The sequence below is a fragment of the Streptomyces aureocirculatus genome (assembly GCF_000720475.1).
GTDB lineage: Bacteria > Actinomycetota > Actinomycetes > Streptomycetales > Streptomycetaceae > Streptomyces > Streptomyces aureocirculatus.
In genome coordinates, this window is the sequence record NZ_JOAP01000045.1 from 1 (window position 1) to 55,680 (window position 55,680).

Here is a 55,680-nt window from a genome sequence, read left to right on the forward strand (position 1 = left end):
CCCACCACCCCCACCCGGCCCCCCAAGACCGTGACGATCTCCCCGACCGACTCCGGGTCCTGGCGCTCCGGGCGCCCCGACGACTACGCCTCCGCCCCCACCCAGGGCACCTGGACCAGCCGGGGACCGCGGCGCGGGGCGTGGTTCTACGGCACCCAGATCGCCGCCGCCTGCTCCGGCAAGACCGTCGCCTCCATGAAGGTCAAGTTCACACGCAAGCGCGGCGCGGGCCGCAACAGCAAAGTCCCCATGCACCTGTACCTGCACGACCACACCTCGCCACCGTCCGGGCAGCTCGACCTCGACGACGGCCCCGAGGAACTGCTGCGGCTGTCCGTCGGCGCCAAGGGCACCGCCACCCTGCCCTCCTCCTGGCGCTCGCAGCTCGCCTCCGGCGCCGCACGTGGGCTGGCCATCTACACCACCGGCAGCCGCGACTACGGGGCGTTCACCGGCGGCCAGATCACCATCGCCTTCTCCGCCTCCTAGGAGCTGCGCTGTGACCATCGGATTCGCCGAACTCCCCGTCCCCGTCGGCGGGGACAGCCCCACCATCCCCGCCGACATCGCCGAGCTCGCCTCCGCGCTGGACCCGCACCTGGTGCAGCACGCCGCCGACCAGGCCGACCGCGACGCCCAGTACTCCGTCGCCCCCGCCCAGACGCTGGTCATCGCCGCCGACGGCACCACCTGGATCAAGACCTCGTCGGTCTCCAACACCTGGGCGACCGTGCACACCCCCCTGCAGGCCTGGCAGTCCACTTTCACCCCCGCCACCGGCCTGGAGGAAGGCATCACCGACGTCGGCCTGCGCCTGGTCGACGGCGTCCACGTCTACATCAAAGGCCGTCTGCAGCGCACCGACGGCCAGAACCTGCAGGACGCCAACGCCGTCAACCTCGGCGCCGTCCCCTCCAACCTCAAACCCACCGAACTGCGCACCTGGGCGGGCACCTGCTCGATGGCCGGCACCACCACCCTGGCCACCGGCCGCCTCGAGCTCCTGGACGACGCCACCGTCTCCGCCTACGGCGACCCCGGCGACCTCCTGTGGTGGTACCAGGGCGTCGACGGCACCCCCTGGGTGGACATCACCGGCGACTACTGGCTCGACTAAGGAGGCAGCGCATGGCCCTGTACACCTACGGCGGCACCCCCTCCGACGTCCTCACCACCACCACCGGCGACGTCGTCCCCAACTACCCCGTCCTCGTCCGCCGCGCGGGCACCGGCGAGCTCGTCACCGCCCTGTACGAGGAGGACGGCACCACCCCGATCAGCGAACTGCGCACCAACCCCGCAGGCAGCGGAGCGCCGGGCGCGATCCGTACCTTCAAGGCTGCGGACGCCACGGCGATCGAATTCGAGTACCTCGACGGCGAAGGCGACCCGGTGCGCTGGTACGCGGCCGCCCGCGAAGCCTCCACCGGCGCCCTGGACCAGATCGAGGGCAAACTCGACAAGACCGGCGGGACCTTGACAGGCAAGGCGCAGTGGGGCGTGGCCAACGCCAGCGACGTCGTCCTCGCCTCCTTCAAGGCCTCCCCCACGGCGGACACCCACGACCGGTGGCGGATGACCGCCGACGGCGCGATGGCCTGGGGCCCCGGCAACGCCGCCCGGGACACCTTCCTGGCCCGCTCCGGGGCCGGCGTGCTGGAGACCCCCGGAACCCTGGTCGCCGGACAGGTCTCCCTCGGCGGGGCGCGGATCTTCAACCCGCGGGTGGTGTACGGGGCGCTCGGCGACGGTGCGGCCAACGACGCCCCCGCCCTGCAGCTCGCCCTGAACGCGGCCCGGGACGCGGGCGGCGGGATCGTGCTGGTGCCGCCGGGCACCTACCGGCTGGCCGCCCTGCCGCTGCGGATCTACCGCAAGACGTGGCTGCTGGCGATGCCCGGCGCTGTCTTCCAGCGCGGCACGACCGGCACCATGCTCCTCAACGGCGACGCGGGCCAGAGCCTTGGCGGGTACACCGGGCATGGCGACATCATCATCGAGGGCGGCGTCTGGGACTGCCGCGGGACCACGTACCCGACGTCCGGGATGTGCATGTCCATCGGGCACGCCGAGAACGTCCTCATCCGCGACACCCTGATCAAGGACGTGTGCGGCTACCACGGCATCGAGGTCAATGCCGTGCGCCACGCGGTGATCCGCAACGTCCGCGGCTACGGCTACCTCGACCCCGGTGACCGGCCGTTCAGCGAGTTCATCCAGCCCGACCTCGCCAAGAGCTCCGGTGTGTTCGGCGGTTTCGGGCCTTACGACGACACCCCTTGCGTGGACCTGCTCATCGACGGCTGCTCGACCGGCCCGTCCGGCACCGCCGGGACGACGGCCTGGCCGCGCGGCGTCGGATCCCACTCCGCGAGCCCGTCCAAGCCTCACCGTGACATCCGCATCGTCGACTGCCTCTTCGAGGACTGCGCGCAGTACGCGATCGGCGGGTACACCTGGACCGGCGTCACGGTCGACAACTGCCAGATCCGGGGCTGCGGCGGGGGCATCCGCATGCGGACCCTGGACTCGTCCTCCACTTCGCACCGCACCCCGGCCGGAGGCGGATCACCGACGATCCCGGGCTCGCAGCCACTGCGAACGGTGACGATCACCGACTGCGAGATCACCGGTTCCACCGGCTACGACGACGCCATCCAGCTCATCGGCGAGGCCACCGGCACCATCATCAACGCCAAGATCAGCGGGACGACGGTCGACGGCGTCACCGCAGGCGGGCAGAACGGCCTGAGGCTGGAGTACGTCGACGACTACACCCTCGACGACAACACCGTCCGCGACACCGCGGGCACCGGCATCAGCCAGGAATTCACCACCGGCGGCACCGTGACCGGCAACCGCGTAAGAGGCACGAGCGGCTCTGGGATCGCGTGCACCAACTGCTCCGAGGTCGAGATCATCGCGAACAACCTCCGGGAGTTGGGCATCAACGGGGTGCACGTGCTCGGCGGATCGGACGTCACGATCGCCGAGAACTACATCAAGGGCGCCTCCCACGCCGCAGCCGGGTCGTGGGGGATCCGCGCCTCGACCTCTGCGGACGGCCTCCTCGTCATGGGCAACAAGGTCCGCAAGTACGGGTCGGGCTCGGAGGTCGCGGCCGGGATCGGCATCACCAGCACCTGCACGAACCTGCGCCGGTACGGCAACGACCTCGGCGACACCGGCCTGGATGACCAGTCCACCGGGCCTGAGACGACCCCCTACGACAACATGGGCGCCCTCGATGACCTGATGCGCCCGGCCGGGCGATACGAGACCACGTCGCGGCTGCGGTGCGGCACCTCGTCGTCGTCCGCGTCGTCCGGGGTGCTGTACCTGGTGCCGATCTGGCTGCCCAAGGGCGCCGTCATCAGCAACATCAGCTTCATCACGGGCGGCACCGCAGTGGGCACGCCGACCAACTGGTGGTTCACATTGCACGACCGCAATCGCGTGGCGCTGGCCCGGACCGCGGACCAGACCACCACCGCGTGGGCCGCGAACACCACGAAAACGTTGGCGGTCGCGCAGACCACGGCCGGGTCCGCGTCGTCGTACACGACGACGTACTCCGGCCTGCACTACCTCGGCATCATGATCAAGGCCACGACCATGCCGACCATCGTCGGCGAGGGATCCATGATCGTCGGCTCCGGCTCGGCGCCGGGCTTCGGCGACACGAACACCGGCCAGAGCACACCGCCCACCGTCACCGGCGGCGCCTTCACGGCCGCGGCGTTCGGCGGCAACACCGGCCTGCTCGCCTACGGCTACACCACCTGACCTTCACCGGGCCGCGTTGGCGGCCGCCCTCGCCCTTCGCCCCGCGCCGTGTCGGCCCGGGGCTTCGTACTGCTCGAGGAGGTACCCGATGCTCCCGACCCTCGGCCGCATCGTCATCTACCGCGCCAAGACCCGCGGCTGCCCCCTGACCGCCATCGTCACGGCGACCAGGGACACCCTGGACCCGATCGGCCTCGAGCTCGGCGACGTACCGCCGCTCGAGACCGACACAGACGTGCACCTGCACGTCCTTACCCCCGGTGACCAGGGCTCGTACACCGAACACCAGGTCCCGCAGGGCGACAGGCCGGGCACCTGGTCCTGGCCGGAGCGTGTGTGATGGCCCCCACGCTGTCCCCGTCCCGGTTCCTGGACGCGCTGAAGGACGAGGGCGTGACCATCGTCGAGGTCGGCGACTGGCGCGACAACAACCGCAACCACATGGGCCCCTGGGGGCCCGTGCACGGCGTGATGATCCACCACACCGTGACCTCCGGGTCCGCGGCCACCGTTCGGATGTGCAGGTACGGGCACGCCAGTCTGCCCGGGCCGCTGTGTCACGGCGTGATCACCAAGGACGGCCGCGTGCACCTCGTCGGCTACGGCCGCGCCAACCACGCCGGTCTGGGCGATGACGACGTGCTGCGCGCGGTCATCTCAGAGAAGGCCCCGCCGGCGGACAACGAGGCCAACACCGACGGCAACCGCCACTTCTACGGCTTCGAGTGCGAGAACCTCGGCGACGGCGAGGACCCCTGGCCCAAGGCCCAGGTGGAGGCGATCGTGCGGGTGATCACCGCGCTGTGCCGCGCGCACAAGTGGACCGTACGCTCGGCGCTCCGGCATCTGGACTGGCAGCCGGGCAAGATCGACCCTCGCGGGCCCGGGCTGGACTGGTCCGACATCCAGGAGCGGGCAGCGAAGCGACTCGGGACGAAACCCCCGGGCACGCCTCTGCCGCAGCCGCAGCGGCCGAAGGTGTCGGTGGCCAAACTGGCTACGGCGGCCCGCACCGATCCTGGGGCGAAGGGCACGCCTGTCTCCTACAGCGGGACACGGATCGTCGAGGCCGCGCTCGTGGACGCGGGACTGCTCGAAAAGCCGCTCCTGGACGGGCACTTCGGCAGCGCCACAGTCACTGCGTACGCGGCCTGGCAGCGCCGTTGCGGATACTCCGGCAAGGCCGCTGACGGTATCCCCGGCAAGTCCAGCCTGACCCGACTCGGCGACGCGCACGGCTTCGCCGTCACCACCTGACCTGGAGGAACCCATGGCATCTGCCTCTGCCCCCATCGAGAAGAAGGTCACGGCCAGTTCCGTGATCGCCTACCTGGCCAGTCTTGCCGGGCTTGCCGTTCTTGGCGCCGTCACCGACGACCCGTCGCTGATCTCCGGCATGCCGGATGCATTGGAGCCTTTCGTCCTCGCCCTGGTCCCGGCCGCGGCATCGTGGATCGCCGGGTGGGCGGCGCCGCATACCCCGCGCTCCGACGTCTGACCTGACAGGAGGCCGCTCACGTGGCTGACGAGCCGACCCTCGGCGAGGTCGCCAGACGCCTTGAGGCCATCCACGCCGACCTCAAGGAGGCCCTGCGCGAGCACGGTGCACGGCTCGACAAAAAGGTCAGCGTCGAGCGGTACGAGTTGGAGCGGCGCAACGCTGATGACGTACACCGGCAACTAATCGAACGCGTGGCAGCGATTGAGACGGAGCGGTTGCAAGAGATCCGGGACGACGAGCTGGCGCGGCGCCGGATCGAGGACCAGCGCCGGGCTGACCGGCGCCTCATTCTCACTGGGCTGATCGTTCCTGTGCTCATCGTGCTGTTGCAGGTGTACCTCTCGACGAGGGGAGCGGGCGCGTGAGGGCTCATACCTCCCCGGCCAAGGCGCGACGCCGCGCCGACCTGTGGTTCGCCCTGGTAGCGATCGCGGGCGTTGCCGCGCTGGCATGGGTCGTCATCACCATGCAGCAGCTCAGCCAGGACCTGCGTACTGCCAATGAGGCGAGGGACGCTCTCGCCTCGCAGGTCGAGCGCCTGGGTGGCGCGCCCGTGGCGGGCCCGCCCGGGAGCCGCGGCGAACCCGGGCGCGGTGTCGTCGGGCCGCGAGGGCCCCGCGGTCCGGCGGGCGAGGACGGCGAGCCGGGTCCGTCCGGTAGCCCGGGCCGCGACGGCAAGACGGGGAAGGACGGCGGACCGGGCCAAGACGGCGACGACGGAAGCTCCGGGCAGCCGGGCCCGGGCGGGGAAGACGGCGCGCCTGGAGCTGCGGGTGCGGAAGGCGTAGCGGGTCCGCCTGGGCCGCAGGGCCAGCCGGGGCCCGCGGGCCCGGTGGGCGAGCAAGGTCCGCGCGGGGAGCAGGGTCCCGCGGGTGAGCCCGGCCGGGACGGGCAGACCTGTCCGGACGGGTACAGCCTCCAGCCGCCGGCCGGTGACCCGGATGCGCTGGTGTGCCGTAAGGATGGCGCTCCGGATCGGGGGGAGAGTGAGCCTCCGCCGCAGGGTGCGGCTCTTGATCCTGCACGACGGCAGTACTGAAGTGGCCCCCTTTCGCCTTCGGGCGGAGGGGGGCCTCTTCGTCGTGTCCGGGAGTCAGGCGGCGATGGCGATCTGGGTGGTGCGGGTGGCTGCGATCCACTCGATGAGGAGGTGTTCGTAGCGTGCTCGCTGCTCGTTGGTGAGAACGACGCGGGGATCGGTCCAGAGTGCGCGGATGTCCTTGTTCACAGCCGCAGCAGGCCGCACGGGGCCAGGGCTCGGGGAGTTGGGGGACATGGGCCAAGCGTAGAGTGCAGCACTGACACCCCGCCACGCTACTGGCCAGGATCATGCGATGGCGGCAAGAGCCTTCTCAGCGTCCGCCAGGCCTTCCAGCACGGCGTCGGCGCCGGCGTGCCGCAGCTCGTCCACCGTGGTGCGTCCTGTAGCCACGGCAACCACCCGGACGCCGGTACCCAGGCCACCCTCAACGTCAGCGGGCGTGTCCCCGAGGAAGACCGCCTTGTCGGGCCGGGTGGCGGAACGTGCCAGGGCAGCGCGGAGCAGCTCCGGTCGCTCCTCACCGTCTTCGCCGTACGCCCCATCCTCGAGTCGCAGGTAGCTGTCGAGACCGAAAACGGCGAGCTTGACCTCTGCGGCCGCGCGGACGTTGCCGGTCACGACGGTCTGGCGCACGCCTTGGTCCGCGAGGTGGGCAAGGACGGCGGCGGCGCCTGGCAGCGCGTGCCCACGCTCGCGGAGTTCTGCGGCCCTCCGTACATGCACGGAACCGAGGGCCGCAGCGAAGGACTCGAACAGCTCATCGCTGTACGGAAGATCGTGTAGACGTGCGGTCTCCCTCAGAATGACGCGCTCTGTCGACCCGGTGACGGATGCCTGCTCTCGCATCTCAAGACCCGTCACCTCGTGAAAGGCCTGCGCCCACAGCTCACGCCCGAGGCCCCGCGTTGCCATCAGCGTATGGTCGACGTCCCACAGCACCAGTTCTGGCACGGCGTCCCCTCTCTCGGTGGATTCCCGTGTCCCCGCTTAGCGGGCACCCTACGCTCGGGCATAGCGAGCGAGGAGTGAGCACCATGGTTGCAGCGGACCTCCCGATCGGGGACCGAATCAGGCACTACCGCGGAGAGCGCCGACAGGACGCAGTCGCCGGACTGGTCGGCATCTCACCGGACTACCTGTCACAGATCGAGCGCGGTCTCAAGGTTCCGTCGCTGCCCATCCTGTACGCCCTTGCGCAGGAGCTGGGGGTGCCCACTGCCGCCCTTCTGTCGGAGAAGCCACCTGCCGAAGAGGACTCGGTGGATACGGCAGAGGCTGCGGTGGGGCGGGCGCTCCTCGGCTACGGGGCAACCACCAGTACGGTGCGTGCCACAGCAGCCGAGCTGAGGGGCCGGGTCGAGGCTGCGTGGCAGTCCTGGCAGACCGACGGTGACCGCTTCACTCAAGCGGCCACGACGTTGCCCGGCCTGGTTTCCGATACCGAGTACGCCGTGCGCGCCGTTCGTGTCGGGACGGATGCAGTCGAGCGCCGCGGCGTCCTACGGGCGGCGGCAGACCTCTACTGTCTGCTCCGGTCCTACCTGCGTCGCACGGGCCGCGTCGATCTAGCCACCATCGCAGCGGACCGGGCGATGCGCGCCGCCGAGGACGCTGACGACCCGCTCCGCATCGCTGCGGCGCAGTGGAATCTTGGCCACGTCCTGCTCGCTGCTGGCCAGCCTGGTGAGGCAGAGGAACTTGCCCTACAGGCGGCCGGGCAGGTCGCAACCGCGCGGATGCCAGAGGCTGAACGCACGGCGATGGGCGGCGCCCTCCAGCTCGTCGCCGTGGTCGGAGCCGCGCGCCGCCGCCGGTGGTCGGAGGCCCGCGAACGCTTGCGCGATCACGCCGCGCCCGCGGCCCGCACGGTGCTCGACAGCAGCAACGTGGGTTGGACGGTGTTCGGGCCGACCAACGTGGCACTGCACGCTCTGTCTATCGACATGGAGGCGGGCGAGACCGGCGAGGCACTGCACACCGCAGACGCCATCGACACGAGCGACCTGCCCAGCGCCGAGCGCGAGTTCACGTTCGGCCTGGAAGTCGCGGCCTGCCACAGCCAGCGGCGAGAGGACGCTGCCGTGCTGCTGTCTCTCCTTGGCCTGGAGGCCATCGCACCGGAGGACTTGGCTCGTTCTCCCCTCGCGCGCCATCTGGTGCTGACGGTGATCCGCCGGGCCCGCGCGATGCACGCACGTCAGGCCGAGCAACTGGCTGTGCGAATCGGGCTGGTCTAGTTGGCGAGCCTGTAGTTCACCCGAACTGACAGTTCGGGTGGGCTCAGCAGGAAGTGCCTACGGTCGCTGATGTGAGGCAGATCACCACGACCGTGAGGGCGAGCTGATGAGCGACAGGCATCTGATCACTGAATGGCTGGCGCGAGCCCACCCGGTCCCCCGCCAGGCCGATGCGGAGTGGGCGAATCACGGGGTCGCGCTGCTGCCGCTCGGCGTACGCTTCGACGCGCTCCGCGTCCCCGCCCCCCGCATCCACGCCGCGATCGGAAGCGACGACCGTGGGACTGTCGGCAAGGCTCTGGAGGGCTGGCTGCACGGCCCCGTCGTCCGCGACGTCCGTACCGGCAGCGGCCTGTACTACGTACTCATCGCGCCGGACGCGCCATGGGAAGGGCCAGCGGAGCGCCTCGGCCAGGGCATCTACCTGGGCGTCCCCCGCATCGACAACGAGGTCTCACCCGTCACGTACTGGGCGGTGCAGCCCGAGCGCCCCGGGCACCTGTGCGATCCCGCGCACCTGGCCGCGCTGCTCTCCACGGCCGAGCCGCTGGAGGCGATCGAGTCATGAGCGCCGCCGATAAGAATGCCTTCACGTCGGCGGCCGAGGGCCTCCTCGCCTGGCCGGCCACCGACGTGGACGCCATCGCCGTACGCATGCTGGTCGAGGAACACGAGATCCTCGACCGTCCGGAATTCCAGCACGTGACCGTGGTGCAGGGTGAGGCCGGCGTGCGAGCGGACTGGGTGAACCTGTCCCTGCGCCTCGACAAGCTGGTGCGCGACGAGGAAGAACGCCAGTTCCTGGAGATCGTCCTTGCCATCGCGCTCGGCCGCCAGATCTTCCTCGACTGCGTCCTCCGGCTCGACGAGCGCCGCCTGGCGATCGTGCTGCGTGCTCTCGTCACGTGGGCGGGTGTCGACTCGATCGCCGTGGGGACCCGATCATGACACCACCGAGGGTCAACCCCATCGTCACCACCAGGCCGTCGATCGCCCGCGTGCAGAACTGGCTGCTGAGAGACACCGAGAACTACGCGCCCGACCGCCGCCTGGGCCTCGCGCTCGCCGAGGCAGCCCCCTGGTACCCGGGCACCGTGCGCGACACCAGGGCGGGCATGCCCGCGGCGGTCATGCACCTTGTCTCTACGCTCGGCATCCGGCAGATCATCGATCTCGGCTGCGGCCTGCCCAGCCGGGCCCCGGCCCCGACCGTGTACTCCGTCGCCCGCTCCGTGCTTCCTACCGCCCGCGTGGTCTACGTGGACCACGACCCCCACGTTATGGCGCACGCCGCCACCGTCCTCGTCGAAAGCGACGCCACCAGCGCCATCAGCGCCGACCTGCGCACAGGGCTTGGTCTGTGCCCCGGCATGCTCTGCCGATACCTCGACTTGGAACAGCCCATCGGAGTCCTGTGCCGCGACCTCCTGCCCTGGCTCACGGACACCGAGGCCGCTGGCCTGCTCAGCTTGCTCCGTGAGCAGCTTTCCCCGGGGAGCGCCGTCAGTATCGTCCACGTGGCCTCGGACGCCGCCCCACGCGGAGCCCAACTCCTGGCCGAGCTGTACGGCCAGGCGGGCATCGAGTTCCGTCCGCGTACTTTCGCCCAGCTCGACCGGCTGCTCGACGCCTGGCGTATCGGCCTTCGTGAACGCGCGGCCACACCCTGCGTCTATGAGGTGGTCGCCCACATCCCCACGAATCGCACTCTCACCGCCGGGGGTGGATCGTGAGCGCCTCGACACCGGAACTCGACGAACAGGCGACGCGGGTCTACACGACGTACATGGGGCACCTGAACTGCTGCGCGCCCTGTCGGCGCACGGACTACTGCCCGACAGGAACCCGCCTGCGCCGAGCGTGGACGGCCGCTCAGGGCGCCGCCGTCAGAGCCCACCTGGATCGTGGGGGAGGCGCGCGGTGCGGGACGTGACCGAGGCCCTGCCCCCGTCGACGGGAGTCAAGCCGTGAGTCAGGGCACGATGATCTGCTGGCGGTGCGACAAGCCGATCCGACCGGGCCAGCCGTACACACAGCACGCGAAGGACAGCCCATCGCGGGCGGGGGTGACGGTGGTGTGGCACGTGGAGCGGTGTCGGCGTCGACGGTAGGTCAGCGCACGAGGTCGGCGAGCGGGACACCGATGGCATCCGCGATGCGGAACAGACTGTCCAGAGTTGGGGACTGCTGCCCCTGCTCGATACGCACCACGGAGGGCCGGTCGATGCCGGAGTCCAAGGCAACGCGCTCCTGGGTGAGGCCCGCGTGTAGACGGGCCGCGCGGATCCGCTCACCGACGACGCGCCGCCGGGCGAGCACCGAGTCGGATGGGCGGGCGGATGGCACCCGTCAACGCTCGATGGATCATGACCGATTGTCTGTAGGCTTCAACCTACATTCTGCAATCAGAGGAAGGCGGGCATGTTGCGCATCACGGACATCGACCCGAACCTGTCACCCTCGCCGCACAGCGTGTTACTGGTTCACACCCCGTGCGAATAGAACACTGGCACATGCCGCGAGAGCGCTCTCGCGGCATGGGACATTCCGCGATGGAATGACGAGTGAACGTTTCTGCCAGTCAGACTCGACGCGCGCCCGGACCCCGCTCGCGTCGCGGACCGGCCCCCTTCCCCGTGAGCACCCCCTCGTCGGGGTTGGGCGGCCGGTCAACCCGAGTAGCCGAAGGAGCCCACACTCCCTCAACCGAGAGGGGAAGGAGGCCATGTCAGGTACCTGCCACTCTCGTTGAGATTGACGGCCAGGGCGGGGGCTGGATTCCACCCCCCAGGTGGAACCCCGTCCTGGTCTAGGCAGCAAAGGCCGCCCGAAGAGGTCACGCAACCTCTTCGGGCGGCCTTTGCTTGCGCGTATCTGCGATGGGAAAGAGATGGGAGATGATCATGTGGAGTAACTCCGAGTCATCTCTAGAAATCTCTATTAATCCCTAGTTTTGAGTCCTGCCCCCTCGGGGCTGTCCTTGCCCTCGGTTGCGGCAACGCCGCTGGCAGGCGCCTTGACCTGCTCATCCGGGGACTCCTTGAAGTCGACCTTCCCCATGTGCCGGTTCATGGACTTCATCAGACGCCACACCGCGAGCGCCATCACCGCGAACACGATGAACCCCAGGACCCCGGGGGTCACCTTGTTCTCGTCGACCTCCTTGGCCAGGGGGACGAGGTGCGTCACTGCCAGGCTTGCGCTTCCGCTCATGTCAGGCATTGTCGCGGATGCCCGCGAAGAGGTCGTCCTCGGGGAGGGAGGTATCGACGAGTGACTTCGCCAGCTCGTACTCCTCGGTGGGCCAGACTTCCTTCTGGAGCTCCATCGGGACCCGGAACCAGCCGCCGTCGGGGTCGATCTGGGTGGCGTGGGCGATCAGGGCCTTGTCGCGGATCTCATAGAAGTCGGCGCACGGAACGTGCGTGGTCAGCGTGCGCTCGACCCGCTCGAACTCGTCCCAGCGCTTCAGCCACTCGCCGTAGGGGGACTCCAGGCCGCGGTCCAGCATGGCGTGGTGCAGCGCCTCGGTGCGGGGCCGGTTGAAGCCCTGGTTGTAGTACAGCTTCTGCGGCTGGAAGACCGGGCCGTACTCGCTCTCCGGGTACTTCTCCGCGTCCGCCGCGCCGTCGAAGGCCACCATCGAGATCTTGTGGGTCATGATGTGGTCGGGGTGCGGGTAACCACCGTTCTCGTCGTACGTCGTGATCACCTGCGGGCGGAACGCGCGGATCTGGCGCACCAGGGCCCCGGAGGCCTTGTCGACGTCCTCGAGCGCGAAGCAGCCCTCGGGCAGCGGGGGCAGCGGGTCGCCCTCGGGCAGGCCCGAGTCGACGAAGCCGAGCCACTCCTGCTTGACGCCGAGGATCTCGCGCGCCTCGTCCATCTCCTTCTTGCGGACCTCGTGGATGTGCTCCTGGATATAGGTGTCGCCCTGGAGCTTGGGGTTGAGGATGTCGCCGCGCTCCCCGCCCGTGCAGGTCACGACGAGTACGTCCACCCCTTCGGACACGTACTTGGCCATCGTGGCCGCGCCCTTGCTCGACTCATCGTCGGGGTGGGCGTGAACGGCCATCAGTCGAAGCTGCTCAGTCAAGACTCGATCCTCAGGTGTCCGGCGCCGCTGTGTGCTGTGGCGCCCTCGGTCGTCCGGCGTTGTGCGGGGCTTCTATAGTGACGGAACCGGGGGGCGGAAAATTCCGGCAGGAGGACGATCATGACCGCGGTGAGCGGCGGCGACGGCGGTCTCGCCACTGGTGACGGCGGCGGCCCGGCCACTGCGCTTCCCGAGGGCCGTTACGGCCGCTCGGCGGACGAGCGCGCCGACCGCAAGCTCAAGGTCATCGGTGCCGTCCTGGGTGTCGTCGCCCTCGGGATCGTCGGCTGGTTCGGCTACGACTCGATCGCCGGTTCCAAGGTCAGCGGCGAGATCATCAAGTCCGACATCGTGTCGGACAAGGCCGTCGAAGTGCACCTGGAGGTGCACAAGAAGGCGGACGCGAACGGTTACTGCACGCTCCGCTCCCAGGCCGAGGACGGCTCCGAGGTCGGCCGCGCGGACTTCCGCTTCGACCAGGACAAGGGACGCATCGACAAGGTCGTCACGCTGCGGACGATGGCGCGCGCCACCAGCGTCGAGCTGGTGAGCTGCCACAAGGACTGAGCGCGGGGCTGCCGCCGGGGCTGAGCGGATGCGATGCCGCCAGGGCTGAGCAGGGCGCGCGACACGCCCCAGTCACTCCCGGCACCCCTGCTTTCACCTGCGGCGACGTAATTCTGACGGCTTATGTCCTCCCCCTTCGGCAGCGGAATTGTTAGGCTCGTGGTTTCGCCCACCCGTGAGGGAACATCCTTCTGGGTAGGGCGATGCTTTGTATTCCCAGTACCTACGAGGAGCACCTGTGACCCAGACCAGCGACAACGTCACCTGGCTGACCCAGGAGGCGTACAACCAGCTCAAGGCCGAGCTGGAGTACCTGTCTGGTCCTGCGCGCACCGAGATCGCAGCCAAGATCGCGGCGGCGCGCGAGGAGGGCGACCTGCGCGAGAACGGCGGGTACCACGCGGCCAAGGAGGAGCAGGGCAAGCAGGAGCTCCGTGTCCGTCAGTTGACCCAGCTCCTGGAGCACGCGAAGGTCGGTGAGGCTCCCGCGGCGGACGGTGTGGTCGCCCCCGGCATGGTCGTCACCATCGCCTTCGACGGCGACCCCGACGACACGGTGACCTTCCTGCTCGCCTCCCGGGAGTACGCCAGCTCCGACATCGAGACGTACTCGCCGCAGTCGCCGCTCGGCACGGGCGTCAACGGCAAGACGATCGGCGAGAACGCGCAGTACGAGCTGCCGAACGGCAAGCTCGCCTCCGTGAAGATCCTTCAGGCCAAGCCGTACCAGGGCTGAGCCCGAAGACCCCCGGCGCCCGTGGCGCCGGGGGTCTTGTGCGTAGCGGCTCGGCCGCTAGCGCCCGGTGGTACGGCCGGTGCTGTGCCCGGTGGTACGGCCGGTGCTGTGCCCGGCGGTACGCCCGGTGATCAGCGGCACTTCACGAAGCGCGGGGCCGAGTCCTTGAGGTCCTTGCGGTTGTTGGTCCTCGTACCCGACATCAGGGTCCGGAAGATGCCCTCGCGGGGGCAGTTGATGCTGACGCTGATGCTGCCGAGCGAGCTCGGGGACACGTTCTGGCACTTGCTCGCCGCCACCACCGGCGGGATGGTCCCGAAGCTCTCCTGCAGCAGCGAGACGCAGACCTTCTTGTAGCCCTCGTAGAACCCGCTGGCGTACACCTTGCCGTTCTGCGCCTTGGGCTGGTTGGCGACCAGTTCCAGCTCCTGGGCCGCGGCCGACGACTGCGCCGTCGCGCCCATGAGCATCCCCGCCGCCATCACGGCCGCGGCCGCACCCATCCGCACCTTGGACATGGTCTTCCCCTCGTTCGGCTGTACTCGGTCCGCCGGCCCCGACCGGGGCGCGCCGCCCGGCCGTTCCCGGCACAAGTAGCTTCCAGCCCCACGCATCCCGGGGAGTACCCCCCGCCCAGGGGATCTTTTCCGCCAACCTCCGACACACTGTTCACGTTCATGCTGCCCGGCGTTCACCCTTCGCGTCGCACCATCTTGGGCGGGCGCAGCTTGATCACGAGTCACTGCCGTGGTCGACCACAGGTGCGCCGCATGACCACGGGGAAGCAGTGAGACACGGGGGACAGCTTTGATATCGGTCGGTGTCATCGCGCGGGGCGGGCCGGAACGGGCGGAGCTGCGTGCCGCCCTGGAGGCGGAGGGGCGCCATCTCGTCGCCGGCGAGGGCGAGCCGGGCGGTGAGCTGTCGCTCGTGCGCCGTGCCAGGCCGCGGGTGCTCGTGGTCGGCCAGCACGACGAGGACTCGGCGCTCACCGCCCTGCACCGGGTAGCCGCCGTGTCCACCCCGGTGGCCGTGGTGCTGCTCGCCCACCGGTTCACCTGCGGCGGGCTGCGCCGGATCCTGTCCTGCCGCCCGGCGGGCGTCCTGCACAGGGCCACGGCCGCCGCCCATCTGCCGTGGGCGGTCGGCGCGGCGGCCGCGGGCGGGCCGGTGCTCGGCCCGGAGCTGGTCGGCGTGGTCGTCGGCGCCTGTACGTGCCCCGGCTGTGCCCCGGCGGCGCGGGACGAGGCGCGCACCCTCATCGCCACCCTGTCCACCCGCGAGCTGGAGGTGCTCGAACTGGTCGGCGAGGGCCTTTCGAACCCGCAGATCGCCGCGGCCCTCACCATCAGCTCCGACACCGCCAAGGACCACCTGGGCAGCATCTGCGGCAAGCTCGGCATCCGGGGCCGGTTGCAGGCGGCACGGGTCGCCTGGCAGGCGGGGCTCACCGGGCGGCGGGGCTCCTCGGCCGGGCGGGGGCCCACCCCCCGCGGCGTCCGCCCACCGAATACCGCGACTTGCCGGTGACCGCCGGGTGCCGGTGCCTGCCGGGCCCCGGAGTCCCAAGGTTCAGGCGCCGTTGAGTCGATAGCCGACCCACGATCGCGCTGCGTCCTCCATGGCTCGCCGCCACTCTTCCGGGAAGTTGAGAGCCCACTTCCGGTACATACGCCAGGTGGCCCTGGCGAAGGCATCGATCGCCTTCGGGTCTGCGGTTTCCCAGGCACTACACCGCACGGCCCAGGATTCCGCGGAGGCCGGGGTGTGCCCAGCGGAGATGAGCTGGACGACGAGGGTGGCGGGGTCGATGAAGCCCGCTCCTCGGGTCGGCCAAGACCAATCAATGACCCATGTTCGATCAGACCCGATCATGATGTTGCTTGGGTTGATATCCGTGTGCAGCAGAGTCGTACCGCGGAAGAGTTCAGCTTCCGACTCATTGTCGACGAAGCTGTCCCAGCGTTCTTCGATCCATCCCTGCGCAACGGCCGGTACAGGAATCTCCGCGATGCGATTCAAGGCGTCGACAACCTCGGGGAGATCTGTAGTACCTGGATCGAAGACTGACATGCGGCCGTCGACGACCTCGAATCCGAGGACCACCCAGCCCTCGCCGTCGACACTCCACAGCAGTTGCGGTGCTACCGACTGAACAAAGGGGGAAATGTCCCTCTCCTTGGTGAGAGACTCCAGCCGTGCCCCGGGATCGTTGAACATGCCCTTGACGAAGAACTGCCCGTGTTCGGCGTGGATGATAGCAGCGTAGTCAGAGCTGAATCCGCTGGCCGGACGCCTCACTCGGGTGACGTCGCCGGTGTATGGGTGGATCAGTTCCCGAAAGTGGGGGTCTGGCAGATCATCCACGCCTGTCCTCCTAGGGCGGATCAGTTCCTTGGGGGGCATCCAGTGCCCGGACTCCCCGGCTTGCAAGCGGCGTTCGGTTCGCATCGAGGGTCACACGGATTGTTCGGAACACAATCAGGACGGCAAGCGCTGACCTCATTCCCGTGCGCCTTCCGGATGAGAGCGGTCGCCTCGTTCATCGCGGGGCCGCTCAGGATAGAGGACAGCGACCCCGCCCGGACGTTGCCAGTGGGGAGCCAGGTCGAGAGAACACACGGAGAGACTTCTCCGTTCGGCCCTACGGACGCCACTCCGTCCCCGCAACGCCCGCAGAGCCCTGCCGGGTCCGGGGCTTGGCCTGAGGACGCTCCACGTCCGAACAGCCTGACGTGGTCGACGCCGATGTTCGTCACGCCCAGGGTTTCGAGATCACGGCGAGTCGCCTCAGTGTCCTTGGCGTCGTCCATGGCGACGATTCCCACCCGTAAAGGTGTGCCTTGGGCAAGCGCCTTGATGATGTTCTGCCGGGTGCGCTGGTGACTTCGGCGGCCGGTGATGGCGTCGTGTTCGGCTGCCTGGTCCGAGTAGTACGAGGTCGCCAGCGACATCCTCTCCTGCCGCAACTGCTCCCACCACGGCTCTGAGACGTGAACGAGGTTGCTGTACACCTCGACACCCATGCCCTTGCTCAGGGCGAAGTCAGCGATGTCGATTCCGTTGGGGTGCATCATCGGTTCGCCTCCGATGAGTTGCACATGAGGCACGCCCAACCCTGCACCCTCTCTGATCAGCCGGAACCAGTCGTCACGCTCCATCGACCCGTGATCGCCATTGGGGCCCGATTCGTTGTAGCAGTGCACGCAAGCCAATTGGCACTTGCGCGTGAGGTCCAGCCACAGCATTCGTGGAGGTTTCAAGGCCTCCGAAAGGGGCTGTTCCGCGGTCGGCGCAGACATGTTCACTCCTTTGATTTGAGGGTGCCTCGTCTGTCCATCCGGCGTCGGCACTGAGCCGATGCTTCTTGCAGCCCGCCTGAGGGCGGGGACCTTGGGGCCCGGGTCGGGTCGGAGAGAGTAGTTACCACTCCGGCCGGGGCTGTGCTCGCTCCTGCCGTCCCGTACGGGTGCGAGCGGGATGCCCGGCCGTTGTTATCGCTCTGGGCCGGAAGAGCGGCCCCCCGCAGGCCGGGCAGGTCTCGTACATCCCGGCCCCGGGTGGCTTCGCGCCTTGTGAACGCCACCCGGTACCTGTTGCTGGTTCAGCAGCCTCCATGGCACGGAGAGGCTGCTGAGCCGTACCGCGTCCGTGCCGCAACAGACGGACCAGGGGTCATTGGGGATCTGTAGGAGCGAGTGCTTTGAGCTTCGCGACGAGATCACGAACCGCATCGACTCTCAGGTTGCCGAGGTTCAGAACTGTGTCCCGGCATAGCGCGTGCCGGCACGGCTCAACGATGCTCATGTCATCCAGCTCTGTGATTCCCAGGGATTCGAGGACGGCCACCAGCTCGCGCCCCGCTTCAGACAGTTCACTCCGCTCCTCAGTGTCGAAATAGTCGGGGGTAGGCAACTCAAGGCCGATCATTTCCTAGTCCTTGGAAGTCTCTGAGCGAGGCGGGCGGGCGATGGGCATGGTGGTGTCGGTCGTGATTAGCTGCACCAAGGCCCCGACCTCTGTGCTGCTCGGACCCTTCCACGGCTGGCGCCCACGGGCTCTCTGCCAGCGGTTGCCCGGCGAGGTGGGCGGCTGAGTGATCTCCCGGCCCTCGACGTGCGTTGGACCGAAGGGCTGCAAGGACGCGTCGGAGTGCCAGCAGTATCACCGGTCCGCCTCCTCCAGGACGGCGGAGAGGTCCGAAGCAAGCCGCTCGGGCGAAACCGTGGGAGACAAGTCCTGGGGGTCTGCGTCCCACTCCGTACCGCCGCCGAGCGGACGCAGTTGGACTGTCCCCCATGCGGTGTCCATGACCTCACCGGACCGCTTGGCTTTCGCGTCGTACACCGTCTCGTGCAGCTCCGGCATCACAACAGCCCCCCGAGCGCGTCAGCAACGGTGTCCAGGTCGGCATGTGCAGTGTCGACGAACCCGCCAGGCGGGCGCCACATCACCAACTCGTTTGGGTCGAGGGCACGTACGTCCCGAATGGGCATCGTCGTACCGTCTCTCCGCTGAATTCTCTGACCATCGCCGTTGACACGCGCTCCCGGCTGCATGTTCTCGACCGCCTTAGGGGGAGAGGTCTTCTGGCAACCAGTCAAGGGGTGTCGGCGCTTGTGGGACAGGTGGTTTCGGGGGCGGCTCATCGCATTCCCCCGGTGATTTTTACCTGTGGGATGTCACTGAGTGGTGGCGGGTCGCTACCGTCAGACTGTGTACGCAAACGCCGCACTAGAGGCGCGCATGAGGCAACTCGCCATCGGACAAGCCGAGTTGGCGAGGCTCGTCAACACCGAGCTGGAGAAACTGACAGGCTCATTGGGCCGAGTCACTGACTCAGATGTCCGGCGTTGGTTACGGGCCGATACCAGGTGGCCGCAGGACCGGATCAGGCTTTGCATCGAGAGGGTTCTGCAGGCGACGGCAGCAGACCTAGGTTTCGTTGTAAGAGGCAAGCAGAGATCGGGCCGACCGGAGGACGACGTGCACCGCCGTAAGTTTCTTACCGCCGCGGGCGTCACATCTCTGGCGATCGCTGCGCCTTCCAGCAAGCGGCTCGGCCTCAGTGACGTCTACCGGTTCCACGATGAGTACGTTCGGATCCTCGAAGATGACTGGCGTTTCGGAGGTCTCCAAGGCGTTGAGACGCACGCAACGGAACTAGCTCTCCGTATCCGTTCGTCCCTGTCTCTCGGCGCCACATCGAGCGGTGTCCGCAAGCGGCTGCATCGCCTCGCCTCGGATGTGAGCAGCTCGGCCGCGTTCGCTGCCATCGACGCAAAATCCCACAGGCGGGCTCGCACGCATCTTGAGAAAGCCGTGACGTTCGCTGGCCTATCCGGAGACAGCGAAACGCAATATCATGTCTGGAATCACTTAGCCATGACTGCATGTCAGCGTGAAGACTTCGCGGAAGGAGCTGCCGCAGCAGATGTGATGAAATCCCTGGCGATTGCACGACGAGATCCTCTGTATGCATCATTGAGTCACATGCGGAATGCTCGATCCTTGGCGAGGATGAACCATCCCAGTAGCTGTATCCGCGCCCTCAGTGCCGCCGAGAACTCCTTTAGTCGCGCCACAGAAGCGGACCGGCCGGAGTGGATCACCTTCTACGATCAGAGTGAAGTCTGCGGCCTCGGCGCTAGCATCTGGTTCGCTCTAGGCCAATACGATCGCGCGGAGGCTCTATTCCATAAAACCCTGAGTTCGATCCGCCCTGAGATGATTCGAAATCGCGCACTCTACACTACTCACCTGGCGCTCTCGCAGGCTCGTCAGGGAGAGTTGGAGTTGGCGTGCTTCACGGGGCTTAAGGCCTACGAAATCCTACCTCAGGGCTCTGGGTCCAAGCGCACCACTGACATGCTCGGGAAGGTCCGCCGCACTCTTAAGGACTCAGGGTCGAAGGCACCTGAGGTCACCGACTGGATCGAGAGGTCTCGCCAATGGATCTGAAGCATTACGGCCACAAAGACGCGAAGGACATCAGGGCTCTGCTCCTCGACATCCACGACGACGCGTATGCAGAGGAGCGCGACGACTTTCATTCTCGCGACCGATTCGCGCAATTCGTAGACGCATGGTCAGCAAAGGAGACTTGGGCGTGCGTGATCGGCTTCGAGAAGGGCGATCCTGTCGGGTACGCGTACGGTGCCGCCTTCAGTCCTGGAGGATGGTGGCGCGGCGTTCAAGACCCTGCGTGGTTGACGCCGGAGACCAGAGTTTTCGCCGTCTCCGAGTTGATGGTGGACCCACGATGGAGGAAGACCGGCGCCTCGGTAGCACTCCATGACGCGCTTCTCGGTACTCAGAACGCCGACTATGCAACGCTGTTCGTCGACACTGCACACCCCCGTGTGATCGCCCTGTACGAAGAGTGGGGCTACGGCAAGCTCAGCGAGTCAAAGCCGTTCGACGATGCCCCGCTATATGCCGTCATGGTCAAACAGCTCTCAAAGCCTAGGTGATACGCCTTATCAGCGGGGCCGGAAGGCCGACTCATCCCACCAGTAGTGGCGCCAGCGTCGAAGAGCACCCGGGGACAGCAAGAAGCCCTCCACGGCAGGCGGAGGGCTTCTTGGCAGGGTGACGCTGAGGCGGGGGCGTCGTCAGGCCGCTGCCGAGCGGTACTTGCGGACCGCCAGCGTGCGGAAGATCAGCAGGATCACCACGGACCAGATCACCGAGGCGAGCACCGGATGCCGCATGGGCCAGGCGTCGGGGGTCTGGAAGCCGGGCGGGAGGTTGCCGAACAGTTCGCGGCAGGCCTGGACCGTGGTGCTGAACGGGTTCCACTCGGCGATGTGCCGGAAGAACGTCGGCAGTTTGTTGGAGTCCACGAAGGCGTTCGAGATGAACGTGAGGGGGAACAGCCAGATCAGTCCGCCCGAGGTCGCGGCCTCCGGCGTGCGGACCGACAGGCCGATCAGGGCGCCGATCCACGAGAAGGCGTACCCGAGCAGGAGCAGCAGGCCGAAGCCCGCGAGGATCTTGCCGAAGTTCTCGTGCGTGCGCCAGCCGAGGAGCAGGGCGACGCCCGCGAGGACTATCAGGGTCAGCGCGGTCTGCGCCAGGTCGGCGATGGTGCGGCCGGTGAGGACGGCGCCGCGTGCCATGGGCAGCGAACGGAACCGGTCGATCAGGCCCTTGTGCATGTCGTCGGCGATGCCCGCGCCCGCACCGGCCGTGGCGAAGGTGACGGTCTGCGCGAAGATGCCCGCCATCAGGAAGTTGCGGTAGTCCTGCGACGAGATCGAGCCGCCGACCTGGATGGACCCACCGAAGACGTACGTGAAGAGGATCACGAACATCACGGGCTGGATGAGTCCGAAGAGGACCACCTCGGGGATCCGGATCATGCGGATCAGATTCCGCTTGGCGACGACCAGGGAGTCCCTGACGGACTGGCGGATGCCGCCGGCGGGCCTGGGCCCTGCCTTGAGCGCGGTGTCGGTGGCGGTACTCACTTGTCGGCCTCCTTCTTGCGCTGCGGCTCGGCGCCGGGACTGCGCTGCGACTCGGCGCCGGGACTGCGCCGCGACCCCGCGGCGGGACTGTGCTGCGACCGGGCGCCGTGCCCGGGCCTGAGCTCGGTGTCGGCTTCGGTGTCCGCGCCGTTGCCCTCGTCCGCCAACTCCGCCGCGTGGCCGGTGAGGGAGATGAAGACGTCGTCGAGGGTGGGGCGGCGCAGCCCGATGTCGTCGATCTCGATGCCGCGGGCGTCCAGCTCGCGGATGACCTCGGCGAGCAGCTTGGCGCCGCCGGTGACGGGGACGGTCAGCTTGCGGGTGTGCTCGGCGACGGCGACCTCGCCCTTGCCGAAGCCGCGAAGCACCTCGGAGGCGGTGGCGATGCGCTCGCGGTCGTGCACCACGACCTCGACGCGCTCGCCGCCGGTCCGCGCCTTGAGCTGGTCCGAGGTGCCCCGGGCGATGACGCGGCCGTGGTCGACGACGCAGATGTCGTGCGCCAAGTGGTCGGCTTCTTCCAGATACTGCGTGGTCAGGAGCAGGGTCGTGCCGCCCGCGACGAGTTCCTGGATGACCTCCCACAGGCCCTGGCGGTTGCGCGGGTCGAGGCCTGTCGTCGGCTCGTCCATGAACATCACGGGGGGCGACACGACTAGGGCGGCGGCGAGGTCGAGGCGGCGGCGCATACCGCCGGAGTAGGTCTTGGAGGGGCGGTCGGCGGCGTCGGCGAGGTGGAAACGGTCGAGCAGCTCACCGGCCCGCGCCTTGGCCTCCTTGGCCTTCATCTGATAGAGCTGGCCGACCATCTGGAGGTTCTCACGGCCCGTCAGATATTCGTCCACAGCGGCGAACTGTCCGGAGAGGCCGATGGAGCGCCGGACTTCGTTCGGATGCTTCAGGACGTCGATCCCGGCGACGGTCGCCCTGCCGCTGTCGGGCGTGAGCAGCGTCGTCAGACAGCGGACCGCGGTGGTCTTTCCGGCGCCGTTCGGCCCGAGCAGGCCGAGGACGGTGCCTTCCGGGACATCGAGATCGACGCCGTCCAGAGCCCTTACGTCACCGAAGGTCTTCACCAGACCTTCGGCGTAGATGGCGCCTGGCATGTGGGTCTCCCATGGTGTGGGTGGAACCTGGCGAATGCGTCAGGGGGCTACCTGGCAAAAAGTTTAGGTTTGTCGGGTCCTGCTTGCCCAACGCTTTTCCTGGCGTCGGCATGCCAGGACACTAACGCGATACATCGCGTCTGTTCAACGGGAACGGCGAAGTCCGTATGTCCCCTCGGTGCACGCACGTCCACACGCGGCGCACGCGGCACCCCCGCACGCCCCCGGAAGGCGGTCCCCTCACCCGACGACCGCCCTCACCCACGGCCGGGCGTCCCCTCACCCGACGACCGCCCTCACCCGACGACCGGCCGTCCCCTCAGCCGATGACCAGGTACCCCGCCGCCCGCAACGCCCCGCCGACCTCGGCGCAGTGTTCCGGGCCCTTCGTCTCCAGTTGGAGCTCCACCTCCGCCTCGGTGAGGCCGAGCCGGGGGTCGGTGCGTACATGGCGTACGTCCAGGACGTTGGCGTCCACCTCCGACAGCACGCCGAGCAGCGTGGCAAGCGCGCCAGGGCGGTCCGTCAGGCGCAGCCGCAGCGACAGATAGCGGCCCGCCGCCGCCATGCCGTGGCGCAGGGTGCGCTGCATCAGGAGCGGGTCCACATTGCCGCCGGAGAGCAGCGCGACGACGGGGCCGCCCGCGAAGGCGCCCGGGTCGCTCAGGAGCGCGGCGACCGGGCTCGCGCCCGCGGGTTCGACGACCATCTTCGCCCGCTCCAGACAGAGCAGCAAGGCACTGGACAGCTCGTCCTCGGAGACGGTGACGATCTCGTCCACGAGTTCCTCGACGATGCGGAACGGCACGTCCCCGGGCCGCCCCACCTTGATGCCGTCCGCCATGGTCACCGGATTGTCGACGGACACCGGCCGCCCCGCGGCGAGCGAGGGCGGGTACGCGGCGGAGCCCGCGGCCTGCACACCGACAAGCCGCACGTCCGGGCGCACCGCCTTCACGGCCACGGCGATGCCCGCGGCGAGCCCGCCACCGCCCACGCCGACGACGACGGTGCGCACCTCCGGGCACTGCTCCAGGATCTCCAGGCCGACGGTGCCCTGCCCGGCGACGACGTCCGGGTGGTCGAAGGGGTGGATGAAGACCGCGCCGGTCTCCCTGGCGTAGTCCTGCGCCGCGGCCAGCGTCTCGTCGACGACCTGGCCGCGCAGGCGGACCTCCGCGCCGTACTCCCGGGTCGCCGCGACCTTCGGCAGCGGGGCGCCGACCGGCATGAACACCGTCGAGCGCACGCCGAGCAGCGAGGACGCGAGGGCCACGCCCTGGGCGTGGTTGCCCGCGCTGGCCGCGACGACGCCGGCGGCGCGCTCCTCGGGCAGCAGCCCGGAGATCCGCACATAGGCGCCGCGCAGCTTGAAGGATCCGGTCCGCTGGAGGTTCTCGCACTTCAGGTGCACCGGGGCACCGACGAGCCGCGAGAGGTGCCGGCTGCCTTCCATGGCGGTGACCCGGGAGACGCCGACGAGCATCTTCTGTGCGCCGCGCACGTCGTCGAGCGTCACCGACGGAAAGGAGCGAGTGGTGCGGTAGCTCATGACTGCAGTCTCGCAGTTCACGCCCGCCTCCTCTCCGTGTGACCAAGCCGCGAGACGGGTTTGCGCAGCGCCGGTACGGGTAGCGCCGGGGCCGCGTACCCTGTCCCCCAATCCACCACTCTTCACATGAAGTGAGCCCCCGGCCATGCCCACAACTCCGGACATGACGACCGCCAGCGATCCCGGCCTCCTCGACACGCTCCAGCACCAGGTCGCGGTGTTCGCGCGGCGCGCGGAGCAAACCCGCCTCGGCGGCGTCGGACAGGTCCGCAACTCCATGGATCGCGCCGCGTACCTGCTGCTCAACCGCCTCGACAAGGAAGGGCCCATGGGCGTCAAAGCGCTAGCGGCAAGCATGGGCATCGACTCCTCGACCGTGACCCGCCAGGTCGCACCGCTGGTCGACACCGGCCTGGTCAAGCGCACATCGCACCCCGAGGACGGCCGCGCGGTCGTCCTCCAGTTGTCGCCGCGCGGGCAGGCCCGCCTCGACGAGGTCCGCTCCTCGCGGCGCGAACTGATGGCGGAGCTCACCCAGGACTGGGCTCCGGAGGAACGGGAGAGCTTCACGACCCTGCTCACCCGCTTCAACACGGCGCTCTCGGCGCGACAGTCATCGCAGGCACTACCGGACACCGTCGCTCCGGCCGACTCCTGAGCCACCGGCCGCGGTTCGCCGACTGCCGCGGCCGGGCCCCGAGCGGATCGTTCCGCTCGCGCAGGGCTCTTGACCTGGGCGCCGTGCCTGGCCTCAGATGAAACCGGGTCCCCCGATGCCGAACGGCGGGAGGCGCGGTGCGAGAGCGGCAGGCCGCCCAACAGGCCCGCCGTGCCCGGGAGTTCCAAGCGTTCGTCGCGGGCGCGGCAGGCCGCCTTCTGCATGCCGCCACGCTGCTCACCGGCGAGCGCCCCGATGCCAACCCGCGCGCGCGGGTCCTGCTCACCGGGGCGCTCGCCGCCACCTATGCCTCCTGGGACCGGCTCCGCGGCGAAGATCCCTACGACCGCACCCGTACCGCCCTGGTCGTCCGTTTCGCCCGCGGTGCCTGGCGGCGGCCCCGCGCGCACGGGGGCCTGCTCGACCGGCTCTCCCCACAGGAGCGGCTCGTGCTCGTCCTGCGGCTCTACGAGGGCGTGGCCGAGGAGCAGACGGCCGCGCTGCTCGGGCTGCCCGTCGAACGGGTACGGGCGCTTTCCGCGCGGGCCGTCGCCGCGGTGCTCCATCCGCCGCGCGGGCCCGCGCCCGCCGCGGCGCAGCCCCAGGTGCCGCCCACCGCGCTCGGGAAGGCGGCCTCTCCATGAGTCAGCAGGAGCGCCGTGAGGCGGCCGTGCGGCAACTGCTCGACGCGGGCGGGCCCGCGCCCGTACCGCCCGATCTGCACACCGACGCCGTGCGCCGCGGCGCGGGCATGCTGCGGCGGCGCACCGTGCTGCGGCGCGCCGGCTGGCTGCTGCTGCTCGCCGCCGTCCTCGCCTTCGCCGTCTGGGCGGCGGACGCGAGGCCGTGGACGGAGCCCCCGTCCCGGACCACGCCACCGCTCACACGCTGGTAGCGGCCGGGAACGGGGCATACGCCGCCGAACCCGCGGCCTCCTAGCCGAGCGCCTGCGTCAGGTCCGCAAGGAGGTCGTCGGCGGACTCGATGCCTACGGAGAGGCGCACCAGGTCGGCGGGGACCTCCAGGGCGGAGCCCGCGGTGGAGGCGTGCGTCATCCGGCCGGGGTGCTCGATGAGGGACTCGACGCCGCCGAGGGACTCACCGAGGGTGAAGAGGCGGGCGCGGTCGCAGACCTCGACGGCCGCTTCCTCGCCGCCTTCGACCTGGAAGGACACCATGCCGCCGAAGGCCTTCATCTGCTTGGCCGCGACCTCGTGGCCCGGGTGCGAGGCGAGCCCGGGGTAGAGGACCTTCGTCACGCGCGCGTGCTGCGTGAGCATGTCCACGATGCGCTCGGCGTTCTCGCTGTGCCGGTCCATGCGGACGGCGAGGGTCTTGATGCCCCGAAGAACCAGCCAGGAGTCGAAGGGCCCGGCCACGGCGCCCATGGCGTTCTGGTGGAAGGCCAGCTCCTCGCCGAGCGCGTCGTCGTTCACGACGAGCGCGCCGCCGACGACGTCGGAGTGCCCGCCCATGTACTTCGTCATGGAGTGCACGACCACGTCGGCGCCGAGGGCGAGCGGCTGCTGGAGGTAGGGGCTCGCGAAGGTGTTGTCCACGACGAGCTTCGCCCCGGCCTCGCGGGCGATCCGGGCCGTGGCCTCGATGTCGGTGATGCCGAGGAGCGGGTTGGACGGGGTCTCCACCCACACCGCCTTGGTGCGCGGCGTGATCGCGGCGCGCACCGCGGCCGGGTCGGAGGTGTCGGCGACGGACCACTCCACGCCCCACCGCGAGACGACCTTGGCGAACAGACGGAACGTGCCGCCGTACGCGTCGTTGGGGATGACCACGTGGTCACCGGGCCCGAGCAGCGTACGCAGCAGGCAGTCCTCGGCGGCGAGGCCGGAGGCGAAGGCGAGGCCGCGGCGGCCGCCTTCGAGGGCCGCGAGGTTCTCCTCCAGGGCGGTGCGCGTCGGGTTGGCGCTGCGGCTGTATTCGTAGCCGCCGCGCAGTCCGCCGACTCCGTCCTGCTTGTACGTGGACACCTGGTAGATGGGCGGGACGACGGCGCCGGTCAGCGGGTCGGCGGTGTTGCCCGCGTGGATGGCGACGGTCTCGAAGTTCTGGCTGCTGTGCGAGTCACTCATGCGGCCTGAGCGTAATGCGGCGCGGCGCCCGGGGCCGGGCGGGTGGGGGCCCGCGGGCTCGGCGCGGAGCGGTTCGGCCAGGGGCGCGGCCAGGTTGGCCAATTGTCACAGGCTTCTGGTTCGCTTGTACGTATGGAGATTCTCTGGGTCCTGATGGCCCTGGTCATGATCGGCGCGGTCCTCGGCCCCTATCTGCTGCGCAGGCGCGGCGGGATCCGTCAGGTCCACCCGAGCTCCCCGGACGCGGCGGACCCGGCGAACTACGGCTTCGCGCTCCAGGAGGAGCTGGACATCCGCATGCCGGGCCCGGACGCCGACCTCCTGGAGGTCCTCGACCTGGTGCAGCGTACGCAGGACTGGCGTGCCGCGTCCCAGCTCCTTGCCGGTACGGAGGTGCACGGGGAGCAGCGCTGGCAGCGCGTGCAGGCCTTCGCGGGTGCCGCGTCCTTGGAGCTGGCGCGGCGGCCCGGCCAACAGGAGGGGCAGCGCGAAGCGCTTCGGCCAGGGGCGGCGGTCGGGTGGCGGGCGGGCGACACCCCCGGAGGGCAGTGGCTGCGGGTGTGGCGGGCGGAGGCCCCGAAGGACGCGGGCGGCGCCGCGGTGCACGCGGAGTTCCTGGTGCAGCAGGCCTGGCGCTCCTCCACGCCCGGTACGGACGAGTTCCGGATCATCCTGGAGGAGGCCAAGGAGGCCTGCGCGCAGGCGGCCCTGCTCTCCCCCGGCGACCCGATCCCGTACATCGTGGAGCTGTCCATCGCCCGTGGCCTCGCCTATCCGCGCGCGGAGTTCGAGCAGCTCTGGCTGAAGATCCTGGACCGCGCCCCGGCGCACATGGGGGCGCACCTGGCGGCGCTGCACTACTGGTGCGAGAAGTGGCACGGCACCCGCGAGGAGGCGTACTCCTTCGCGGAGGCCGCCGCGACCCGTGCCCCGCAGGGCTCCCTGCTCTCCGCGCTCCCGCTGTTCGCGGTGTACGAGCACCTGCCGGAGGTCAATCTGGTCCGCGGGTTCTACGAGAGCGAGGTCGTGACGAAGGCGATCGAGGGCGCCCAGTTCGCGGTGCACTCGGCCCGCGCGGGCGACCCGATGCTGGCGCACGTCCGCCACCTCCTGGTGTTCTTCCTGGTCCGCTGCGAGCGCTGGGGCGAGGCGATGCACCAGTTGGTGCACGTCGACGGCCATGTGGGCGCCCTGCCCTGGACCGTGTCGAGCGACCCGGCGGCGGACTACGCGGTCTACCGCGCCCTGGCCGTCGCGGGGTACGAGGCCAACGGCGGCAGCCCGGCGACCCTGCCGCACTGAGCGGCGCCCCGCGCTCCGGGACCCCGTGCGACCGGCAGGAATGTCCCCGGCCACCCCGTCGTTGTACGTACACCCCGCACCGTCACGCACCGCACCGTCACGCCACGCACGCCACGCACGCCACGCACGCCACGCACGCCACGCACGCCACGCACGCCACGCACGCCACGCACGCCACGCACGCCACGCACGCCACGAGGAGAGAAGCACATGATCTTCGGCCGCACACCCGCGCTCCCCACGCCCGAGGAGGCCCTGAAGGGCCGCGCGACGCCCGAGTTCGAGGTGCCCTCGCTGCACACCGTCCTCGGCAACGCCCTGCTCGGCCCCTACCCCGAGGGCCTGGAGGTGGCCGACTTCGCGCTCGGCTGCTTCTGGGGTGCCGAGCGCAAGTTCTGGCAGACGGACGGCGTCTGGACGACCCTCGTCGGCTACCAGGGCGGATACACCGAGAACCCCGCCTACGAAGAGGTCTGCTCCGGCCTCACCGGTCACGCGGAAGCCGTACGCGTCGTCTTCGACCCCACCAAGGTCACCTATGCCGAGCTCCTGAAGCTCTTCTGGGAGTCGCACGACCCGACCCAGGGCTTCCGCCAGGGCAACGACGTGGGCACCCAGTACCGCTCCGCGATCTATACCCACTCCCCCGCCCAGGAAGCCGCGGCCACCGCGTCCCGTGACGCCTACCAGCAGGTCCTGACCGCCTCGGGGCACGGCACGATCACCACGGCGCTGCTGCCCGCCGAAGGCCGCACGTTCTGGCCCGCCGAGGCCCACCACCAGCAGTACCTGGACAAGAACCCGGACGGCTACTGCGGCATCGGCGGCACCGGCGTGAGCTGCCCGATCGGCGTCGCCAAGGCCGGCGACGGCGCCTGATCCCGCCCCCGCCCCATGCCCCATGCCCACGCCCCCGACGGCACCGCCCTCCACTACGAGCTGCACGGCTCCGGTGAACCCCTGGTGCTGCTCAGCGGGCAGTCCAACAGCCGCCGGTGGTGGGACCCCGTCGTCGCGGACTTCGCCGCCGCGTACACGACCGTCACCGTCGACTGGCGCGGGACCGGCGAGAGCGACCGGCCCGACACCGACACCTACAGCACCCGTGGGTTCGCCGCCGACGTGACGGCCGTGCTCGACGACGCCGGGATCGGGCGTGCGCATGTGTACGGCACCTCGATGGGCGGCCGGGTCGCCCAGTGGCTCGCCGCCGACCGCCCGGAGCGGGTCGAGCGGCTCGTGCTCGGCTGTACGTCGCCGGGGGCGCCGCACGGCGTCGAGCGCGGGCCCGAGGTGCGGCGGGCGCTCGCGCAGGCCGACCCGGCCGCGGCCCGGCGGGGGCTCCTGGAGCTGATGTACACGCCCGCGTGGATCGCCGCGCAGGAAGCCGCGGGGCGCACGGAGTTCACCACCCTCGGGGACCCTGCCATGCCCGCGCACGCCCGCCGCCGCCATCTGCGCGCCAGCGCCCGGCACGACGCGTGGGACGCGCTCCCGCGGATCGAGGCACCGACGCTCGTCGTGCACGGCGGCGACGACACGTTCAACCCGACCGCGAACGCCGCCCTCATCGCGGGCCGCGTACCGAACGCCCGGACACAGCTCGTCCCGGGCGCCCGGCACGCCTACTTCGAGGAGTTCGCGGAGGTCGCGACGCCCCTGGTACTCACGTTCCTGGACGGCTCCTAGGAGGCCTCGCGTTCCTGGGCGGCCTAGGAGGCCTCGCGTCCTGGGCGGCTCCTAGGGGGCCTCACGTTCCTGGGCGGCTCCTAGGGGGCCTCACGTCCCTGGGCCCCCTAGGAGGCCCGGCCTCACAGATGGCGCGGCGGACTGTTCCGGATCGCCGAACGGCGGGCCCACAGCGCGCAGATCAGCAGGACCAGACCAGCGAAGCTGTACGCCCAGGCGTCCGTGGTGCCGGTGGCGGCACCGATTCCCGGGACCGCCGGACCGAACCAACTTGGCGCCCCGGGTCACTCACCCCGTTCGCCGGACCGCTCTCCCGGCTTCCGTGACGCCTTGCCGCCCCCGCGGGGATGCCACAGCCGTAGCCAGAGGTCCCGTGCGTTCCGGCCCTCCTCGACTCGGCTGCGGGCGACCACTTCGCGGGCCTCGCCCTGGGTCTCGACCATCGGGCCCGAGCCGCGCAGCGGTTGTCCCGCCGTCTCGTGCAGGAAGAACGTCGACACCAGACCGATCACTCCGGCCACCATCAAGTAGTAGCCGGGGATCAGGGTGTTACCGGTCTGTTCGACCAGGAACGAGGCGAACAGCGGGGTGGTGCCGCCGAACAGGGACACCGAGATGTTGAAGGCGATCGACAGGGCGCCGTACCGCAGCCGGGTGGGGAACAGGGCAGGCAGCGTGGCCGCCGCCGTACCGGCGAAGCACACCAGGAGCAGTCCGAGGATCGCGCAGCCGAACGCGGGGAAGAGGATGCCGCCCTCGCGGATCAGCAGGAACGCGGGCACGGACAGCGCGATCAGGGCGATGCTGCCGCCCATGAACATCGGGCGCCTGCCCCACCGGTCGGAGCTGCGGCCCACGGTGGTGATGGCGAGCGCGACGAGCAGCATGGTGCCGAGCACGAGCAACTGCGCGGTGGTGTCGCTCTCCCCCAGGGTCACCGTCATGAACGTCGGCAGATACGACGTGACCATGTAGTTGGTGACGTTGTAGAGCAGCACCAGACCCATGCAGATGAGGACCGCCTGCCAGTGCCGGGTGAAGATCTCCTTGAGGCGGCCCTTGCCGGACTGGCGGGCCTCCTCGACGGGATCGCCGCCGTCCTGCCCCTCGCCCTGTCCCTCGCCGTCCCCCCGCGCGGCCGCCGCCGAGGCGATCTCCTGCTTGAACGCGGGCGTCTCCTCCAGCTTCAGGCGCATGTAGAGGCCGATGACGCCGAGCGGTCCCGCGATGAAGAACGGGATGCGCCAGCCCCAGCTCTCCAGGCCGTCCGAGCCGAGCGTCAGCGTGAGGACGGTGACGAGGCCCGAGCCCAGGGAGTAGCCGACGAAGGTGCCGAAGTCGAGCCAGCTACCCAGGAATCCGCGCCGCTGGTCGGGGGCGTACTCGGCGATGTAGGTGGTGGCGCCCGCGTACTCGCCGCCGGTGGAGAAGCCCTGGACGAGTCGGCACAGCAGGAGCAGCAGCGGGGCGGCGAAGCCGATCGAGGCGTACGACGGCAGGAAGCCGACCGCGAAGGTGCTCGCCGCCATCATGATCATGGTCGCGGCGAGGACGCGCTGCCGGCCGATGCGGTCGCCGAGCGGCCCGAAGACGAGCCCGCCGAGGGGACGTACGACGAAGGCCGCGGCGAAGGTGGCGAAGGTGGCGACGACCTGGGCACCGGGCGAGCTCGACGGGAAGAAGACCTTGCCGAGCGTGCCCGCCAGATAGGCGTAGACGCCGAAGTCGAACCACTCCATGGTGTTGCCGAGCGCGGCGGCCGACACCGCGCGCCGCACCATCGGCTGGTCCGAGACCGTGACGTCCCCGGGGCTCAGCGACTTCTTGCGGCGGCGAAGGAGCGTGCGCGCCATGCGGTCGGTCGCCGCCGAGCGGGCCTTGGGCGCCGTGTCCGTCTCGGGCCCGCCGGGTCGTCGTGGCGTTCCGCGTGGAGTGCCTCTCGCCATGAACCCTGTCCCCTCCTGCCGACCAAGAGAAAGCTGTGCCGCCGCAAAATTAAGCCGCCCCCTAGGGAGCGGCAAGGCGACGATTCCCTTCTGCGCCCGTTCCCGGACGCAACGGATTCACACATGGTCCTTGGCGGAGAGAGGGGGGACAGCTATGGGGCTCGGCGCGGACGTACGCCCGTACGGATGAGCGGACGCACGCCCGCACGGTTGAGGGGGCGCACGCCCGCACGGTTGAGGGGGCGGCCCGAAGGCTCGCCCCCCCGAGGCACCGCGCCCGGCCCCCGCCCGGTCGCCCCCGACCCTTACGGTGCCGGGTCAGTCCCCCGACCCGTACGGCTTGGTGAGGATCTCCAGCTTGTGGCCGTTCGGGTCGTCCCAGTACAGACCGCGGCCGCCGTCGTTCGTATTGATCTGGTTGTCCAGCTTGTGGTACGGGTCTGCCCAGTATGTGAGACCGCGCTCCTTGATGCGTTCGAAGATCGCGTCGAACTCGTCCTCGGAGACCAGGAACGCGTAGTGCTGGGCCACGAACGGCTCGCCGTCGCCCTCGTAGTAGTCGAGTGTGACGCCGTTGGGGATGGTCACCGGGATGAACGGGCCGTACTGCGGGCTGACTTCGAGACCCAGGATGTCGGCGAGGAACTGCGCCGAGGCCTTCTTGTCCTCGGCCACGACAATGGTGTGGTTCAACTCGATGGTCATCGTGCGGACCTCCTCGTAGATGACATCCACCACGGTAGGCGCGCGGACCGGACCCGGGAATCGGCCGACGGGCCGGGGCGGACTGCGCTCTGCGCCCTAGGCCCGGGGTCGCAGTCGCATTCCGGTCAGTCGCGCCATCCGTCAGATCGTCGCCGCGTCGATCACGAAGCGGTAGCGCACATCGCTGGCGAGGACCCGTTCGTACGCCTCGTTGATCTGCCCGGCGGAGATCAGCTCGATCTCGGCGCCCAGGCCGTGCTCGGCGCAGAAGTCCAGCATCTCCTGGGTCTCCCTGATGCCGCCGATGGCGGAGCCCGCGAGGGTCTTGCGCTGGAGCATGAGGGAGAAGACGTTCAGCGAGACGGGCTCCTCGGGGGCGCCGACGTTCACCAGGGCGCCGTCCGTCTTGAGCAGTCCCAGGTACTGGTCGAACGGCAGCGGCGCGGAGACCGTGGACACGATCAGGTCGAAGGACCCGGCGAGCCGCTCGAAGGTGCTCTCGTCGCTGGTCGCGTAGTAGTGGTCGGCGCCGAGGCGCAGGCCGTCGTCCTTCTTGCGCAGGGACTGCGAGAGGACGGTCACCTCGGCGCCCATGGCGTGCGCGATCTTCACGGCCATGTGGCCGAGGCCGCCGAGCCCGACGACGGCCACCTTCTTGCCGGGGCCCGCGTTCCAGTGGGCGAGCGGGGAGTACGTGGTGATGCCCGCGCACAGCAGCGGCGCGGCCACGTCGAGGGCGAGGCCGTCGGGGATGCGCAGCGTGAAGGCCTCGTCGACGACGATCCGCGCGGAGTAGCCGCCGAGGGTGGGCTCGCCGTTCTTGTCGAGGGCGTTGTACGTCTGGATGTTGCCCTTGTCGCAGTACTGCTCCAGGCCCGCCAGACAGTTCGCGCACTCGCGGCAGGAGTCGACCATGCAGCCGACGCCGACGCGGTCACCGGCCTTGAACTTGGTGACGTCGGCACCGACCTCCGCCACCACACCGGCGATCTCGTGCCCCGGGACCATCGGGAAGATGCCCTCGCCCCAGCCGTCACGGGCCTGGTGGATGTCGGAGTGACAGATACCGGCGTACTTGACGTCGATGAGGACGTCGGACGGGCCGACGGGGCGGCGCTCGATGGTGGTGCGCTCCAGCGGAGCCTTGGCGGAGGGAGCGGCGTAAGCGGGTACGTCCATAGTCTGTGCGGTCATGTTTTCGAGGCTGCCACCTGCGCAGACAGTCACCCAGCCCTCTATTGCGCCTACGTCCGGCAGGCGTGGCACGGGCCTGCGTACCACTGCTCTGCCTACTACTGGCAGGAACAGGCTGGCGCCCGGGGGAGGCCGGATACTGGACGTATGGACGAGAACGCGCCCGCCGACCGCAGCCGCACCACCGACGCGTCCGCGGCGCCGCAGCCGCAGGCGCACACGTACACGCAGGCACCGCAGGCGCAACAGCAGGCACCGCAGCCGCCGCCGCAGCCACAGCCGCCGCAACCGTCGCCGCAGGCACCGCAGGCACCGCAGGCGCAGCAGCAGGCACCGCAACCGTCGCCGCAGGCACCGCAGCCACAGGAACCGCAGCCGCAGGCCCCGCAGCCGGAGACTCTCGACCCCCGCGCCGAGCTGAGCGAGTTCCTGCGCACCCGCAGGGCCCGCCTCCAGCCCCACGACGTCGGGCTGCCGAGCTACGGCCGCCACCGGCGCGTTCCCGGGCTGCGGCGCGAGGAACTGGCGCAGCTCGCCGGGGTGTCGGTGGCGTACTACACCCGCCTGGAACAGGGCAACGGCCGCAATGTGTCGGGCGAGGTCCTCGACTCCATCGCGCGGGCCCTGCGGCTGAGCGACGCCGAGCACGCGCACCTCACGCACCTGGCGAAGCCGACCGCGCACAAGAAGAAGAAGGCCACCCGCACCCAGCACCTGCGGACCGAGCTGCGGCACCTGATGGACGCGATGGACGGCGTGCCCGCCTACGTCCTCGGCCGCCGCTCGGAGATCCTCGGCTGGAACCGGATGGCGGCGGCGCTCTTCGGCGACTGGGCCGAGCTCCCGCGTGAGGAGCGGAACTGGGCGCGGCTCACCTTCCTGAACGCGGAGATGCGCGAGCTGTTCCACGAGACGTGGGAGCAGAAGGCGTCGGACATCGTCAGCTTCCTGCGCATGGAGGCGGGCTGCTACCCCAACGACCCGATGCTTTCCGCCCTGGTCGGCGAACTGTCCGTGAAGAGCCCGGAGTTCCGGAGCCTGTGGGCCACCCACGACGTGCGGGAGAAGAGCCACGGCGTGAAGCGCCTGCGGCACCCCGTGGTGGGCGAGCTGACCCTGTCGTTCGAGTCGACGCGGCTGCCCGACGACCACGACCAGACCCTGGTGATGTACCACGCCGAACCGGCGTCCCCGTCGGCCGAGGGCCTCGCGCTCCTGTCGAGCTGGGGCGTGGAACGCCCCGCACACCGGTAGCGTCCGGCGCACCGGGGGCGCCCGGAGTACCGGTGACGCCCGGCGCACCGGCGGCGTCCGGCGCACCGGCGGCGCCCCGCACACCGGCGGCGTTCAGCGCACCGGTGGGCGGCCGCGACACGACCGCGCGGCGCCGAGCCCACCCGGCGCCGCGCGACGTCGCTAGCTCACTTCCCGTAATACGCGTTGTAGATCGAGACCGCGGACTTGTTGCCCTTCTTGTCCGTGATCTTGGCGTGGAACGAGATCCCCTTGCCCTGCTCCGGGTTCTTGACCTCGATCTTGCCGTTCTTGACCTTCACCTGCTCCCACTTCTGCCCGTAGTCGTAGCTGACGTAGGTGTACAAGGTCTTGAGCTGGTCACCGGCCGCGGCACCCTGCACCGTCACCGGCACCGACTGCTTGGCGCCCGCGGGGGCACGGCTGTCGAGTCCGACGGCCGCGTTGAAGCGCACGCCGGACACCGGAAGGGCGGTGACGGCGGTCGTCCGCTTCGAGCGGAAGGTCCAGTTGGCATCCACTCGGGTGGAGGCGGCGGACACCGCGACCCCGCGCCGCACCGACGTCGACAGCTTGTACTCGGCGTCGCCCGCCGGAGCCTTGAAGCTCTTCTCGCCGGTCAGCGGATCGTCGTTCTCCCCGATCTGGGTCCCGTCGCGCGTCAGGGTCGTCTTGACCGAGCTGTACCTGGAGCCGCCCGCGTGGGTCTTGCCGTCGGCGAACAGCGGCAGGAAGCCGGTGATGGTGTCGCCGTCGCGCGAGACGCCGTAGCTGCCGCCGACGCGCGGCCCGAAGACGGCGGTGTTGAACGTCTTCGTGTACGTCTTGCCGCCGGTGAACGCCTGCGGCTTGCCCAGGGTGTAGGAGGCGTCGACGACCGGCGAGCCGTCCGGGCCCGCCTCGCCGAGTTGCGTGAACTCCATCCCCCAGGTGGCCTTGTCGACCGTGGACAGATAGAGGGTGCGGGTGCCCGGCGCCTTCTGCGGAATGCCGATCGCGGTGCCGATGAAGCTGCCGGGCAGCCCACCGAACGCGTTGATCACGGCCGTCTTGCCGCTGGAGGACGCCCCGAGCCCGGCCTTCACCGTGGCGAAGTCGGCTTCCCGGTAGTCCTTGGTGTAGCCGGTCGCGAGCTGCTTGACGACACCGCCGGACACGGCGCTGTACTGCGCCTTCTCACCCCTGGACCAGTGTCCGTCCCACCGCTGGAGCAGCGATCCGTCGGTGATCTGCGGGCCGAGGTGGGCGCTGCGGAACCCGGTGTAGGAGTCCAGCCACCAGCCGAAGCCGAAGCTGTCCCCGCCGGCGGTGATCTCGTACGAGGGAGCGGCGAACTCGGACTTGACGGCCGACGAGGGCACACTGATGTCGACGGGCTTGGCGGTCCGCGCGTCCACCGTCAGCGTCGCGTCCTTGGTGACGGCCAGCTTGGGCTGCGCGATCCAGTCGGCGCCCTTGGTGACGTCCTGCGGGTCGACGAAGACACCGGCGTCAAGGGCGTAACCGCCCTTGGGCACCCGCACCTTGGCGGTCCCCGACGGGTCGTTCACCGGCAGCCAGAGGTCCTTGCCGAGCCCGGCCAGGCCGCTGAGGGTGGTGTTGTGGAACTTCGAGGGCTGTCCGTCGCGGCCGATGTGCTTGACCGTCAGGTCGTACGACTCCACCTCGCGGTCGACAGCGGCCGCCGTGCGGACGCTCTGGCCGCCGCCGTTCGCCACGATGTACGCGGAGTAGGCGCCGTCGACCGTGCCGCCGAGCCGGGTGTCGGCGCTCAGGTCGACCGAGGCCGTGCCGCCCGCGGGGACGGTCACCTTCTTGGCGGCCAGGGTGAAGAAGCCGTCGGGGGCGGGCTTGCCCTTGGGGTCGGTGGCCTCGGCGGTGAGGTCGAGGGTGACCTCCTCCTTGCCGAGGTTGCGGTAGGTGACCTTCTTGGTGACCGGCTTGTCGTCGGTGTGCGGCCACAACTGGGTGCCGAAGCTGACGGAGGCGGGCTCGGCGACGACCGACTGCTTGATGGCCCGGTCCACGGCGACGCGGCCGGAGCCCTGCTGGAAGGCGGTGTACTTGCCGGGCTTCGTGGACGCGGTGAGCGCGCCCTTCAGCTCGGGCTGCCTCCAGTCCGGGTGCTGCTGCTTGAGCAGGGCGGCGGCGCCCGCGACGTGCGGGGCGGCCATCGACGTACCGGAGATCGTCAGATAGCCCTCGGGGCTCTGGCCGACCTCCTTCTCTATCTCGCTGCCGGGCGCGGCGGCCGCGGTGATGTCGACGCCGGGCGCGGTCACGTCGGGCTTGATCGCGCCGTCGCCGACGCGCGGGCCCCTGCTGGAGAACGGCGCCAGCTTGTCGGCGTCGTCCACGGCGCCGACGGTCAGGGCGGCGTCCGCGCTGCCGGGCGAGCCGATGGATCCCGGCGAGCCGGAGTTGCCCGCGGAGACGGCGAAGAGGATGCCCTTGTCGGCGGAGACCTTGTCGATCTGGGCTTCCAGCGGGTCGACGCCGGGGGTGTCGAGGCCGCCGAGGCTCAGGTTGACCACGTCGGCGCCCTGGGCGGCGGCCCAGTCGATGCCCGCGATGATCCCGGAGTCGTCACCGGAGCCGGTGTCGTCGAGCACCTTGCCGTTGAGGATCTTGGCGCCGGGGGCGACGCCCTTGTACGCGCCGTTCTTGGCGCCCGTGCCCGCCGCGGTGGAGGCGACGTGGGTGCCGTGGCCGACGCGGTCCTTGGTGTCGGGCGAGGGCGTGAAGTCCTCGGCGGCGACGACCTGGTCCTTGAGGTCGGGGTGGGTGGCGTCGACGCCGGTGTCCAGGACGGCGATCTTGACGCCCTTGCCGTCGTACCCGGCCTCCCAGGCCTTGGGAGCGCCGATCTGCTTGACGCTCTTGTCGAGGCTCGCTCGGCGCACGCCGTCCAGCCAGACGCGGCTGATCCCGGCGGCGGTGGTGCGCACCCCGTCCCGCTCGGCCGTCAGGGCCTGCCACAGCTTGCCCGCGTCCTGCTTGGGCGTGAGCACCGCGTCGGCGTTGAGGGTCTTCAGGGAGCGGCGGAGTTCGGTGCCGCCCGCCTCGCGCACGTCGGCCTTGGCGCCCGCGGCGGCGCCCTTGTAGCGGACGATGACCTTCAGGCCCTGCTTCTGGGCGGCGCGGTTGTGCTTCTTGCTCAGCTCGGTGACGTCGAAGAGGCGCTGGTCGAGCGTGCCGTCGGCGATCAGGCGCTGGGCGTCGGCGGGTATGACGAGCGTGTGCCCGTCGTGCCGTGAGGTGTGCACGGGTATGCGCTCACGGCCCTTGGCCGGCCCGAAGGCGGTGACGCGGCCCGTGGTGTCGACGGTGACGCGGTCCCCGGTGAGGAGCGTGATGTGGTGCCGTACCGGCACGCGGACGTCGTCCGCCACCGTGCCTGCCGCGCGGACGTCGTCCGGGACGGCCTGCGCCGGGCTGGTCATGCCCGCCGCGAGCGCCACGGCCGCGGCGGTGGCGACACCGGCCACGGCCACACGTCGGGCGCCGACCGGTCTTTGGGCTTTGCGCACTTGTCTGAGCAAGTTTTCCCCCTCGGGTGAAAGCTCTGAGTCACGCAGTATGTCGAGGGGGACGATATCTGCTCAACTGTGAGGCAGAAGTAATTAGTTGGTGTTGTTGGCCGGTTCAACATGGTGCCGCAACAAAGCGGACCGAACGGACCGCCGTCCACATACGCGAAGGCGGCCCGCACCCTCGTCGGGGTGCGGGCCGCCTTCGCGTGCCGTTGTCGCAGGCCGGGGCCCGGACGGGCCGGTTCGGGCCGGTTCGGGTCAGACGGCGGAGCCCGCCGTCCACTGCGACCAGCTCATGTTCCAGCCGTTGAGGCCGTTGTCCGGGGCGACGATCTTGTCGCCGGTGTTACGGACGTCCACGACGTCACCGGTGATCGTGTTCCGGAAGAACCAGGAACCCGGCGTCGACTTGTCGCCCGCGCCCTTGGCGTCCCGCAGACCGATGCAGCCGTGGCTGGTGTTGGCGCTGCCGAAGATCGACGGGGCGCCCCAGTAGTTGCCGTGGATGAAGGTGCCGGAGCTGGACAGACGCATGGCGTGCGGCACGTCCTTGATGTCGTACTCGCCCTTGCCGTCGCTGTCCGTGAAGCCGACGGTGGCGCCGTTCATACGGGTCTCCTTGAACTTCTCGGAGATCACCATCTTGCCGTTGTACGTCTTGTTGTCCGGCGAGCCCGCGGAGATCGGGATGGTCTTGACGACCTTGCCGTCCCGCATGATCTTCATCTGCTTGGTCTTGGCGTCCACGACCGAGACCTGGTTGCGGCCGATCTTGAACTTGACGGTCTTCTGCTGCACGCCGTACACCCCGTCGGCGCCCTCGACGCCGTCGAGGGACAGCTTCAGGGTGACCGTGGAGTGTTCCTTCCAGTAGTCCTTGGGGCGGAAGTCCAGGCGCTGGTTGCCGAACCAGTGCCCCACGATCTTCTGGCCGCCGGTGGACGACACCTCGACGGCCGACTGCACGGCCTTCTTGTCGGTGATGGCCTTGTCGAAGCTGATCGACACCGGCATGCCCACGCCGACCGTGGAGCCGTCCTCGGGCGTGAAGCTGCCGATGAAGCTGTTGGCCTTCGAGACGGTCGTGAAGGACGAGTTCTCGTGCGCCTTGCGGCCCTCGGAGTCCTTCGCCGTCACGGAGATCTTGTAGGTGGTGGCGCGCTCCAACTGCGTGCTGGGCTTCCAGGTCTTCTGGTCCGCCGATATCCGGCCCTCGACCGCGGTGCCGCCCTCGCCCTTCATGGTCACGTCCGTGAGCGTGCCCTCGCTCACCGTGACCTTGGCGTCGCTGTTGATACTGGCGTTGTCGGAGCCGTTCTCCGGCGCAATACTGATCTTGGCCACGGACGTCTTCTTCGCCGCCGCCTCGTCAACCTGGCCCTGCGACTCCTTGCCGCCGCCACTTTTGTCGCCGCCGCTGTCGTCGCTACAGGCAGAGAGCACCAGCACCCCACCGACCAGGGCGGACACGGCCACCAGACCCCTGCGCCGCTTGCTGTCCGTCATTACTCGCTTCTCCATCGTCGCCGAATCCCCAAGACCCCGCGGGTCCCCCCGCAACCCCGCCTAACGCCTTCCCCGGTACATCCCGTTCCCTTTCCGCCGAAGATGTGGGGAACAACACGTCGTCCGCCGCGGCTGGGACCGCCCTGCGTGCGGGACACGACAGAGCCCCGGGCGGCGGCTGCCGCCCGGGGCTCCTGATGCGGAGACAAGCGTCCCGGGACGCGGTCCGCCGCTGTCCTACGGCTCTTCGTCGTCGTCCTCGGCGCCATCATGCTCGTCCGGGTCCCAATCCGGCGAATCGGGGTCGTAGTCGATCACTTCGCTGCTCCAGGAGGCCTGGGTGAGCTCCACCCCGGGCACCTCGCCGATCAGGTCGACGGGGTCCACGAGGTAGGCGAGCGCCTCGGCGTCGTCCTCCTTGACGGCCGCCTCCGCGTGCTCCCGCTCGGCGGCGGGCATGTGGGGGTCTTCCGCGATGCGCCCGAGCGCGGTCCCGCGCAGGTCCTCGGACCCGTCGACCTGGACCACCAATTCGACGCGCAGTCGCACAAAGCGTGATGTCTCGTACGTACTCATAAGCCGGAGCGTAAGGCCCCGTACCGGCATGGCTTTCCCGCGACCCGCGCCTTTCACTAGCATCGCCCCAGACGGCCAATTCGCCAGTACCACAAGGGGGATCCACTTCCCGTGATCGCACGTCGACCGCTGTTGACCGCAGGCCTGGCAGGGGCTCTGCTCATCGCCCTGTGGTTCGTCCCCTCCGCGAAAGCGACAGCGACGCCGGGCTCGCCCGGCGGCACCGCACGACACTCGGCCGGGTTCGCGGCCGAGACGCCGTACGAGAAGACCCACGAGACGGCCCACGAGGGCCACCTGGCCGACACCGGCAGCATCGACACGACTCCGTACGTGGCCGGGGGCACGGCGTTCCTCGGCCTCGGCGCGGGATTCGTGCTGTATTCGGTACGGCGGGAGCGCGCGGAAGCGTGCTGACCGCCTGAGCCGGGACGCCTGGCGTCCCGCCTCCCCCGAGAAAACCGTCGGCCCCGGCCCGGGAAGTCCCGGACCGGGGCCGCACGCAAACGACCGGACCGGAACTGCGGGCAGAGACCGAACCGGGGTCGCGGGCAGACAATCGAAGCGGATCAGGCCAGCGCCACCCCGGTCGCTCCCTCCACGGCGGTGACGAGCAGCCCCTCGCTCACGAAGGCGTCGGCGGCCGCGAGGTCGGGGGCGAGATAGCGGTCGGGGCCCGGACCCTGGACACCGGCCTCGCGGACGGCCGCTATGACGGCACGGCTCGCGGGCGCCGGGGTCAGCCCCTCACGGAGCTCGATCGCGCGCGTCGCGGCGTACAGCTCGACGGCGATGACGCGGCGGAGGTTCGCGACGGCCGTGCGCAGCTTGCGCGCGGCGGACCACCCCATGGAGACGTGGTCCTCCTGCATGGCGGAGGAGGGAATGGAGTCGGCGGACGCCGGCACGGCGAGCCGCTTCAGCTCGCTCACCAGGGCGGCCTGCGTGTACTGGGCGATCATCAGACCCGAGTCGACGCCCGCGTCGTCCGCGAGGAACGGCGGCAGGCCGTGCGAGCGGTTCTTGTCCAGGAGCCGGTCGGTGCGGCGCTCGGTGATCGAACCGAGGTCGGCGGCGGCGATGGCGAGGAAGTCGAGCACGTACGCCACCGGGGCGCCGTGGAAGTTGCCGTTGGACTCCACGCGCCCGTCCGGCAGGACGACGGGGTTGTCGACGGCGGCGGCCAGCTCCCGCTCGGCGACCGTACGGGCGTACGCGAGCGTGTCCCGGCCCGCGCCCGCGACCTGCGGGGCGCAGCGCACCGAGTAGGCGTCCTGCACGCGGGGCGCGTCGTCCTGGTGATGTCCGGTCAGACCGGAACCGGCGAGGACGGCGGCCATGTTGGCGGCGGACGCGGCCTGGCCCGGGTGCGGGCGGATGGCGTGCAGCTCGGGGGCGAGGACCTTGGCGGTGCCGAGCAGGGCCTCCAGGCTCAGAGCGGCGGTGACGTCGGCGGACTTGTACAGGACGTCCAGGTCGGCGAGGGCCATGACCAGCATGCCGAGCATGCCGTCGGTCCCGTTGAGCAGGGCGAGGCCCTCCTTCTCGCGGAGCTCGACGGGCGTGATGCCGTGCTCGGCGAGCAGCTCGCCCGCGGGCCGCACGGTGCCGTCCGCGGCCTCGGCGTCACCCTCGCCCATCAGCGTCAGGGCGCAGTGGCTGAGCGGGGCGAGGTCGCCGGAGCAGCCGAGGGAGCCGTACTCGTGGACGACCGGGGTGATACCGGCGTTCAGGACATCGGCCATGGTCTGCGCGACCTCGGGCCGCACTCCGGTGTGCCCCGAGCAGACGGTCTTCAGCCGCAGGAACATCAGCGCGCGCACGACCTCCCGCTCGACGCGCGGTCCCATGCCCGCCGCGTGCGAGCGGACGATGTTGCGCTGGAGCTGGGCGCGGAGTTCCGGGCCGATGTGCCGGGTGGCGAGCGCGCCGAAGCCGGTGGAGACGCCGTAGACGGGCTCCGGCTTGGCCGCGAGCGCGTCCACGATCTCGCGGGCCGCTGCGAGGGCGGCGACGGCGTCCTCGCCGATCTCGACGCGCGCGTCGCGGCGGGCGACGGCGATGACGTCCTCTGCGGTTGTGCCGGTGGTTCCAAGCACCACGGTCTGCATATCCATATTCAGGAGCGTACGCATTGAAACCCGCCCTGTCACGGGTCCGCTCCCGCCCTGCCCCTTACCGCCCCCGTGAGGGCCTGGCGGGCCGGTCCGCAGGAAGGCCCTACCGCCCCCGGAAGCGCCGCCGCTCCCCCTGCCCCGGCGGCTGTACGGAGTCGGCGAGCCGGACGACGGGATCGTCACCTCCCTCGCCTCCCTCCCGCCCGGCGACCACGGGTTTCCCCGCACGCGCGGCCTTCGCCCGGTACTGGGCGGCATCGGCGAGCCGGAACAACCGCCGGGCGCTGCGCACGGCCCCGATCGGGTCCCCGGTGGAGGCGACGCCGCAGGCGACCCCGTCCCCGAGCTCCAACTCGTCGGCGCGCACACACACTTCATCGGCGACCCGGACCACCTCGTCGGCGGTGGGCCCCACCGAGAGCAGACAGAACTCGTCCCCGCCGAGCCGCGCGGCAAGGGCCCCCGGCAGCATCGCGCCGCACAGCGAGAGCACCGACCCGAAGCGCTCGAGGAGCCGGTCGCCGACGGCGTGCCCGCGGGTGTCGTTGACGTGCTTGAGCCCGTTCAGGTCACATACGACGAGGCTCACCACGGCGCCCTCGGCCCGGTGCCGCTCCACGGCCTCGTCGAGGCGCAGGTCCACCGCGCGACGGTTGGCGAGCCCGGTAAGGGAGTCGGTGAAGGCGAGGCGGCGGGCCTCCTCAAGGCGCTCGGTCTGGGCGATCCCGGCGGCGACGACGGAGGCGAGCACGGAGGCGAAGTCGGCGTCGCCGTGCTCGAAGGCGGGCGCTCCCGCGGCCCGCGCGACATACAGCTCGCCCCAGGCCCGCCCGTGCAGCACGATCGGCGCGACGACACAGCTCCCGCGCCCGCGCCGCCGCAGGGCGGCGACACGCTGATGACAGTACCCGGCCCCCCGCCCGTAGCCCGGTGCCCCTCCGGGCCCCCCAGCCCCTGCGGGCCCTTCGGCGGTCTCCACCCAGGCATGCGGCTCCCCGCCCCCGGCCCACCGCTCGTGCAGGAACTCGGTGATCTCGGGGAACTGATGTACGGGGTAGGCCTCGCCGTCGGGGAACTCCTCCTCCCCAGGCGTACGTTCACCGGCGTTCACGAGCACGCGAAGGCGACCGCGCTCGCGCTCCCAGACCGACAGCGCGGCGAAGCTGCCGCCGAGGGCGATCATCGCGCCCTGGGCAGCGGCGCGCCAGGACTCACGCGGAGTGTGAGCGGCGGCCATGCCCTGTGCCAGGGCCACGACGGCACGCAACCGAACGTCCTCACCCATTGCTCCAGGTTACGGACATTTCCCGCAAGGGCTCTCCCGGCACCCCAGAAGACCCAAGCCCCACACCCGCCACCCACCACCGGACACCGGACACCGGACACCCGCCAACGGACACCCACCACCCAACACAACCGGACTACTCTCCGGGCCACTCCGGCTTCCGCTTCTCGTTGAAGGCGGCGACGCCCTCGGCACGGTCGCCCGAGAAGGCGACGGAGCGCCAGGCGGCGTCCTCGACCTCAAGGCCCGCGGCCAGATCGAGCCCGTGCCCGAGGCGCAGGGCGCGCTTGGCGGCGCGGAGACCGACCGGCGAGTTCCCGGCGATACGGGCGGCGATGGCGAGGGCTTCGTCACGGTCTTCCCCGACCCCGGCGACGATGTCGACGAGCCCGAGCTCCTTGGCCTCGGCGGCTTCCACGCGCCGGGCGGAGAAGATGAGTTCGGCGGCGCGGGCGGCACCCACGCGCCGCGGAAGGAGCTGCGTACCACCGCCGCCGGGAATCACGCCGACGGACACTTCGGGCAGCCCGACCACGGCGGTGGGATCAGCGACGATCACGTCACACGACAGAGCGAGCTCGAACCCGCCGCCCAGGGCGAACCCGTGCACGGCGGCGATGGTGGGCATGGGCAGTTCAAGAACTCCCGTGTAGGCACCACGGGCGATGGGCCGCTGCCGCACCAGTTCGGCGTCGCTGAGGGAATTCCGCTCCTTGAGATCGGCGCCCACGCAAAAGGCCCGCTCATGGGTGGAACTGACAACAACAACCCGCACACTCCGGTCCGCGGACAGCGCGACGCACGCATCCCGGATGGACCGAGCCATATCACTGGAGACGGCGTTCATGGCGCGCGGCCGGTCGAGGGCGAGCTCGGCCACGTACCCGTGCCGCCGGACCTCCACGAACTCCCCGAACCGCTGCGCGCCCATGATCCCTCCACCTCAGGTTAACGACCGTTACCCGGGGATCATGTCAGCCGCTGCGCCCGTTGGGTACCCGGCGACTCAGCTCCGGCGGGCGAGCAGCCAGGGCTCGACGATGCCGAGCCCGCGGACGGGCCGCTGCCACATGGGCTGTAGGGCGAACCGGTACGAGGGGGGTTCCTCGCCCGCCTTCTCGGCCTTCTCGGCGAGGGCGGCGGCCTCGGTCTCGGAGGCGGGGGCGTCACCGGTGCGCACCAGCTCCTCGGCGAGGGCGCCGTCGACGAGGACGGCGTCGCGCGGAGCTATCGAGGTGAGCCGGGACGCGAGGTTCACGGTGGTGCCGAAGACGTCGCCCATCCGTGTGGTGACGGTGCCGAAGGCGATGCCGACGCGCAGCTCGGGCATGGTCTCGTCGTTGGCCATGGTCTCGATGAGGCGCAGGGCGATCTCGGCGGCGGTGCCGGCGTCGTCGGCGGCGTAGAGGACTTCGTCGCCGAGGGTCTTGATGAGACGCCCGCCGCGAGCGGCGACAAGATCAGCAGCAGTCGTCTCAAAGGCTTCGACGAGCTCGCCGAGCTCCTCCTCCTCCATCCGCCGGGTGAGCCGGGTGAAGCCGACGAGATCAGCGAAGCCGACGGCGAGGCGCCGGTCGACCATTTCCTCGTCGTCGGCGGCCTGCACGACGCGCCCGGTGGCGGCGGCGAGCTGACGCCGCCACACATAAACAAGGAATTCCTCCAGTTCGGGGAGGAGCAGCTCGATCAGCGGATACGTGACTTCGGTACGGGTCATGCCCGGTTCCGGGGGCTCGGTGAGGCCCTCGAGGAAGGAGTCGATCTGCCATTCGGCGAGGCGGGCGGTGGTCTGTCCCGTCGAGCGGGCCACCTGTACGGCCATGGCCTCGCTCAGGAGTCCCGCCTCCACGAGGCCGGCGAGGCGCCGCAGGGCCAGTACGTCGGCCTCGGTGAGGGCCTTGGCCTGGCCGATGTCGGGGAAGCCCATGGCTCGCCAGAAGCGGGAGGCGAGTTCCATGGAGACGCCGGCGCTTCGGGCTGCCTGGAAGGGGGTGTAGCGGCGGTCGGCGCCGAGGATGAGCTGCTCAAGGCGCAGGGCCAGGGGGTCCTTGCCGCCCCCGTCCTCATCACCGAGGTCGAAACCCCCGCTCGCGCTGCCGCTGCCGCCTGCGCCGAGGTCGGGGTCCTCGGGCTTCTCGGATGCCGGGGTCGTGGATTCCGCCGGGCGGGGGGCACCGTCAGGGCCGGGGGGTGTGCCCTGGCCGGAGCCGGTGTCGTCGACGGTCACGCCTGCTGCCCTTCCGATCTGCCGCGGTCAGATATCGACCGGCGCCAACTTTACGGCAGGTGTGCCGCACCTCACTCCCGACTCCACCGCACACCCCCTCGCCCCCACCCTGACGCCCTACTCCACCCCCACACACCTGGGACGACACCCTTCCCCCACATCCCGGGCCCCGGCACCTGGGCTACCCCCTCCCCCTACATCCCGGGCACCCGGCGGCTGGGGCTGCACCCCTCTCCCCACAGAACGGACACCCGGCGGTTGGGCTGTGCCCACCCGTTCCGCCCCTGGCGGACCAGTTGCCCACAGGGGGGAGGGCGGCGAACGGTAGGGGCTGCTGCCCACAGGGGGACGGCGGCGGGCCGTGACCCGCAGGGGGGACGGCGGCGGGCCGTGGCCCGCAGGGGAAACGGCAGGGCGGCGGAAGCCAAGAGAGGCGGCGAGCCACAAGAGCCATCGGCCGCAGAGGCGGCGAGCCGCAAGAGCCATCGGCCGCAGAGGCGGCGAGCCGCGAGAGCTAAGGGCCGCAAGAGCCATCGGCCGCAGAGGCGGCGAGCCGCGAGAGCTAAGGGCCGCAAGAGGCAGCGAGCCACAGGAGGCAGCGGCCGCAAGTGGCACCGGGCCGCAGTCGCCATCGCACCGGAGGGGTCGTGGCGGTATGACCGAGCGCAGCGTGCCAAGCGACACACTTACGGTGCGGTGAAACCAGGCAGTGTCCACTACGCGAGCACGGCCATACCGCCACGACCCCGCCACCCCCACAAACGGAAAGGCGAAAACGACCGTCGGCGCAGGCGACGGCACGACCCCGCCCCCCACAAGCGGAAAGGCGAAGGCCCCCGGCCAGAAACTTCAGGCCCCGGTGGCAGGCCGCAGGTGGACCACGTCCCCCGCGCCCACAGACTCCCGCACCCCCTCCTCCGTAGCGAGGACCAACCGCCCGTCCCCGTCCACGGCCACAGCCTCCCCCACCACATCCCGCCCCCCGGGCAACTCCGCCCGCACCACCCGCCCCAACGTCGCACACCCCGCCACATACGCCTCCTGAAGCCGCGCAGCCCCCGGATCCCCCCCGGCGCCCCGCCACTCCCCGTACCACCGCTCCAGCTCCCGCAGCACCGCCCGCAACACCGGATCCCGATCCGCATGCACCGCCCCGGCAAGCGCCAACGACCCCGCCCCGGGCACCGGCAGCTCATCGGCGCGCAGCGTGACGTTGACGCCGATGCCGACGACGACACCCCCGCCCCCCACGGACCCGGCCCGCTCGGCCAGGATGCCGCCGGCCTTGCGCTCCTCGCCCCCGACGGTGACAAGCAGATCGTTGGGCCACTTCAGGGCGGTGTCGACACCCGCCGTGCGGGAGATCCCCGCGGCGACGGCGACACCGGTGAGCAGCGGCAGCCACCCCCACCGTTCGACCGGCACGTCGTCCGGCTTCAGCAGGACGGAGAAGAAGAGGCCCGAGCGAGCGGGCGCACTCCACCGCCGGTCAAGGCGCCCGCGAGCGGCAGTCTGCTCCTCAGCGACAAGGATCGCCCCTTCGGGGAGCTCATCCGCACGGGCGGCGAGGTCGCTGTTGGTGGAGCCGGTGGTGGGTACGACATCGAGGGAGGTCCACAGTCCGCCGTCGCGGACGAGGGCACGGCGCAGGGCGACGGCGTCGAGGGGCGGCCGATCGAGATCGGACCACCGACTGGGCGAGCCGGGCCCCGAACCACGATTCGGACCGGAACCCGAACCAAGATGCGGACCGGAGTCCGAACCACGGCCCGAGTCATTGCTTGAGTCATTGGACGGCGTCATGCAACCCACCCTAGGTGTGGTAAACGCCGCACTGCACAGGCGTATCCGCGCCGATACCCTACGAGTCAGTAGCCAGCAGCCGAGAGCCATCACCGTCCCCTCTGAGCAGGCAGGGAGCCGCGCCCCGATGTCCGAGCCGCAAGTGCCCAACGAGCAGTCCGCGCCGCCCCAGCAGAGTTCCACGGCAGAGGGCCAGGACGCGGGCAAGCACGACATCCACACGACAGCGGGCAAACTGGCGGACCTCCGCCACCGTATCGAAGAGGCAAAGCACGCGGGCTCCGCGCGGGCGGTGGAGAAGCAGCACGCGAAGGGCAAGCTGACCGCGCGGGAGCGCGTGGAACTGCTGCTCGACGAGGGCTCCTTCGTGGAGCTGGACGAGTTCGCGAGGCACCGCTCAACGAGCTTCGGCCTGGAGCAGAACCGCCCGTACGGGGACGGCGTGGTGACGGGCTACGGCACGGTCGACGGCCGCCCGGTGGCGGTGTTCTCACAGGATTTCACCGTGTTCGGCGGCGCCCTCGGCGAGGTCTACGGCCAGAAGATCGTGAAGGTCATGGACTTCGCCCTGAAGACGGGCTGTCCGGTGATCGGCATCAACGACTCGGGCGGCGCCCGCATTCAGGAGGGCGTGATGGCGCTCGGGATGTACGGCGAGATCTTCCGCCGCAACACCCACGCGTCCGGCGTGATCCCCCAGATCAGCCTGGTGGTGGGCCCGTGTGCGGGCGGCGCGGTCTACTCCCCGGCGATCACGGACTTCACGGTGATGGTGGACCAGACGTCGCACATGTTCATCACGGGCCCTGACGTCATCAAGACGGTCACGGGCGAGGACGTCGGGTTCGAGGAGCTGGGCGGCGCGCGCACGCACAACTCGACGTCGGGCGTGGCGCACCACATGGCGGGCGACGAGAAGGACGCGATCGAGTACGTCAAGTCGTTGCTCTCCTACCTCCCGTCGAACAACCTCAGCGAGCCCCCGGCGTTCCCCGAGGAGGCGGACCTGGAGCCGACGCCGGAGGACCTGAGCCTGGACACGCTCGTACCGGACAGCGCGAACCAGCCGTACGACATGCACACGGTCCTGGAACACGTCCTGGACGACGCGGAGTTCTTCGAGACGCAGTCGCTGTTCGCGCCGAACATCATCACGGGCTTCGGCCGGGTGGAGGGCCACCCGGTGGGCCTGGTGGCGAACCAGCCGATGCAGTTCGCGGGCTGTCTGGACATCGACGCGTCGGAGAAGGCGGCACGCTTCGTGCGGACGTGCGACGCGTTCAACGTACCGGTGATCACGTTCGTGGACGTGCCGGGCTTCCTGCCGGGCGTGGACCAGGAGCACACGGGCATCATCCGCCGCGGCGCGAAGCTGATCTACGCGTACGCGGAGGCGACCGTCCCGCTCATCACGGTGATCACGCGCAAGGCGTTCGGCGGGGCGTACGACGTGATGGGTTCCAAGCACCTGGGCGCGGACCTGAACCTGGCCTGGCCGACGGCGCAGATCGCGGTGATGGGGGCGCAGGGCGCGGTGAACATCCTGCACCGCCGCACGATCGCGGCGGCAGGGGACCCCGAGGAGCAGGAGAGCGCGAGGGCGCGCCTGATCCAGGAGTACGAGGACGCGCTACTGAACCCGTACACGGCGGCGGAGCGGGGCTACGTGGACGCGGTGATCCTGCCGTCGGAGACACGATCGCACCTGGTCCGGGGCCTGCGTCAACTGCGTACGAAGCGGGAGTCGTTGCCGCCGAAGAAGCACGGCAACATCCCGCTGTGACCGGCGCGCCACGACCGCCCCACGACCAGTGACAGACAACTCCCTGGGAGGAACGCACCCGTGATCAAGGTCGTACGAGGCAACCCGACCCCCGAGGAACTGGCAGCCGCCCTCGCGGTGGTCCAGGCCCGCGCCGCGGCGGCGGCGAACGCGCCGTCCGGCGCGGGCCCGGTCCCGGCCGCCTGGTCGGACCCGGCACGCGTGGCCCGCGAGCGGCTGCCCGCGCCGGGCCCGGCGGCGTGGGGGCGCACGTACTGGCCGGCGTAGAAAGCAGGTCAGCCACAGACCAGCGCAGACCAGCTCAGCTCAGCACAGCACAGACCAGCTCAGCCACAGACCAGCTCAGCACAGACCAGCTCAGCTCAGCTCAGCTCAGCTCAGATCAACCCCAGGACAAACATGGCCACCACCATCGCCAGGGCGAGCAGAACCCCCGCGCGGCGCATCTTCGCCTGCATGTCCCGCATGTCTTCGGGCGGATCGTTCTCCGGGTCGGACCACAGCATGTCTTCGATGGTGCGGCGGCGTCAGGTCCGGCGCCTGAGTACGCGTACTCAGGTTCCGCGCGCCGGTCGCTAGGCTGACCGCATGAGCGATCACCCCCGCCGACTCGTCCTGGCGTCCCAGTCCCCCGCCCGCCTCGGCCTGCTGCGGCAGGCGGGCCTCGCGCCCGAGGTGATCGTGAGCGGCGTCGACGAGGACGCGGTGACGGCGCCGACCCCCGCGGAGCTCGCGAAGGCCCTGGCGGTGGCGAAGGCCTCGGTGGTGTCGGCGCGCGCGGACACGCAGGGCGCCCTGGTCGTCGGCTGCGACTCCGTACTCGAACTGGACGGCCGCGCGCTCGGCAAGCCCGCGGACGCCGAGGAGGCCACGACGCGCTGGAAGGACATGCGCGGCCGGGCGGGCGTCCTACAGACCGGGCACTGCGTGTACGACACGGCTTCCGGCCGCCAGGTGTCGGCGACGGCGTCGACCGTGGTGCGCTTCGGGGAGCCGTCCGACGAGGAGATCGCCGCGTACGTGGCGAGCGGCGAGCCCCTGCACGTGGCGGGCGCGTTCACGCTGGACGGCCGCTCGGCGCCGTTCATCGACGGCATCGAGGGCGACCACGGCAACGTCATCGGCCTCTCGCTGCCGCTGCTGCGCCGCCTCCTGGCAGAACTGGACGTACGGATCACGGACTTGTGGGCGAGGGAACGCACGGGCTGAACGGGCGGTCGTACGCGACAAGCGTCAGCACGATGAGCCCGAGCACGACCATCAGGGAGAAGAAGGCGAGCCAGCCCACGAGGCCGATGGCGAAGGCCCCGAGCAGCCCGTGCACGACGGCGGCACTGATCAGCAGGATCTTCCCGAAGCTGCCGGGCCCGCGGTCACGGACGGCGGTGCGGGCGAGGACAAGACCGCACAGCGCGAGATAGAGCCCGAAGACGGCGCCCGCGATCCACGTGGACACGGTCATCGCGTGCGGGTCGAGCCCGGCCAGGGACATGTCCTGATCGTCGACGACGAGGCCGAGGAACCAGTTGAGCAGCGCGATACCGGCCGCTTCCGCCCAGAGCGCGACCGCGCCCACCCACGCCACTGGTCTGCGCGCCACGGCGTCCACCCACTCTCTACCGGCGGCTGTTACCCCTAGTACGTACGAGAACATCCGGACACTACTAACGGGTAAAGCGAGGGACAAGGGCCGCGGCCCGGGCAAAGAATCATTGGGCCATTCGTAGGGACTCCACAAAGAATGACCGTCCGCCGCAGCGCGGCCTCACAGAGACCTTGACCACACCGGAGGGCTAGGCTTCCGGGGAAGGGCCCTGCGTACCACGGTGCGACAAGGGATTTCAGGGATCGACCGACCTCGGATCACGCTCCGTGTGGGCAAGCTCACCATTGGGGACGGGTCGTGGGTCCGTGTCGGCAGTCCCTAAACTCAGCTTGTTTCAAGGAGGGAGCCATCGTGCGCAAGGTGCTCATCGCCAACCGTGGCGAAATCGCTGTCCGGGTCGCCCGGGCGTGCCGGGATGCCGGGATCGCGAGCGTTGCCGTTTACGCGGAACCCGACCGGGACGCACTGCATGTGCGGGCCGCGGACGAGGCGTTCGCCCTTGGTGGTGACACTCCGGCGACCAGTTATCTGGACATGGCGAAGGTGCTCACCGCCGCCAAGGACTCCGGGGCGGACGCGGTCCACCCCGGCTACGGCTTTCTCTCCGAGAACGCGGAGTTCGCCCAGGCGGTCCTGGACGCGGGCCTGATCTGGATCGGCCCGCCGCCGCAGGCGATCAGGGACCTCGGTGACAAGGTCGCGGCGCGGCACATCGCGCAGCGCGCGGGCGCCCCGCTGGTCGCGGGCACGCCGGACCCGGTCGCGGGCGCCGACGAGGTGGTGGCGTTCGCCGAGGAGAACGGCCTGCCGATCGCGATCAAGGCGGCGTTCGGCGGTGGCGGCCGCGGTCTGAAGGTGGCCCGCACCCTCGAAGAGGTGCCGGAGCTGTACGACTCGGCGGTGCGCGAGGCCGTCGCGGCGTTCGGCCGCGGCGAGTGCTTCGTGGAGCGCTACCTGGACAAGCCGCGGCACGTGGAGACCCAGTGCCTGGCCGACACCCACGGCAACGTGGTGGTCGTCTCCACCCGTGACTGCTCCCTGCAGCGCCGCCACCAGAAGCTCGTCGAGGAGGCCCCGGCGCCGTTCCTGTCCGAGGAGCAGAACGCCGAGCTGTACCGCGCGTCCAAGGCGATCCTGCGCGAGGCGGGCTACGTCGGCGCGGGCACCGTGGAGTTCCTGGTCGGTGTGGACGGCACGATCTCCTTCCTCGAGGTCAACACCCGCCTCCAGGTGGAGCACCCGGTCACCGAGGAGGTCTCCGGGATCGACCTGGTCAGGGAGATGTTCCGCATCGCCGACGGTGAGGAACTCGGCTACGACGACCCGAAGTTGCGCGGCCACTCCTTCGAGTTCCGCATCAACGGCGAGGACCCGGGCCGCAACTTCCTGCCCGCGCCCGGCACGGTGACGTCGTTCGCGCCGCCGTCGGGTCCGGGCGTGCGCCTGGACGCGGGCGTCGAGTCGGGGTCGGTCATCGGCCCGGCGTGGGACTCGCTGCTCGCGAAGCTCGTCGTCACCGGCGCGACGCGGCAGCAGGCCCTCCAGCGCGCCGCGCGCGCCCTGGCCGAGTTCGAGGTCGAGGGCATGGCCACCGCCATCCCCTTCCACCGCAAGGCCGTCGCGGACCCGGCGTTCGCGCCCGAACTGACGGGCTCCACGGACCCGTTCACGGTCCACACCCGCTGGATCGAGACCGAGTTCGTCAACGACATCCCCGCCTTCTCCGCGGTCACGGACGCCGAGGCCGAGGACGAGACGGGCCGCGAGACCGTGGTCGTCGAGGTCGGCGGCAAGCGTCTTGAGGTGTCGCTGCCGTCGTCGCTCGGCATGTCCCTGGCGCGTACGGGCCTCGCGGCCGGTGCCAAGCCGAAGCGGCGGGCCGCGAAGAAGTCCGGCCCCGCGGCCTCCGGTGACACCCTCGCCTCGCCCATGCAGGGCACGATCGTCAAGGTCGCGGTCGAGGAGGGCCAGGAGGTCAAGGAGGGTGACCTCATCGTGGTCCTTGAGGCCATGAAGATGGAGCAGCCCCTGAACGCCCACCGCTCCGGCACGGTCAAGGGCCTCCTCGCGGAAGTGGGCGCCTCTCTGACGTCGGGCGCAGTAATCTGCGAGATCAAGGACTGACTGGGGGGTGCGCCCCCGGCCCCCCGCTCATCGGCCCCCCGCTCATCGGCGCTCCGCGCCTCGTCCTCGATCGCCGGACGGGCTGGAGACAGCCCCTCCGGCGTTTGAGGAGCGGGGTCCGGGGCGGAGCCCCAGGATCGGCGAAGGGGCGCCCGCGCGCGGAGCGCGCTGATGGACACGGGGGGCGCACCGCGAGGAGACGAGACATGCGTGCCGACGCCCGCCGCAATCACCAGCGGCTCCTGAGCGAGGCCCGTGCCGCGTTCGCCGAACACGGCACGGACACGTCCCTGGAGGACGTGGCCCGCCGCGCGGGCGTGGGCATCGGCACGCTGTACCGCCACTTCCCCACCCGGCACGCCCTGCTGAGCGCCGTCTTCGAGGACGCGGTGCACGACCTGCTCACCCGCTCCCACGCCCTGCTCGACGCCCCGCAGCCCTGCACGGCCCTGGTGGAGTGGCTCCGCGCGATCATCACCCACGCGGGTGAGTACCGCGGCCTCGCCAGGGCCCTGATGTCGGCGTCCCGCGACAGCAGCTCCGCGCTGGCCCGGTGCAGTCGCCCGATGCACGAGGCGGGCACCGAACTCCTGGCCCGCGCCCAGGCGTCGGGCGCGATCCGCGAGGGCGTCGCCATCGACGACCTGCTCCAACTGACGAACGCGATCGCCCTGGCCGCCGAGGAGTCCCCCGACGACCCAGAACTGGCGGACCGCCTCCTACTGCTGACCCTCCGTGGCCTAAAACCAGAACCAACCACCTGAAGCCAAACCCAACAGCCAGCACAGCCCCCAGCCCGCAAATTCCAGCCCGTCCGGCGCTTGAGGGCGAGCGCGCAGCGCGACAGACGCCCAGGGAACCCAGGGGTCCAGCAGCCCCAGCCCGTCCGGCGCTTGAGGACAAACACGCAACGCGCCAGCACGGATCTCCAGCCCGTCCGACGCTTGAAGACAAGCACGCAAGCGCCAGCACGGATTTCAGCCCGTCCGACGCTTGAAGACAAGCACGCAAGCGCCAGCACGGATTTCAGCCCGTCCGGCGCTTGAAGACAAGCACGCAAGCGCCAGCACGGATTTCAGCCCGTCCGGCGCTTGAGGACGAGCGCGCAGCGCGACAGACGCCCAGGGAACCGGGGGACCAGCAGCCCCCCGCCCAAGGCCCAGGGGCCAGACCTATCGGCGACGCAAGTCAGCCACCCGAGCCGCCCGCTCCCCCGGGGACTGCTCCCCGAGAACAGCGGCGCTCCGCAACTGCGGCCCCGCGCCGGGCCCCGCACCATGGCCCCCGTGCCCCCGCCGTTGACCGGGCAGCGGCACGTCCCTGCGTTGCTGTCGGCCTGTCGGGACGGAGTCAACTCCGGGGGCCTGGCCGGGGCCCGCCGACGCCCCGGCGACCGCGATCTGCACGCCTTGGTCCGCCAGGGCGTGCAACTCGGTCGCCGCGCGGTCGTCGTGCGGCGGCGGCTCGTCCGTGACGAGGCGGGTGATGACGTCCGTGGGCACCGTCTGGAACATCGTGTCGGTGCCCAGCTTGGTGTGGTCGGCGAGGACCACCACCTCCGCGGCTGCCTGCACCAGCGCGCGATCCACGCTGGCCGACAGCATGTTGGAGGTGGAGAGGCCGCGCTCGGCGGTCAGGCCGCTGCCCGACAGGAACGCCCGCGACACCCTGAGGCCCTGCAGGGACTGTTCGGCCCCGCTGCCCACCAGCGCGTAGTTGGATCCGCGCAGCGTGCCGCCGGTCATGACGACTTCGACGCGGTTGGCGTGGGCGAGCGCCTGGGCCACCAGGAGGGAGTTGGTGACCACGGTGAGGCCGGGCACCCGCGCGAGCCGGCGGGCCAGCTCCTGCGTGGTCGTCCCCGCCCCGACGACGATGGCTTCGCCCTCTTCGACGAGACCCGCCGCGAGATCGGCGATTGCCGTCTTCTCGGCGGACGCGAGATGTGATTTCTGCGGAAAGCCGGACTCCCGCGTGAATCCGCCCGGCAATACCGCACCGCCATGCCGGCGGTCGAGGAGTCCTTCTGCCTCCAGCGCGCGCACGTCCCGCCGTACGGTCACTTCGGAGGTCTGGACGACGCGGGCGAGCTCACGGAGCGATACCGCTCCGTTGGCCCGCACCATTTCGAGGATCAATTGGCGACGTTCTGCAGCGAACACGAAACTGACAGTAACCCCAACGACC

At 70.2% G+C, this 55,680-nt stretch carries 56 protein-coding genes and 1 pseudogene; 29 read left to right on the forward strand and 28 right to left on the reverse strand.

The genetic code is table 11. From position 1 onward, the window contains the following. The 7 genes and pseudogenes from IG78_RS0132085 to IG78_RS0132115 all read left to right on the forward strand — a co-directional run. Positions 1-489: pseudogene (locus IG78_RS0132085) on the forward strand (hypothetical protein); the annotation flags it as partial. A gap of 10 nt (positions 490-499) precedes the next feature. Next, complete coding sequence (locus tag IG78_RS0132090; protein ID WP_078965771.1) at positions 500-1,117, forward strand: hypothetical protein; 618 nt, start codon at positions 500-502, stop codon at positions 1,115-1,117. An 11-nt stretch (positions 1,118-1,128) separates the two neighbouring features. Next, a complete protein-coding gene (locus tag IG78_RS0132095) occupies positions 1,129-3,786 on the forward strand; it encodes a right-handed parallel beta-helix repeat-containing protein (protein WP_030569878.1) in 2,658 nt (885 codons plus the stop codon). Positions 3,787-3,874: 88 nt separating this feature from the next. Then, positions 3,875-4,126, forward strand: a complete 252-nt coding sequence (locus tag IG78_RS0132100; RefSeq protein WP_037686963.1) for a hypothetical protein — start codon at positions 3,875-3,877, stop codon at positions 4,124-4,126. Further along, the gene (locus tag IG78_RS0132105; RefSeq protein WP_030569883.1) at positions 4,126-5,043 is read left to right on the forward strand and encodes an N-acetylmuramoyl-L-alanine amidase; all 918 of its coding nucleotides are present in this window, start codon (positions 4,126-4,128) and stop codon (positions 5,041-5,043) included. Before IG78_RS0132100 ends, IG78_RS0132105 begins: the two co-directional genes overlap by 1 nt. Positions 5,044-5,056: 13 nt before the next feature. Then, a complete protein-coding gene (locus IG78_RS0132110) occupies positions 5,057-5,284 on the forward strand; it encodes a hypothetical protein (RefSeq protein ID WP_030569886.1) in 228 nt (75 codons plus the stop codon). A 20-nt stretch (positions 5,285-5,304) separates the two neighbouring features. Then, a complete protein-coding gene (locus IG78_RS0132115) occupies positions 5,305-5,652 on the forward strand; it encodes a hypothetical protein (RefSeq protein ID WP_030569890.1) in 348 nt (115 codons plus the stop codon). Positions 5,653-6,380: 728 nt separating this feature from the next. Here IG78_RS0132115 and IG78_RS0132120 read toward each other — a convergent pair. Together IG78_RS0132120 and IG78_RS0132125 are read right to left on the reverse strand one after the other, a co-directional pair. Next, positions 6,381-6,563, reverse strand: coding sequence for a hypothetical protein (locus tag IG78_RS0132120; protein ID WP_030569892.1), 183 nt, complete (start codon positions 6,561-6,563; stop codon positions 6,381-6,383). Positions 6,564-6,614: 51 nt separating this feature from the next. Next, positions 6,615-7,280 (reverse strand): HAD family hydrolase, encoded by a 666-nt coding sequence (locus IG78_RS0132125; protein WP_030569895.1) that lies wholly within the window; start codon positions 7,278-7,280, stop codon positions 6,615-6,617. A gap of 83 nt (positions 7,281-7,363) precedes the next feature. Here IG78_RS0132125 and IG78_RS0132130 point away from each other — a divergent pair, with 83 nt between their 5' ends. From IG78_RS0132130 to IG78_RS0132145, 4 genes are all read left to right on the forward strand, one after another. Continuing rightward, a complete protein-coding gene (locus IG78_RS0132130) occupies positions 7,364-8,566 on the forward strand; it encodes a helix-turn-helix domain-containing protein (protein WP_030569898.1) in 1,203 nt (400 codons plus the stop codon). Between the two features lie 106 nt (positions 8,567-8,672). Beyond that, complete coding sequence (locus IG78_RS0132135) at positions 8,673-9,134, forward strand: hypothetical protein (protein ID WP_051853106.1); 462 nt, start codon at positions 8,673-8,675, stop codon at positions 9,132-9,134. Then, positions 9,131-9,514, forward strand: coding sequence for a hypothetical protein (locus IG78_RS0132140; protein ID WP_030569904.1), 384 nt, complete (start codon positions 9,131-9,133; stop codon positions 9,512-9,514). Before IG78_RS0132135 ends, IG78_RS0132140 begins: the two co-directional genes overlap by 4 nt. Continuing rightward, positions 9,511-10,299, forward strand: a complete 789-nt coding sequence (locus IG78_RS0132145; RefSeq protein WP_051853107.1) for an SAM-dependent methyltransferase — start codon at positions 9,511-9,513, stop codon at positions 10,297-10,299. The genes IG78_RS0132140 and IG78_RS0132145 overlap by 4 nt, the downstream gene beginning before the upstream one ends. A 379-nt stretch (positions 10,300-10,678) precedes the next feature. Here IG78_RS0132145 and IG78_RS0132150 read toward each other — a convergent pair whose 3' ends face one another. The 3 genes from IG78_RS0132150 to mca all read right to left on the reverse strand — a co-directional run bounded on the left by IG78_RS0132150 (position 10,679) and on the right by mca (position 12,662). Continuing rightward, a complete protein-coding gene (locus tag IG78_RS0132150; RefSeq protein WP_030569910.1) occupies positions 10,679-10,912 on the reverse strand; it encodes a helix-turn-helix domain-containing protein in 234 nt (77 codons plus the stop codon). 594 nt (positions 10,913-11,506) lie between these two features. Beyond that, the gene (locus IG78_RS0132155) at positions 11,507-11,788 is read right to left on the reverse strand and encodes a hypothetical protein (RefSeq protein ID WP_030569913.1); all 282 of its coding nucleotides are present in this window, start codon (positions 11,786-11,788) and stop codon (positions 11,507-11,509) included. Further along, positions 11,781-12,662, reverse strand: a complete 882-nt coding sequence (mca, locus tag IG78_RS0132160) for a mycothiol conjugate amidase Mca (RefSeq protein WP_107055042.1) — start codon at positions 12,660-12,662, stop codon at positions 11,781-11,783. The genes IG78_RS0132155 and mca overlap by 8 nt, the downstream gene beginning before the upstream one ends. Before the next feature lie 120 nt (positions 12,663-12,782). Here mca and IG78_RS0132165 point away from each other — a divergent pair, with 120 nt between their 5' ends. Both IG78_RS0132165 and greA read left to right on the forward strand, forming a co-directional pair. After that, the gene (locus IG78_RS0132165; protein WP_030569919.1) at positions 12,783-13,229 is read left to right on the forward strand and encodes a DUF4307 domain-containing protein; all 447 of its coding nucleotides are present in this window, start codon (positions 12,783-12,785) and stop codon (positions 13,227-13,229) included. 238 nt (positions 13,230-13,467) lie between these two features. Next, on the forward strand, positions 13,468-13,965 hold the full coding sequence (gene greA, locus IG78_RS0132170; RefSeq protein ID WP_030569922.1) for a transcription elongation factor GreA: 498 nt from the start codon (positions 13,468-13,470) through the stop codon (positions 13,963-13,965). A gap of 131 nt (positions 13,966-14,096) precedes the next feature. Here greA and IG78_RS0132180 read toward each other — a convergent pair whose 3' ends face one another. Then, positions 14,097-14,483 (reverse strand): hypothetical protein, encoded by a 387-nt coding sequence (locus tag IG78_RS0132180; protein WP_030569925.1) that lies wholly within the window; start codon positions 14,481-14,483, stop codon positions 14,097-14,099. A 289-nt stretch (positions 14,484-14,772) separates the two neighbouring features. Here IG78_RS0132180 and IG78_RS44410 point away from each other — a divergent pair, with 289 nt between their 5' ends. Then, positions 14,773-15,495: a helix-turn-helix transcriptional regulator gene (locus IG78_RS44410; RefSeq protein ID WP_051853108.1), complete on the forward strand. Its 723-nt coding sequence runs from the start codon at positions 14,773-14,775 to the stop codon at positions 15,493-15,495. Positions 15,496-15,537: 42 nt separating this feature from the next. Here IG78_RS44410 and IG78_RS0132190 read toward each other — a convergent pair whose 3' ends face one another. The 4 genes from IG78_RS0132190 to IG78_RS0132200 all read right to left on the reverse strand — a co-directional run bounded on the left by IG78_RS0132190 (position 15,538) and on the right by IG78_RS0132200 (position 18,333). Then, positions 15,538-16,332, reverse strand: coding sequence for an aminoglycoside phosphotransferase family protein (locus IG78_RS0132190; protein WP_030569931.1), 795 nt, complete (start codon positions 16,330-16,332; stop codon positions 15,538-15,540). A gap of 20 nt (positions 16,333-16,352) precedes the next feature. Next, a complete protein-coding gene (locus IG78_RS46580) occupies positions 16,353-17,267 on the reverse strand; it encodes a radical SAM protein (protein ID WP_078965770.1) in 915 nt (304 codons plus the stop codon). Positions 17,268-17,640: 373 nt separating this feature from the next. Further along, positions 17,641-17,895 (reverse strand): hypothetical protein, encoded by a 255-nt coding sequence (locus tag IG78_RS0132195; RefSeq protein ID WP_030569933.1) that lies wholly within the window; start codon positions 17,893-17,895, stop codon positions 17,641-17,643. A gap of 234 nt (positions 17,896-18,129) precedes the next feature. Continuing rightward, complete coding sequence (locus IG78_RS0132200) at positions 18,130-18,333, reverse strand: hypothetical protein (RefSeq protein ID WP_030569937.1); 204 nt, start codon at positions 18,331-18,333, stop codon at positions 18,130-18,132. 378 nt (positions 18,334-18,711) lie between these two features. Here IG78_RS0132200 and IG78_RS44415 point away from each other — a divergent pair, with 378 nt between their 5' ends. Continuing rightward, positions 18,712-19,926 carry an NsdA family TPR-like regulatory protein gene (locus IG78_RS44415; protein WP_488356435.1) on the forward strand — a complete coding sequence of 405 codons (1,215 nt, stop codon included), beginning with the start codon at positions 18,712-18,714 and terminating at the stop codon, positions 19,924-19,926. Continuing rightward, on the forward strand, positions 19,917-20,438 hold the full coding sequence (locus IG78_RS0132215; RefSeq protein WP_030569943.1) for a GNAT family N-acetyltransferase: 522 nt from the start codon (positions 19,917-19,919) through the stop codon (positions 20,436-20,438). The genes IG78_RS44415 and IG78_RS0132215 overlap by 10 nt, the downstream gene beginning before the upstream one ends. A gap of 141 nt (positions 20,439-20,579) precedes the next feature. Here the strand turns inward: IG78_RS0132215 and IG78_RS0132220 are convergent, their stop codons facing one another. From IG78_RS0132220 to ilvA, 3 genes are all read right to left on the reverse strand, one after another. Beyond that, the gene (locus IG78_RS0132220; RefSeq protein WP_030569946.1) at positions 20,580-21,437 is read right to left on the reverse strand and encodes an ABC transporter permease; all 858 of its coding nucleotides are present in this window, start codon (positions 21,435-21,437) and stop codon (positions 20,580-20,582) included. Then, positions 21,434-22,543 carry an ATP-binding cassette domain-containing protein gene (locus tag IG78_RS0132225; RefSeq protein WP_051853110.1) on the reverse strand — a complete coding sequence of 370 codons (1,110 nt, stop codon included), beginning with the start codon at positions 22,541-22,543 and terminating at the stop codon, positions 21,434-21,436. The genes IG78_RS0132220 and IG78_RS0132225 overlap by 4 nt, the downstream gene beginning before the upstream one ends. 319 nt (positions 22,544-22,862) lie before the next feature. Next, positions 22,863-24,095: a threonine ammonia-lyase gene (ilvA, locus tag IG78_RS0132230; protein ID WP_030569950.1), complete on the reverse strand. Its 1,233-nt coding sequence runs from the start codon at positions 24,093-24,095 to the stop codon at positions 22,863-22,865. 145 nt (positions 24,096-24,240) lie between these two features. Here ilvA and IG78_RS0132235 point away from each other — a divergent pair, with 145 nt between their 5' ends. From IG78_RS0132235 to IG78_RS0132245, 3 genes are all read left to right on the forward strand, one after another. Further along, positions 24,241-24,753 (forward strand): MarR family winged helix-turn-helix transcriptional regulator, encoded by a 513-nt coding sequence (locus IG78_RS0132235; RefSeq protein WP_030569953.1) that lies wholly within the window; start codon positions 24,241-24,243, stop codon positions 24,751-24,753. Positions 24,754-24,890: 137 nt separating this feature from the next. Further along, a complete protein-coding gene (locus IG78_RS0132240) occupies positions 24,891-25,397 on the forward strand; it encodes a sigma factor-like helix-turn-helix DNA-binding protein (protein ID WP_030569955.1) in 507 nt (168 codons plus the stop codon). Continuing rightward, complete coding sequence (locus IG78_RS0132245; RefSeq protein WP_030569960.1) at positions 25,394-25,648, forward strand: hypothetical protein; 255 nt, start codon at positions 25,394-25,396, stop codon at positions 25,646-25,648. The genes IG78_RS0132240 and IG78_RS0132245 overlap by 4 nt, the downstream gene beginning before the upstream one ends. A gap of 40 nt (positions 25,649-25,688) precedes the next feature. Here the strand turns inward: IG78_RS0132245 and IG78_RS0132250 are convergent, their stop codons facing one another. Beyond that, on the reverse strand, positions 25,689-26,843 hold the full coding sequence (locus IG78_RS0132250) for a cystathionine gamma-synthase (protein ID WP_030569963.1): 1,155 nt from the start codon (positions 26,841-26,843) through the stop codon (positions 25,689-25,691). Between the two features lie 132 nt (positions 26,844-26,975). Between IG78_RS0132250 and IG78_RS0132255 the strand changes: the two genes are divergently transcribed. The 3 genes from IG78_RS0132255 to IG78_RS0132265 all read left to right on the forward strand — a co-directional run bounded on the left by IG78_RS0132255 (position 26,976) and on the right by IG78_RS0132265 (position 29,834). Beyond that, the gene (locus IG78_RS0132255) at positions 26,976-28,145 is read left to right on the forward strand and encodes a hypothetical protein (RefSeq protein ID WP_030569966.1); all 1,170 of its coding nucleotides are present in this window, start codon (positions 26,976-26,978) and stop codon (positions 28,143-28,145) included. Between the two features lie 210 nt (positions 28,146-28,355). Then, complete coding sequence (gene msrA, locus IG78_RS0132260) at positions 28,356-29,024, forward strand: peptide-methionine (S)-S-oxide reductase MsrA (protein WP_030569969.1); 669 nt, start codon at positions 28,356-28,358, stop codon at positions 29,022-29,024. 15 nt (positions 29,025-29,039) lie between these two features. Then, positions 29,040-29,834, forward strand: a complete 795-nt coding sequence (locus tag IG78_RS0132265; RefSeq protein ID WP_030569972.1) for an alpha/beta fold hydrolase — start codon at positions 29,040-29,042, stop codon at positions 29,832-29,834. Positions 29,835-30,118: 284 nt separating this feature from the next. Here IG78_RS0132265 and proP read toward each other — a convergent pair whose 3' ends face one another. The 3 genes from proP to IG78_RS0132280 all read right to left on the reverse strand — a co-directional run bounded on the left by proP (position 30,119) and on the right by IG78_RS0132280 (position 33,679). Next, positions 30,119-31,687 carry a glycine betaine/L-proline transporter ProP gene (gene proP / locus IG78_RS0132270; protein ID WP_030569975.1) on the reverse strand — a complete coding sequence of 523 codons (1,569 nt, stop codon included), beginning with the start codon at positions 31,685-31,687 and terminating at the stop codon, positions 30,119-30,121. 411 nt (positions 31,688-32,098) lie between these two features. Beyond that, the gene (locus tag IG78_RS0132275) at positions 32,099-32,485 is read right to left on the reverse strand and encodes a VOC family protein (protein ID WP_030569978.1); all 387 of its coding nucleotides are present in this window, start codon (positions 32,483-32,485) and stop codon (positions 32,099-32,101) included. A gap of 141 nt (positions 32,486-32,626) precedes the next feature. Then, positions 32,627-33,679 (reverse strand): NAD(P)-dependent alcohol dehydrogenase, encoded by a 1,053-nt coding sequence (locus tag IG78_RS0132280; RefSeq protein ID WP_030569981.1) that lies wholly within the window; start codon positions 33,677-33,679, stop codon positions 32,627-32,629. A gap of 147 nt (positions 33,680-33,826) precedes the next feature. Here IG78_RS0132280 and IG78_RS0132285 point away from each other — a divergent pair, with 147 nt between their 5' ends. Continuing rightward, the gene (locus IG78_RS0132285; protein WP_225882308.1) at positions 33,827-34,933 is read left to right on the forward strand and encodes a helix-turn-helix transcriptional regulator; all 1,107 of its coding nucleotides are present in this window, start codon (positions 33,827-33,829) and stop codon (positions 34,931-34,933) included. 167 nt (positions 34,934-35,100) lie between these two features. Here the strand turns inward: IG78_RS0132285 and IG78_RS0132290 are convergent, their stop codons facing one another. From IG78_RS0132290 to IG78_RS0132300, 3 genes are all read right to left on the reverse strand, one after another. Beyond that, on the reverse strand, positions 35,101-38,421 hold the full coding sequence (locus IG78_RS0132290; RefSeq protein ID WP_051853116.1) for a S8 family peptidase: 3,321 nt from the start codon (positions 38,419-38,421) through the stop codon (positions 35,101-35,103). A gap of 303 nt (positions 38,422-38,724) precedes the next feature. Continuing rightward, positions 38,725-39,972 (reverse strand): L,D-transpeptidase, encoded by a 1,248-nt coding sequence (locus tag IG78_RS0132295; protein WP_030569989.1) that lies wholly within the window; start codon positions 39,970-39,972, stop codon positions 38,725-38,727. Positions 39,973-40,209: 237 nt separating this feature from the next. Continuing rightward, positions 40,210-40,548: a hypothetical protein gene (locus IG78_RS0132300; protein ID WP_030569992.1), complete on the reverse strand. Its 339-nt coding sequence runs from the start codon at positions 40,546-40,548 to the stop codon at positions 40,210-40,212. A gap of 111 nt (positions 40,549-40,659) precedes the next feature. Here IG78_RS0132300 and IG78_RS0132305 point away from each other — a divergent pair, with 111 nt between their 5' ends. Beyond that, the gene (locus IG78_RS0132305) at positions 40,660-40,965 is read left to right on the forward strand and encodes an LPXTG cell wall anchor domain-containing protein (protein ID WP_225882307.1); all 306 of its coding nucleotides are present in this window, start codon (positions 40,660-40,662) and stop codon (positions 40,963-40,965) included. 152 nt (positions 40,966-41,117) lie between these two features. Here IG78_RS0132305 and hutH read toward each other — a convergent pair whose 3' ends face one another. From hutH to IG78_RS0132330, 5 genes are all read right to left on the reverse strand, one after another. After that, positions 41,118-42,659 (reverse strand): histidine ammonia-lyase, encoded by a 1,542-nt coding sequence (hutH, locus tag IG78_RS0132310; RefSeq protein ID WP_030569997.1) that lies wholly within the window; start codon positions 42,657-42,659, stop codon positions 41,118-41,120. Positions 42,660-42,768: 109 nt separating this feature from the next. After that, on the reverse strand, positions 42,769-43,950 hold the full coding sequence (locus tag IG78_RS0132315) for a GGDEF domain-containing protein (protein WP_030570000.1): 1,182 nt from the start codon (positions 43,948-43,950) through the stop codon (positions 42,769-42,771). 136 nt (positions 43,951-44,086) lie between these two features. Beyond that, a complete protein-coding gene (locus IG78_RS0132320; RefSeq protein ID WP_030570004.1) occupies positions 44,087-44,881 on the reverse strand; it encodes an enoyl-CoA hydratase/isomerase family protein in 795 nt (264 codons plus the stop codon). Between the two features lie 75 nt (positions 44,882-44,956). Next, positions 44,957-46,177, reverse strand: coding sequence for an adenylate/guanylate cyclase domain-containing protein (locus tag IG78_RS0132325; RefSeq protein ID WP_030570007.1), 1,221 nt, complete (start codon positions 46,175-46,177; stop codon positions 44,957-44,959). 849 nt (positions 46,178-47,026) lie between these two features. Further along, on the reverse strand, positions 47,027-47,980 hold the full coding sequence (locus IG78_RS0132330; RefSeq protein WP_030570010.1) for a biotin--[acetyl-CoA-carboxylase] ligase: 954 nt from the start codon (positions 47,978-47,980) through the stop codon (positions 47,027-47,029). Between the two features lie 127 nt (positions 47,981-48,107). Here IG78_RS0132330 and IG78_RS0132335 point away from each other — a divergent pair, with 127 nt between their 5' ends. Together IG78_RS0132335 and IG78_RS0132340 are read left to right on the forward strand one after the other, a co-directional pair. Further along, a complete protein-coding gene (locus IG78_RS0132335) occupies positions 48,108-49,763 on the forward strand; it encodes an acyl-CoA carboxylase subunit beta (protein WP_225882306.1) in 1,656 nt (551 codons plus the stop codon). A 60-nt stretch (positions 49,764-49,823) separates the two neighbouring features. Then, positions 49,824-50,030, forward strand: a complete 207-nt coding sequence (locus tag IG78_RS0132340; RefSeq protein ID WP_030570016.1) for an acyl-CoA carboxylase epsilon subunit — start codon at positions 49,824-49,826, stop codon at positions 50,028-50,030. A 110-nt stretch (positions 50,031-50,140) separates the two neighbouring features. Here the strand turns inward: IG78_RS0132340 and mmpB are convergent, their stop codons facing one another. After that, complete coding sequence (gene mmpB, locus IG78_RS52280) at positions 50,141-50,269, reverse strand: morphogenic membrane protein MmpB (RefSeq protein ID WP_263972745.1); 129 nt, start codon at positions 50,267-50,269, stop codon at positions 50,141-50,143. Positions 50,270-50,351: 82 nt separating this feature from the next. On the opposite strand from mmpB, the gene IG78_RS0132350 reads away from it, so the two are divergent. Continuing rightward, entirely contained in the window at positions 50,352-50,972 is a 621-nt protein-coding gene (locus IG78_RS0132350; RefSeq protein WP_030570019.1) for a nucleoside triphosphate pyrophosphatase, read from the forward strand. Here IG78_RS0132350 and IG78_RS0132355 read toward each other — a convergent pair. Further along, positions 50,938-51,363, reverse strand: coding sequence for a hypothetical protein (locus IG78_RS0132355; RefSeq protein WP_225882305.1), 426 nt, complete (start codon positions 51,361-51,363; stop codon positions 50,938-50,940). The genes IG78_RS0132350 and IG78_RS0132355 overlap by 35 nt on opposite strands. Positions 51,364-51,720: 357 nt before the next feature. Here IG78_RS0132355 and IG78_RS0132360 point away from each other — a divergent pair, with 357 nt between their 5' ends. Together IG78_RS0132360 and IG78_RS0132365 are read left to right on the forward strand one after the other, a co-directional pair. Continuing rightward, the gene (locus IG78_RS0132360) at positions 51,721-53,493 is read left to right on the forward strand and encodes an acetyl/propionyl/methylcrotonyl-CoA carboxylase subunit alpha (protein WP_030570024.1); all 1,773 of its coding nucleotides are present in this window, start codon (positions 51,721-51,723) and stop codon (positions 53,491-53,493) included. 206 nt (positions 53,494-53,699) lie between these two features. Beyond that, complete coding sequence (locus IG78_RS0132365) at positions 53,700-54,257, forward strand: TetR/AcrR family transcriptional regulator (RefSeq protein ID WP_030570027.1); 558 nt, start codon at positions 53,700-53,702, stop codon at positions 54,255-54,257. 408 nt (positions 54,258-54,665) lie between these two features. Here IG78_RS0132365 and IG78_RS0132370 read toward each other — a convergent pair whose 3' ends face one another. Beyond that, positions 54,666-55,655: a DeoR/GlpR family DNA-binding transcription regulator gene (locus IG78_RS0132370; RefSeq protein WP_078965769.1), complete on the reverse strand. Its 990-nt coding sequence runs from the start codon at positions 55,653-55,655 to the stop codon at positions 54,666-54,668. Positions 55,656-55,680 lie beyond the last annotated feature (25 nt).

Bases quoted from the DNA above. Each gene is read 5' to 3' on its own strand.
- IG78_RS0132195 (WP_030569933.1), bottom strand. From the start codon at position 17,895: ATGATCGGCCTTGAGTTGCCTACCCCCGACTATTTCGACACTGAGGAG.
- IG78_RS0132335 (WP_225882306.1), top strand. From the start codon at position 48,108: ATGTCCGAGCCGCAAGTGCCCAACGAGCAGTCCGCGCCGCCCCAGCAG.
- IG78_RS0132130 (WP_030569898.1), top strand. From the start codon at position 7,364: ATGGTTGCAGCGGACCTCCCGATCGGGGACCGAATCAGGCACTACCGC.
- mmpB (WP_263972745.1), bottom strand. From the start codon at position 50,269: ATGCTGTGGTCCGACCCGGAGAACGATCCGCCCGAAGACATGCGGGAC.
- IG78_RS0132320 (WP_030570004.1), bottom strand. From the start codon at position 44,881: ATGGGCGCGCAGCGGTTCGGGGAGTTCGTGGAGGTCCGGCGGCACGGG.
- IG78_RS0132295 (WP_030569989.1), bottom strand. From the start codon at position 39,972: ATGACGGACAGCAAGCGGCGCAGGGGTCTGGTGGCCGTGTCCGCCCTG.
- IG78_RS0132095 (WP_030569878.1), top strand. From the start codon at position 1,129: ATGGCCCTGTACACCTACGGCGGCACCCCCTCCGACGTCCTCACCACC.
- IG78_RS0132180 (WP_030569925.1), bottom strand. From the start codon at position 14,483: ATGTCCAAGGTGCGGATGGGTGCGGCCGCGGCCGTGATGGCGGCGGGG.
- hutH (WP_030569997.1), bottom strand. From the start codon at position 42,659: ATGCAGACCGTGGTGCTTGGAACCACCGGCACAACCGCAGAGGACGTC.
- IG78_RS0132120 (WP_030569892.1), bottom strand. From the start codon at position 6,563: ATGTCCCCCAACTCCCCGAGCCCTGGCCCCGTGCGGCCTGCTGCGGCT.
- IG78_RS0132280 (WP_030569981.1), bottom strand. From the start codon at position 33,679: ATGACCGCACAGACTATGGACGTACCCGCTTACGCCGCTCCCTCCGCC.
- IG78_RS0132350 (WP_030570019.1), top strand. From the start codon at position 50,352: ATGAGCGATCACCCCCGCCGACTCGTCCTGGCGTCCCAGTCCCCCGCC.
- IG78_RS0132200 (WP_030569937.1), bottom strand. From the start codon at position 18,333: ATGCCGGAGCTGCACGAGACGGTGTACGACGCGAAAGCCAAGCGGTCC.
- IG78_RS0132215 (WP_030569943.1), top strand. From the start codon at position 19,917: ATGGATCTGAAGCATTACGGCCACAAAGACGCGAAGGACATCAGGGCT.
- IG78_RS0132255 (WP_030569966.1), top strand. From the start codon at position 26,976: ATGGAGATTCTCTGGGTCCTGATGGCCCTGGTCATGATCGGCGCGGTC.
- IG78_RS0132105 (WP_030569883.1), top strand. From the start codon at position 4,126: ATGGCCCCCACGCTGTCCCCGTCCCGGTTCCTGGACGCGCTGAAGGAC.
- IG78_RS0132100 (WP_037686963.1), top strand. From the start codon at position 3,875: ATGCTCCCGACCCTCGGCCGCATCGTCATCTACCGCGCCAAGACCCGC.
- IG78_RS0132140 (WP_030569904.1), top strand. From the start codon at position 9,131: ATGAGCGCCGCCGATAAGAATGCCTTCACGTCGGCGGCCGAGGGCCTC.
- IG78_RS46580 (WP_078965770.1), bottom strand. From the start codon at position 17,267: ATGTCTGCGCCGACCGCGGAACAGCCCCTTTCGGAGGCCTTGAAACCT.
- IG78_RS0132110 (WP_030569886.1), top strand. From the start codon at position 5,057: ATGGCATCTGCCTCTGCCCCCATCGAGAAGAAGGTCACGGCCAGTTCC.
- IG78_RS0132135 (WP_051853106.1), top strand. From the start codon at position 8,673: ATGAGCGACAGGCATCTGATCACTGAATGGCTGGCGCGAGCCCACCCG.
- IG78_RS0132235 (WP_030569953.1), top strand. From the start codon at position 24,241: ATGCCCACAACTCCGGACATGACGACCGCCAGCGATCCCGGCCTCCTC.
- IG78_RS0132365 (WP_030570027.1), top strand. From the start codon at position 53,700: ATGCGTGCCGACGCCCGCCGCAATCACCAGCGGCTCCTGAGCGAGGCC.
- IG78_RS44415 (WP_488356435.1), top strand. From the start codon at position 18,712: ATGAGGCAACTCGCCATCGGACAAGCCGAGTTGGCGAGGCTCGTCAAC.
- ilvA (WP_030569950.1), bottom strand. From the start codon at position 24,095: ATGAGCTACCGCACCACTCGCTCCTTTCCGTCGGTGACGCTCGACGAC.
- msrA (WP_030569969.1), top strand. From the start codon at position 28,356: ATGATCTTCGGCCGCACACCCGCGCTCCCCACGCCCGAGGAGGCCCTG.
- IG78_RS0132315 (WP_030570000.1), bottom strand. From the start codon at position 43,950: ATGGGTGAGGACGTTCGGTTGCGTGCCGTCGTGGCCCTGGCACAGGGC.
- IG78_RS0132285 (WP_225882308.1), top strand. From the start codon at position 33,827: ATGGACGAGAACGCGCCCGCCGACCGCAGCCGCACCACCGACGCGTCC.
- IG78_RS0132275 (WP_030569978.1), bottom strand. From the start codon at position 32,485: ATGACCATCGAGTTGAACCACACCATTGTCGTGGCCGAGGACAAGAAG.
- proP (WP_030569975.1), bottom strand. From the start codon at position 31,687: ATGGCGCGCACGCTCCTTCGCCGCCGCAAGAAGTCGCTGAGCCCCGGG.
- IG78_RS0132265 (WP_030569972.1), top strand. From the start codon at position 29,040: ATGCCCCATGCCCACGCCCCCGACGGCACCGCCCTCCACTACGAGCTG.
- IG78_RS0132245 (WP_030569960.1), top strand. From the start codon at position 25,394: ATGAGTCAGCAGGAGCGCCGTGAGGCGGCCGTGCGGCAACTGCTCGAC.
- IG78_RS0132225 (WP_051853110.1), bottom strand. From the start codon at position 22,543: ATGCCAGGCGCCATCTACGCCGAAGGTCTGGTGAAGACCTTCGGTGAC.
- IG78_RS0132330 (WP_030570010.1), bottom strand. From the start codon at position 47,980: ATGACGCCGTCCAATGACTCAAGCAATGACTCGGGCCGTGGTTCGGAC.
- IG78_RS0132155 (WP_030569913.1), bottom strand. From the start codon at position 11,788: ATGCCTGACATGAGCGGAAGCGCAAGCCTGGCAGTGACGCACCTCGTC.
- IG78_RS0132145 (WP_051853107.1), top strand. From the start codon at position 9,511: ATGACACCACCGAGGGTCAACCCCATCGTCACCACCAGGCCGTCGATC.
- IG78_RS0132165 (WP_030569919.1), top strand. From the start codon at position 12,783: ATGACCGCGGTGAGCGGCGGCGACGGCGGTCTCGCCACTGGTGACGGC.
- IG78_RS0132250 (WP_030569963.1), bottom strand. From the start codon at position 26,843: ATGAGTGACTCGCACAGCAGCCAGAACTTCGAGACCGTCGCCATCCAC.
- IG78_RS0132300 (WP_030569992.1), bottom strand. From the start codon at position 40,548: ATGAGTACGTACGAGACATCACGCTTTGTGCGACTGCGCGTCGAATTG.